The organism is Vibrio sp. G-C-1 (assembly GCF_021728015.1).
Classification (GTDB): domain Bacteria; phylum Pseudomonadota; class Gammaproteobacteria; order Enterobacterales; family Vibrionaceae; genus Vibrio; species Vibrio splendidus.
The window spans coordinates 1-57,671 of the sequence record NZ_JAKKCR010000015.1 but is presented as its reverse complement, the minus strand read 5'-3'; the positions used below and the strand labels follow the sequence as shown (position 1 = coordinate 57,671).

The window sequence follows — 57,671 nt, the reverse complement described above, 5'->3', positions numbered from 1 at the left end:
AATGGGATCGATACGTAAAAGCCTTTGGTGTAACTGCCTTCACCGTATTCTTCAGTGGTCATGTCGGTTAAGCTAACAAAGGCACCAGCGATAACACCGCTCTTGAACTGCTTAGAGAAATCAATACGAGTACCAATATCTCCCGCTAAGAATTTACCCACACCCACTTTAAATAAAGTGTCACTTAAGAAATCCCACTGCGGCATGTAGTAGCCGGTAACAAATCCAGTGGTGCCTTTATCAATCACCTTGTAGTAAGCCTGATCTTTTTCATGGTATTGCAGTTCTTCATCAAACGTACCAAACCAACTTTCTGGGTCTCGCTGGCTGATGGCTGTCGCGTCGGCACCAATTGCCCAGTTACTGTTGTATGGGCGGTAAAGTATTTCACCACCTACACCTGCAAACATGCTCTCTAGGTAACCACCGTAAGCCTGAGTGTAGATACCACTGCCATAGTCTTCAAACCACGTCAGCTGCAAGCGGTCTAAACGAACAGGCTCGTCAACGTAAGAACGGAAAAGCGTTCGCACTCGTGGCGTTTGCGCAGTGCCATCTGTTGGAATTTCATAATTAAACTTATCGTAGTTGTCGATCAAGTTGATATACAAAGAACCAGACAGCTCAATGTTGTTGGTCGCCCAGAAAGACGCATTAGTGTATAAGCCTAGAGCATATAGGTAAAAATCTTCCGCTGAGCCAAAAGATTGTGCCAAGTTAGGCGCGACAGACACATCGAAACGTTCTCTGCCGTCGTGATAAGCGATCGCCGATTTCGATTCGACATCACTTGGCTGTGCAGCGTCTTGAATATCCGAGTCCAAATACTGGTATGTAGCGACTTGCTTAAATTGATTGGCATCGATAGCGGTTTGATTTAACTCGCCAGCGTTGCTGGTTTCAACGATCTTATAGGTGTCAATATAGTCAGGGACATGGTTAGCAATAACCGTTGCCCCACGTTCCAGCGCGACCTCTCGATTGCGGTATTTCACCTGCTCGCCTTTCACAATCAACGTATTGTCGTCGACTAAGATCTGCGCTTGCTCATAACCCGCGACGGTATCAAGCTCCTGGGTCAACTGGGCCAGTTCAACGTCATCCATGCTGCTTGCTTCGCTTGGTCGCAAAGTGGCCGCTTCGGTATCTCGCCACACCGAGGCTATTTGATTAAAGTTGGTGGTTAAGTCAAAGCCCATGGTTAAGGTGTCACCACGCTCATAACTCACTTTTGCCGTTGCCCAATCAGTAAAACGGTACACAGCACCCACGTTCCATGGCGTATGTTGTGTCATTTCGACACCACCACGCATAACTGGGAAATCTTGTGAATAGTCATTGCTGTCGTATTCAAGCTTGAACGTTAATGGCTTGTAAGGCGTTTGATATTCTAAACCACCATAAATCGCCGCATCGCCTTTAAACCAACGCTCAAAATCGACCATCCCTCCGTTACCTTTCGTATCTGACTCACGCTCACAGAATTTATCACTGGCTTTACAGAACGGATTGGTAATATTACCACTGGTGCCCATGTAGCCCCAGCCCATGCCTAACGTGACATCAAGTGGGCCAAATTGCTTGCTCGCCGCAACAAATTCACCATCAAACAACCCTGTGCCACCAAAGTCACGCACTCCGACAGAAAGCTCCGGCAAATAGTAGCCTTCTTCCATTAAGCGAACTTTAAAATCGATGCCTTTATCAGTGTACTTAGTACAACCACTGAATGAGTTTTGCGAGCAATCTTGATTCCCGCCACCGCTATAAAGCAGATCTTGAACTTGCGTATAGCGAATGGTGGTTTCTAACCAAGGCATCAATTGCAGGCTAACGTTATAAAAATAATATTCGTTATTGAACGATGCACTTAGGTTGAATTCACCCTCCGGAGCCATACGTGCGGTAGGCATTTGCATTAAACCCACCCCACCAAAATTGGTTTGAGAGTGCTTTAGCGTTGGCGTACTAAAGCCAGAAACCTCGACTTGAGAAGGTAGCTCTTGCGTGGTGGCAGAAAGGTATTGCGCATTAACAGCAAAACTGCTGACAGCCAGTAAGGTACCCGTAATCGAACTTGCGAGCAGGGTTAATGGAAATGATTGAGTAGCCGACATTACAGATTAACCTTATGACGTAGAAGTTCGACAATGTCTTGATTCAAAGTGGAAAACTCAGAAGGGAGCGAATCAAAGGCGATAAAAATAATAGCACCGGGAGCAAAATAAGCAGGCTTACTGTTCCAGTAGGCATAACTGATTTCATTCACCTGCCCATCGGGTTGGATGACAAATGCCGTGCTGTTATCAGCAATATCTAGCAGCTGGCCTTTTGGCAACCGCGTTAAATAGTTATCTAGCTGAGCGTGTTCAACCAAAGGCAGCGTCTGAGCTTGCTTTACTGCACCAACTACATTCACAGAGGTTGGGCGAGCGGTTAGATATAACTCAAAGTGCTGATGTTCCGCTGATTTAGGCGAAGCTGGCTTTTTTGATGCAACAGTTGGCTTTTTTGAAACCAATAAGGGATTCTTATCTGCCTGAGACATCACTGCGTTTTGGTCTAACTCAACAAAGTAGCGTGCTTGATAATCAAAAGATTCGAGCTGCTTAATCACAGATTTTGCTTGTGGCTCTTGTAAAGAAAAATGCTTGAGCTTATCCAACACCTGTTGTTTTACGTTCTCTACCTGCGGTTGAGCATTGCGATCAAATAACTGGGCAGACAGCGGGAAGTACCCTAGCGCGCCATTCGTATTGGCATCCGTTAATACTTGTTCTAAGCGCGTAGGTTGCGAATATTGCAGCGTGATACCTTGTACCGGTAACTCGACCGTAAGCACTGGAACTTGGCTTTGAGCCATGACAAGCGGTGGCACTAGAACGCTACAAACCGTAAGTACTGCTGTATACCCTAGTTTTTTTAAATAATTCATTTTATTCACTCACCACTTTGTTCTTTAATTTGATTGGGCTTTGACTTCTTCGTTTGATAAGGCTTTAGCAAGGTCAGCTCTAAACGGGTCATCTCAGGGCCAAGGTATTGAACCGTTTTGACGACCTGTCCCTTGTTGTTTACCCAATATAAATTCTCAATATCTTGTCCTAGGGCCGGGTAACGGATCTGCTCGACAAACTTGCGCGTTGCAATGTTCGCAATCGGGGTTTGTACGGTTTCGTCATTAAGATATGTTCGAACGATGTTTGCACTGTAGCCAAATCGGTAATCGGGTTGCCAATCGTAGGTAGCTTGCCACTCTTGAGCCTTGGGCGTTGCCGACAAATCAAAACTTGGCACCAATGCATTGGCCGGTTTAACGGTTAAACCAGATAGATTTTCATAAGGCAGTAATAAGGTTTGAACCACTCGTCCATTTTCCGTCACGATCATGGCTTTGTCTGATGACATCCATTTGAGTTGCTCAACCCCTGTTGCTGGGTTTTGACCAACAAAAGCCAACACCATGAAAATCTTACCTTGGTCGTTAATTTCGGCATAGATACTAGCGTAAGGCAGATCTTGAATATATTCGGCCGTGGTACTGACGTCGGCATCACCAAAGAGAGCTTCATTGAATGTGGAATTAAGATCTTGGAACTGTTGTGAGCAACCAGTAACTAGCAGCCCTAAAAATACGATAAGCGGTTTGATCATGATTATTTTGCTTCCTAGCGAGGCGATTTAGGACACACTGATATAAAAAAACCATTTTATGCTTTCACATAAAATGGTTTTATACAGACTACAAATAAGAACTATTTAGTTGTAGTTGTAGTTGTAGCGCCGCCGTCGTTAGAAGCAACAGCAACTGCTGCGCCTACTGCGACTGCTGCAGTTGTTACTGCTACTGTTGTTGCTGTACCCGCTGCTGCTGTTGATGCGCCAGCACCTGCTGCTGCACCTTCTGTTGCTGCAAAAACACCGCCAGAGAAGCTAACAGCTAGTGCTGCCGCTAAAGCCATTTTTTTCATAATGATTCCCATTAATATAAACGTTTATATGCTGAGGTTAAGAATGTCCTCAACTGATTGTTCAGCTTAAACAATCAATTGATAATATTAGTGAATAAATGTGTTCAAGTAAATGCATAATTTGTAGGCAGATATCATTTTATATATCCCCTGCCATCACAACCCTATGCTTCCTCTGTATTCTCCTATCCTTTATCGCTATACTCCTGACCTATAGTTTTTCGCCCAATAACGAATAAGAGTTCAAGATATGCAAGAGTTAGTGCCATTTGTTCAAGAGAATATGATTTTAGCCATCGTATGGATCGGCTTGGTTGTTGCCATCATTGCGAACGTTATCAAGACATCAAACGCAGCCTACAAAGAGATCACGGCCGCGCAAACCACACACATGATTAACCGTGAAAACGGTATTGTGGTTGATATTCGTACTAAGGATGAGTTCAAAAAGGGCCATATTACGGACGCAGTTCACATTTTGCCGTCAGACATCAAAGCAAATAGCTTTGGTAGCCTTGAAAGCCACAAAGCAGACCCAATCATCGTAGTATGCAAGACAGGTCAAACTGCTCAAGAAAGCGCTAACCTACTGGTTAAAGCAGGTTTCGAAAACGTAAGCGTACTGAAAAGCGGCTTAGTGGCTTGGAGCGAAGCTAACCTTCCTTTAGTTAAAGGCAAGAAGTAGTTAAAGGTAAGAAATAAGTTAAAGGCAAGAAGCGGCTGACCGATAAACTAACTTTCAGGCTCTGTTCGATAAATACAATGAACAGAGTCTAATTTAAAATTTTTAAGGACAAGAAAATGGCTGAAGCAGCACAACAAGACGCACAACAAAACTTCGCAATCCAACGTATCTTCCTAAAAGACGTCTCTTTCGAAGCGCCAAACTCTCCAGACATGTTTCAAAAAGAGTGGAACCCAGATGTAAAACTGGACCTAGACACTCAAAGCCGTGAGCTTGGCGAAGGCGTTTACGAAGTCATCCTACGTCTAACGGTTACGGTTAAGAACGCAGAAGACACTGCATTCCTTTGTGAAGTTCAACAAGGCGGCATCTTCTCTGCTAGCGAAATGGAAGCTGGCCAACTGGCTCATTGCCTAGGTGCATTCTGCCCGAACATCCTGTTCCCATACGCTCGTGAAACGATTTCTAGCCTAGTGGTTAAAGGTACGTTCCCACAACTGAACCTAGCGCCAGTAAACTTTGATGCTTTGTTCATGAACTACCTACAAAACCAAGCTCAGCAAGCTGAACAAACTGAAGGCGAGCAAGCTTAAGCTTTCAAATAGAGCTTAGGTTTTCAAATAGAGCTTAAGTTTTCAAGTAGAGCTTAAGTTTCGAAATAGAACTACTCTGACTAATGCTCAAATCGCTTATTTTTAAGAAGCTGGGCTTTTATTAGATAGCTAGTTTTCGTTAAATAGTTAGCTTTTAAATGCACATCGTAGCTTCTGCGATGTGCATTTTTTATTTACACTGTATTTTGATAGAGAGATTTTTCTTCTTAGTAGATCTCTTTTTCTGCTTAGTAAAGAGTTTCTCCCGAACTCCTCGATTTCCCTCATTATTTTTAGGTGGAAGCATGACAGAAACAACTCGCCCGACTCACGCGAAAGCCGCTTACGGTAAAGATAGCGCTTACGGTAAAGACAGCGCTTACGGTAAAGACATTGCGATGACAGTGATAGGCGCAGGTTCTTATGGGACATCTTTAGCGATATCTCTAGCGCGTAACGGTGCCAATGTTGTTCTTTGGGGACATGACCCTGTTCATATGGCTCGCCTTGAATCTGAGCGTGCGAACAATGAGTTTCTACCAAATATCGCTTTCCCAGACAGCTTAATTATTGAGTCAGATATAGAAAAAGCCGTGACTTCAAGCCGAGACCTTTTGGTTGTCGTTCCAAGCCACGTGTTTGGTATCGTTTTAAATAGCCTTAAGCCTCACTTAACAGAGAACTCTCGAATCTGTTGGGCGACCAAAGGCTTAGAGCCAGAAACAGGCCGCCTACTTAAAGATGTCGCTCACGATGTACTTGGTGATGGGTACTCGTTAGCGGTTCTATCAGGGCCTACTTTTGCCAAAGAGTTAGCGATGGGTATGCCAACGGCTATCTCTGTCGCTTCACCTGATGAAGTTTTCTTAGAAGAGCTGCAAGAAAAAATTCATTGCGGCAAAACATTCCGCGTGTATGCAAACTCAGATTTCATTGGTATGCAGCTTGGCGGCGCAGTGAAGAATGTTATCGCAATTGGCGCAGGCATGTCGGATGGTATTGGCTTTGGTGCCAATGCACGTACCGCACTTATCACTCGCGGTTTAGCTGAGATGAGCCGATTAGGTGCAGCTCTCGGCGCACAACCAGAAACCTTCATGGGTATGGCTGGATTGGGTGACCTAGTACTAACGTGTACTGATAACCAATCACGCAACCGTCGCTTTGGTTTGGCACTTGGCGCAGGCAAAGATGTAGATACCGCACAAGAAGAAATTGGCCAAGTCGTTGAAGGTTATCGCAACACTAAAGAAGTTTGGTTATTATCAGAACGCATGGGCGTTGAGATGCCAATTGTTGAACAAATTTATCAAGTGTTGTATCAAGGGAAAGATGCACACTTAGCAGCACAAGATCTACTTGCACGAGATAAGAAGTCAGAAAGATAGAAGAGCAGATACGGGATTCGAGTAAACGAGATGCGAAAAGAGTAAAAGCAGATACGAGATTCGGGTAAACGAGATGCGAAGAGAGTAAAAGCGGATTGAGCGCTTAAAGAAGGCTGTTTTTCGTTATCCGCATCTCGCTACTCTAATCTGTTCTTTACATCTCGTTCTTCGTATCTCGAATCTCGGTTACTCGCATCTGCTCTTATCGCTCTTCGAATCTAGCATCTGCCCCTTAAAAATAATGGATGGTAAAATGAAACACTGTGAACAACAAAAAGTTTGGCAATGCATTGTGAAGGAAGCTCGACAGCAGTCGGAGCAAGAACCTATGCTTGCGAGTTTTTATCATGCCACGATCATCAACCATGAAAGTTTAGGCGCTGCGCTCAGTTACATCCTAGCAAACAAGCTAAAGACGGCTTCAATGCCAGCAATGGCGGTGCGTGAAGTGGTTGAACAAGCATTCAAGCAGGACCAATCTATTATTGATGCTGCCGCTTGTGATATCTGCGCGACGGTAAATCGAGATCCTGCGGTCGAGATGTACTCGATGCCTCTGCTTTACCTGAAAGGCTACCACGCTCTGCAAGGCTACCGAGTGGCTAACTGGTTGTGGAAGCAAGGCCGTATCGCACTTGCCACTTACCTACAAAACCAAATCTCTGTGGCTTGCCAAGTGGATATTCACCCAGCTGCTCGTATCGGTAAAGCTATCATGCTCGACCACGCGACAGGTATTGTGATTGGTGAAACAGCCGTCGTTGAAAATGATGTATCTATCCTTCAAGACGTTACCCTAGGTGGTACGGGTAAAGAAGGTGGTGATCGCCACCCTAAAATCCGCGAAGGCGTAATGATTGGTGCCGGCGCTAAAATTCTCGGCAACATTGAAGTGGGTGAAGGCGCGAAGATTGGTTCTTGCTCTGTGGTTCTTCAGGCAGTTCCACCTCATACAACAGTCGCTGGGGTTCCTGCAAAAATTGTTGGCAAACCGAAAACAGACAAACCCTCTTTAGATATGGACCAAGGGTTCAATGGTCGCTCTCAGAACTTCATCCATGGTGATGGGATTTAAGAGTAGATGCGGGATGCGAGTAACCGAGATACGAAAAGCTTAAAAGCAGATGCGGGATTCGATTCAGCGAAATTCGAAAAATTAAGAGCAGATGAATACAACTAAATGACGATAATGATGAAACAAATTCGAGCCATTAGCCGGACTCTTCTGATATCTACCAGCCTTTGCGCTGCTCTTTTATCTACATCGTTATTTGCCGCCTCTCAGGGGGAACTGAAAGGCGTATCAAGCGAAATATCTCGCCAACAAAAAAACCTTTCCTCACAGCAGAAAAAACTCGATAGCCTACAGGCAAACCTCAAGAAACAAGAGCTGTCGATTGTGTCGCTTGAAAAGGCGATTCTAGACAGTAAAAAGCAACTCAATACCGCCAATGCAAATCTTGCCAACTTAGACACCAAGATTAAAGCGCTCACAGCACAGAAAAAAATCCATACCGACAAGTTAGAACAACTGATTCAGACTTACTACATGACAAGTCGAGCTAAAGCGTCTTCTCACATCCTCAACACTGGCGTGGAAGAAGATCGCATCAGTCACTATTACCAACACCTTGCCAAAGCGCGCTCCGCAACAATCAAAACGATTGAACAGACGCAACTTGAATTAGAAGAAAGCCACAAACAGCGTCAACTTGAGCAAGAACAGATAGCATCACTGTTAAAACAGCAAACCACCAAGCGCGATACGTTAGCCAAAACCCAAACACAACGTAAGAAAACGGTTGGTAGCATCAAAAAAAACATCTCGGGTGATAAAAATTACTTGGCGGAGCTTCAGCGAAATGAAACTCGCCTAAAAGCTGAAATAGCGAAAGCAGAGAAAGCAGCTCGCGAGAGACGTAATGCCGTTCCTATGGATGGGTTAGCCAAACGTAAAGGCAAACTGCCTTGGCCAATCAAAGACAAAGTTCTGCATAACTACGGCTCACGCCAAACGGGTCAAATTAACTGGAAAGGCATGGTGATCAAAGCTAAGTACGGCCAGCAAGTTAAGTCTGTTTATTCAGGCACGGTGGTTTTTGCTGAGTACTTACGCGGTTATGGTTTAGTAGTACTGCTTGATCACGGTAAAGGCGATATGACGCTCTATGGCTTTAACCAAGCACTTTTAAAGAAAGAAGGTGACAAAGTTAAAGCGGGCGAAGCGATTGCACTTGCTGGTAATACTGGCGGCCAAACGCGCCCATCACTGTATTTTGAAATTCGAAGAAACAGCCAAGCTCAGAATCCAAAGAGTTGGTTAGTTCGATAAAGAGCAGATACGGAATTCGAGTAAACGAGATGCGAAGAGCTTAAAAGCAGATGCGGGATGCGAAGAGCTTAAAGAGACGCCAGGTTCGAGTCTCCTAAATACGAAAAGCTTAAAGCAGATGCAAGGTTAGAGTAAAATGTTACATGAAAAACGCTAGCCTAGTCGTCGCTCTACCCTGCTTTTCGTTACTCGTATCTCGATTACCCGCATCTGGCGTTAGCTGTTCAAAGCCCTTACACCATCTTCCAACAATGTCAGCTGCTCAAAGCCTTGAGCTGTCGCAATCGGTTTAACGGTCGCGATCATCTGCAGCATTCCTTGATGTACAACTTGCTCTGTAATTTGAGCTTTTGGAGACATCGCAGACTGATACGCCAACCAACCCGATGCGATCAAGTGAAGAGAAGTGACCATCGACTTCATTTCCGTATCCGTTGCTTTGAGCAAGTTCAACTCAACGAAGGCTCTCATAATATCCACAAGATTCGTTTGCAGCTTTTCTTGTACGGCCATGTAATCAAGGTGGAGTTTTTCATCACGTGACAATATTTCAGGTAAGTTCGCATAGAAGAATCGGTACTTCCACATCAACGTGAAGATAGAATCTAAGTAACGCTTTAGTAGCGTCAGGCTTTCTTGTTGCCCTTGAATCGGTGTGAACCTTTCAAGCAGCTCTGTTGAATAGAGCGTAAAGATGTCGCGTACAATTTCTTGTTTGTTACGGAAGTGGTAGTAGAGGTTACCAGGGCTAATCTCGATATGCTCAGCAATATGATTGGTCGTAATACTACGCTCACCGTGCTCATTAAAAAGCTCTAGAGCAGCGTAAACAATCTTGTCACGTGTTTTCATTAGTTATTAGTATCCCTATCCGTTTAGTGGTTCAGTATATCGCCACTAAGCGGATAGATCGAGCTGATAACATCTGGTCGAATTAGCAAACGCTAAAATTCACCTTCAATCCATAATACCTTTGATCAATCATAGCTGTAATCAATCGCTGCTGTAATTAATCACTGCTGGAATCAATCACTGCCAAACAGGTCTCGCGTGTACACCTTATCTGCAACGTCTGATATTTCATCGACCATTCTGTTGGATACAATCACATCTGATACGGCTTTAAACTCTTCTAGGTCAGAATAAACCTTCGAGTTAAAGAAATACTCTTCTTCCAACACAGGTTCGAACACGACCACTTCTATACCTTTAGCTTTCAAACGCTTCATGATGCCTTGAATCGACGACGCACGGAAGTTGTCCGAGCCGGCCTTCATGATCAAGCGATAGATACCTACAATTTTAGGCGAGCGCTTAATAATTGACTCCGCAATAAAGTCTTTACGAGTGCGGTTAGCGTCAACAATAGCGCCCACAATGTTGTTTGGTACATCTTGATAGTTAGCTAATAACTGCTTGGTGTCTTTCGGTAAGCAGTAACCACCGTAACCAAATGAAGGGTTGTTGTAATGATTGCCAATTCGAGGGTCTAAGCCCACACCTTCGATGATCTGACGAGAATCCAAACCATGCGCTTCGGCGTAAGAGTCGAGCTCATTGAAATAAGAAACACGCATCGCCAAGTAGGTATTTGAGAAGAGCTTTACTGCTTCCGCTTCTGTGGAGTGAGTAAACAGTACGTCGATATTCTCTTTTTCTGCGCCTTCAACAAGAAGGTTTGCAAACACTTTCGCTCGCTCAGAACACTCACCAACAATAATGCGTGATGGGTGTAGGTTGTCGTACAGGGCTTTGCCTTCACGTAAAAATTCTGGCGAGAACATAATGTTTTCACAGTTTAAATCTTGCTTAACACGCTCAGTATAACCAACGGGTACCGTTGATTTGATCACCATGACGGCATTCGGGTTAACCATCATTACGTCACGAATCACCGACTCTACAGAACTGGTATTAAAGTAGTTCGTTTTAGGGTCATAGTCGGTTGGCGTAGCGATAATAACGAACTCTGCATCTTGATACGCTTGCTTATCGGTTGTGGCTTGAAAACTCAAAGCACGATTAGCCAAAAACTCTTCAATCTCAACATCCATGATTGGCGATTGCTTGTTGTTCAACATCGATACCTTTTCTTCGACGATATCAACTGCAACAACATCATGATTCTGCGCCAACAACATCGCATTGGATAAACCTACATAACCGGTACCCGCAACTGCAATTTTCATGATAATACCTATAATTTCGAGTGCTTACTGCGCACTTACCTAAGACTAATCTGCTCATATCATACTCCGCTTAAGGAATTATTCCACTAGCCCGTCTTTGTCATTCCTTGCTATACTCGCGGTAGTTTTATATTCAAAAGAGTAGGAAAAATATGATTATCGTAACTGGTGGTGCTGGCATGATCGGCAGCAATATTGTGAAAGCACTCAATGACGCAGGCCACAACGATATTCTAGTTGTCGACAACCTCAAGAACGGTAAAAAGTTCAAGAACCTTGTAGACCTAGACATCACTGACTACATGGATCGCGACGACTTCCTAACTCAAGTTATGGCTGGCGATGATTTCGGCCCTATTGACGCTATTTTCCATGAAGGTGCTTGTTCGGCAACGACCGAGTGGGATGGTAAATACATGATGCTCAACAACTATGAGTACTCAAAAGAGTTACTGCATTACTGTGTTGAGCGTGAAATCCCCTTCCTATATGCCTCTTCAGCTGCCACTTACGGTGAGACAGAGACTTTCATCGAAGAGAAAGAGTATGAAGGTGCATTGAATGTCTACGGTTACTCTAAACAACAATTTGATAACTACGTTCGTCGCCTAACCGCGGATGCTGTAGCGCATAACGAAACGTTACCTCAAATTACTGGTTTCCGTTACTTCAATGTTTACGGCCCACGTGAAGATCACAAAGGCAGCATGGCCTCTGTTGCTTTCCACCTAAACAACCAAATGAACGCCGGTGAGAACCCTAAACTGTTCGCAGGTAGCGAAACATTCCAGCGTGATTTTGTGTATGTCGGTGATGTGGCAGCAGTAAACCTGTGGTTCTTAAAAAATGGTGTTTCTGGCATCTTTAACCTAGGTACCGGCAATGCTGAGTCTTTTGACGAAGTTGCCAAAGCGGTAATTAAGCACCACGGTAAAGGTGAAATCGAAACGATTCCTTTCCCTGAGCATTTAAAAGGCGCTTACCAAGAGTTTACTCAAGCTGACCTTACGAAACTTCGAGCAGCAGGCTGTGATGTGGTATTTAAAACCGTAGCGCAAGGCGTTGCAGAGTATATGGCACTTCAAAACAAATAAGCTTTAATGTTCAATGTTCAATGTTCAATGTTCAATGTAACTTTAATGCTTAATGCTTAATGCTTAATGCTCGATATAACTTTGATACTCAATAATAACAGCGGTTCAGACAATGAACTGCTGTAGTAGTGATTATGACCCAAAGAAACGATTTTGATCCAAAAGCTTATAATCCAACATTCAACCGAAGCTTCCTAACGCCTAAATTTTGGGGAACTTGGTTAGGGGTTATTGCTGGCCTCCCTCTTGCGTTATTGCCTCTCAAAGCTCAAAAATGGCTTGCTAAAACCATTGCAGCTAAACTCGCAAAATCTCAAACTGGGCCTGCGCACCGCAGCCGTGTTAACTTTGAACTCTGCTTCCCAGAGAAGACATTCGAAGAGCGTGAAGCCCTGATTGAAAAAACACTGTTTACTGCATCACTATTTTTCATCCGCTTTGGTTTATTGAGTTTGAAACCCGCTTCCTGGCTAAAGAAGCGTTGTAATATTAAAGGCTTAGATATATTACAAGGCCACATTGACGCTAATGAGAATGTCATATTGATGGTACCTCACTCCTGGGCGATTGATGTACCAGCCATTCTTCTTGCGTCTATGGATATGCCAGTATCTGCCATGGCAAAGAAACAAAAAAATGATGTTACTGATTGGCTTATGCACAAACAGCGTGTTCAACACGGTGGCCGTGTATATGAGCGTTCTGGTGGAATAAAACCATTTTTGAAATCAATTCGAGATGGCTATATCGGATACTACCTGCCAGACCAAGATCATGGCCCCGAACATAGTGTTTTTGTCGATTTTTTCGCGACAAGAAAAGCGACGCTGCCAGGCTTGGGGAAAATAGCGAAGCTATCTCGGGCAAAAGTCCTGCCGTTGTTTGCGTCAATGAATACCGAAGACGGCTCTTTTAACATCGAGATATTACCGGCTTTTGAACTCGATAAAGGCGAAGAGCAAGACGCAAGAACGTGTAATCAAGCGATCGAATATTTCGTTGGAGACAAGCCTGAACAGTACATGTGGATACTTCAGCTTCTGCACTCTCAAGAAGATGGCAATAACTACTACAACCTCTTCAAACCAAGATACAAAACTGACTGGAAAGTACAATGAAAGTATTTGTCGTAAGCTTGGCCCGATCGTTAGATCGCAGAGAGCGTATTGAAAATAAGTTAAAACAAGAAAGCATTGAGTTTGAGTTTTTTGAGGCTGTAGATGGTTCACTCGAAGGGTTTCTCCATTCGGAAAGAAGTCGCCCAGCAATCACCCAGCGCCGCAAAGGTTACCAACTAAAAACTAGTGAGGTGGCTTGCTTTTCAAGCCATTACGAACTGTGGATGCGTTGTATTAACCTTAACGAACCCATTGTTATTTTAGAAGATAACGTTGATCCAGTTACAGGGCTAAAATCGGTACTGGAACATGCCACATCTTTAGCTTCTAGCTACGATTACATCAAGTTATCTGCTACCCAGAAGCGAGCGTTCTACCCTATCATTTCAATCGACGATAATTACACCTTGGGTGGCTATGCTGCCGGAACTTGTGGTACAACCGCATACATTGTGACTCCAGCTGCTGCTTCTAAATTTGTTGAGCATGCTCAAATATTTGTCGAACCAGTAGATGACTACATGGAAAAGCCATGGCGTCATAAAGTTCAAACTTACAGTGTTACTCCAGATTTGTTCACGAGAGCTAAAATAGCATCGACCATCGGTGAAAAACGTAAAGATAAATCTAAGATGTCCTTACTTAAAAAAATCTACGTAGAGCTATTCAGAACCTACGAATCAACTCTTAAGTTTCTGTATTGGAAGAACAAAGTATGAAAATACTTGTAATCGGCCCATCTTGGGTTGGCGATATGGTGATGTCACAATCACTATATATAACTCTAAAGCGACTTCATCCTGAAAGTCAAATCGATGTAATTGCGCCTGGTTGGTGTAAACCTATTCTTGAACGTATGCCTGAAATTAACCAAGCGATCGATATGCCGATTGGCCATGGTGCTTTAAATTTACTAGGTCGAAGAGCTATTGGCAAAACGTTACGTGACACACAATATGACCAAGCTTTTATTTGTCCTAATTCGGCAAAATCAGCACTCATTCCTTGGTTTGCTGATATTCCGAAACGCACCGGCTGGAAAGGCGAGATGCGCTATGGCCTTTTAAACGACCTTCGCCCAAACAAAAAAGCTTTCCAATATATGGTCGAACGCTATGTCGCATTAGCACACCCTAAAGAAGACATGCTTGATTCTAGCTCTTTAGGTGGTTTGGATCATTTGCCGAGACCAGCTTTAACCATTCTCAAAGATGTGCAATTGACCACGGTGAATAAATTCAAACTGAATTTAGATGGCGCAATTATAGGGCTATGTCCTGGTGCAGAATTTGGCCCAGCGAAAAAGTGGCCTGAAACACACTATGCAGAAGTCGCGACCTCTATGAGTAAAGCAGGCAAGCAAATATGGTTGTTTGGTTCTCAAAAAGATCTCGAAACTTGTAACAACATCAGAGCATTAGTACCTAAAGAGCTGCAATACCGTATTCATGTTTTAGCTGGCCAAACAAGCTTAATTGAAGCTGTTGATTTATTAGGGGCGTGTGACACCGTGGTTGCCAACGATTCAGGTTTAATGCACGTTGCTGCTGCAGTCGGTTGTAATGTCGTTGCGGTATATGGCTCCACATCACCTAAATACACGCCGCCGTTGGCTGAGAGAGTCGAAATTGTTCATACCGATATTGACTGTCGCCCATGTTTCAAGCGCGAGTGTGAATTCAAGCACCTGAAATGCCTTACTGAGCTGTCTCCTAAGCAAGTGCTCGATAGCATTCAAAAACTGGAAGCCATTTCGGTCAGCGCATGCTAATCCGCATTCTTTATACAGCTGTGCTAACACTAGCAGCACCAATCTTGCTATTTGGCTTATATAAAAATAAACCCAATAAGCCTAAGTTTGGTGCTCGCTGGAAAGAGCATTTTGGTTTCACTCCAAAGTTAGTCAGTGACGTATCTCCCATTTGGATTCATGCGGTCTCTGTTGGTGAAAGCATTGCCGCTGTACCTCTGATTAAAGAGCTAAAGAAACAAGCCCCTAATCAACCTATTTTGGTCACCACAACGACAAGCACCGGGGCTGAGCAAATCAAAAAGCTCGGCGATCTTGTTGAACACCGTTACATGCCTATCGACTTTGGCTTTGCTGTAAAAGGTTTCCTAAAAGCGATAAAACCAACACAGATGCTGATTATCGAAACCGAGCTTTGGCCAAATACGCTTAACGTGGTCCATAACGCAAGAATTCCAATTACTGTCGTTAATGCTCGCCTATCACAGAAGTCATGTAACAACTATGCCAAGGTTCAACCGCTATTTAATTTGCTGCATCCCTGCCTAACCAAAATACTATGCCAAACTGGATCTGACGCTGCTCGTTTTGAGCGTTTGGGAGTTGATAAAAACAAACTAACGGTCACAGGATCGATTAAGTTTGATATTCAAATTTCAGACGAAGTTAGAGAAAAAGGCAAAGCACTCAGGGCTGAGCTTGGTGAAAACCGTCCTGTATGGATAGCTGCCAGCACTCATAAGGGTGAAGATGAACAGGTGTTGGATGCCCATCAGAAAGTTCTAGAGGCACACCCAAATGCCCTTCTTATTATAGTTCCTCGCCACCCAGAGCGATTTGATGATATATTTGAGCTATGTCAAAAGCTAGGCTTTGAAGCAGTTAGGCGTACAAGCCGAACAGAAGTAACAGCATCGGCCCAAGTTTATCTTGGCGATACGATGGGTGAAATGCTCCTACTGTTAGGAACAGCAGATATCTGCTTCATGGGAGGTAGTTTGATTGGAGATAAAGTAGGTGGGCACAATGTGTTAGAGCCAGCGGCTTTGGGCGTTCCAACCATAACCGGACCTAGTTATTTCAATTTTGAAGAGATTGTCGTCGCTATGAAGAAAGAAGGTATTATAGATATTGCCCGAAATTCTCAGGAAATTGCACGTTATACAACACTCTACATGAATAATAAAAATCAACGAAATGAAATAAGTAACAAGCTAAAAGTATTTACATCTAAAAGGTGTGGTGCTTTAACTTCTACAATCCAGAAGCTTAACGCTATAAATGGTCAGTAAATTTAAAAAACATCAAATTCAATATTGAAGCAAAGCATTGAGCATACATACAAAGCTTAGTAATAAAAATGATACCATTGGTTAAAATAAGCCGTCACATTGACTTCTCAAAGAGCTATCAAAATGAAATTTATAGAAAAAATCCGTATAAACAAGACATCCCCACATGAATGGCTAATATGCCTACCAATAATATGGGTTTTTTCGGGCCAACTAATAAACTCTGATTCTTACAAAGCTATGATCGTGCTGTCAGTAATTTCTCTAATTACTTCAGTTTGGAAGTATGGGTGCAAAACAATCATCCATAACATCACAAAGAATAAGTGGATTCAATTTATTGGTGTAATGCTACTGTCGACTATATTTTATAAAGAATACAATAATTCAATCTCCAATGGCTCTTTGCGTGCTTATGCAATCATGTTTGTTTTTCTTATTTCTTTTCCAAATAAACTATCGAACAAACTCTTTCACAATCTTCACTGGCTTTTGTTTATTTCCAGCTTATTCATGTTAACGTACACCATTCTTAATATGTATTATTGGAACAATCCTAGAGCCTTATGGGATATAAATCCTATACCATATACCACAATGTCTGCAACTGTAGCGATTGGTTCAGTATGTTATCTTTTAACCTCAAAAACAAAACAAGTTTGTAATGTAAGTCTAATAACTTTTATATTTAGCTTTAATTCATTAGTAGTAGGCCTTTCAAGAGGGCCATTTTTAGCTTTACTTTGTTCTTTGTTTATTGTTGTTATCTTCACTCAACGAAAAAAATGCCTTAAATATGGTAGATTACTATCTGTCATTGCTATCGCTGTTTCATCTATCATAATTCATTCATCTCTTGTTACCGAGAGGGTAAGAAATACCGAAAATGCTATTGAAACAATCAAACAAGGTGGAACAGATACATCGATTGGAGCAAGATTAAAGTTATGGCATTCAAGTATCTATTCAATATTTGAGAAACCGATACTCGGTTTGGGTAATGAAGAGAAATCATTTAGAGAAGAGTTAGCAAGTAAGGGTGTTATTGAGCAAGAAACAACTCAATGGAGCCACTATCATAATCAGTATATCAATACTTTAGTTAAGCAAGGAGGAGTAGGGCTAGCATTATTAATGCTATTGATTATCTATCCTCTAACACAACTAAAATTTTTAGATACGCTTCCTGCTAGTATGGTGCTTGGGGTATTGGTTATCTTCTGGGTTGCTGCTCTTACAGATATTCCTATGAATCATGCTCAACCGCTGATTATGTATATAACACTAATTTCCCTAAACTTGCTTCAAGAGAAAAAAGAATAAATAGTATGTTTCTTATACTCACAAATCAGAACTACAAGGTAATGATTGGTACCTTGTAGCTCTGAGATTATAGTGGATGCTTAAATAATCAATGTATATTATGTTGAGCATTAGCCTTCCAAACAAGATCACATATTCCATCCGTCGGCTTAAAACCTGTTGGAGCCTCAAGTAATATGCTCCGAATTTTATCATGCTCAAAGTTATGACAAGCTTCATCTAACTTACTGAGTATCTCTTGGTACTGAACAAGCGGTAAATAGCTCTCATGAGCAGCCATAATACGTTCATGGCTAGTTTCCTTGACGTTATCTCCAATCAAAAGCTCTTCATAAAGCTTTTCACCAGGTCTTAAACCTGTGCAGCGTATTTCGATATCACCATTAGGATTCTCATTATCCCTCACTTCGAGTCCCGAAAGATTAATGAGGTTTTTAGCTAAATCGATGATCTTCACAGATTCTCCCATATCAAGTACAAATACGTCCCCTCCTTTCCCCATTGCTCCAGCTTGAATAACTAACTGGGCAGCTTCTGGAATGGTCATAAAATATCGAGTAATATCTGGGTGAGTCAGAGTGATCGGGCCTCCATGCTCAATTTGCTGCTTGAACAAAGGCACGACAGACCCGGATGAACCAAGAACATTACCGAAGCGAACCATGCAGAACCTTGTAGCTATAGCTTTATGAAGCTGTTGCTCAGCGAGTGCTTGCAAGCCTAGTTCAGCTAAACGTTTAGTTGCTCCCATAACATTTGTCGGTCTTACAGCTTTATCGGTTGATATCAATACAAAAGACTCGACACCACTTTCTATTGCAGCCATGGCGGTGTAGTAAGTACCAAAAACGTTATTTCTTACGCCCTCTACAACGTTGTGCTCAACTAATGGAACATGTTTATATGCTGCAGCATGATACACTGTGTTTACTTTAAAGGCGCTCATCACAGCCGATAGACGATTTTGCCGCTGAACGGAGCCAAGCAAAGGAATCACCTCTGAATCTAGCCCCTCATTCGCAATGTAACTGTTTAACTCTTTGTCTATCTGATACAACGCAAACTCTGAAAGCTCATAAAGAATCAGCTTTCTTGGTTTATTTTTAATAATCTGGCGGCATAACTCAGAACCAATAGAACCTCCAGCCCCAGTCACCATTACGATTTTACCTTTAATATTAGCTTCTAACAGTTTCTGGGTTGGTGCGACAGGGATGCGACCGAGCAAATCCTCTATCGCTACCTCTTTTAACTCGTCTATCTTTACGATGCCCAAGACAAGATCATCTAAGTTTGGGATAGTTAAAACATCGATACCCTTGGCAGTTAGCAAAGACGCGGCATCTACTTTCTGTTTTTTCGGAGCGGAAGGAATGGATAAAATCGCTTTATGAATACCATGCCTGCGCTTTAATTCTCCAATACTATTTGGTGAATAAACCTTAACACCAATAACGGTCCTTCCAATTAGAGTTGGATCATCATCAATATAAGCTTTAACATTATATAACTCACCTTTTTGCAGCATTACAGCCAACTGGCGTCCAGCCTTACCTGCCCCATAAACGATAATGTTTTCTCGTCCCTTTGATGAAATACCTTCAATAAGGCTTACAATAATAAATCTTGAAAAAAAGGTTAAAATGAAAGAAAAGCAAAAGAACAATATTGGTAAGGTTCTCGGTAACATCACTTGGTTAAAGTAGGAAATAAAACCTAGAAAAAGCACAACAATACATAATGAACTTATAATTAACTTCGTAATACTATTCATTGCATGTCTTAATACATGTCGATATACACCTCGAACCCAACAAATAAACACAAATACTGTTGCTGATGAGATTGATAGGTATAAATAGCTTGAATAGTCTATTAAGTACTCTAATTGATAGAACCTTGTAAAGACAGCTATCCAAAAGGACAGTAATATAAAATTAAAATCTAATACAGCTATTAGCGTATCCTTAACTCTGCGTCTCAAAAAAAATTCTTTCATTACAACCAACTTGAGGTTACTCATTCATTTATCTTGTGGGATATCTATATTATTCAGCTATGAGAAAAATCCCATAGCTGTTCACTCTAATCGATAAATTCTCTAAACCACAATTCAACTGCCATCAGTGCTCTTATTTCTCGGGTGTTATTAGAAACCCCTTTACAATGATGATCATAAAGCTCTTGGACAAAATCATGGTTAAAAATCCTTCTTGATTTTGCCTTTTCACTAAATAGGAGATCGGAGACCATGCCCTTTAAGTCCGTTTTGAGCCATTCACCAATAGGAACTGTGAACATTTGCTTTTTACGGTAAGCTAACTCCTCGCCTATCAGGTTAGATACGGTCTTTTTGAAAATGTACTTAGTCTCACCATCGTGTAGTTTTAATTCACCTGGAATTGAAAAAGCTAACTCAATCATTCTAAAGTCTAGAAATGGAGCACGATTTTCAATAGATACAGCCATTCCCATTCGATCAGGTTTAACTAAATTATTTCCAGGCAGTAATAGCTTGGTATCTATATATAAGGCTTGGTTTATTCTGTCCTGGTGCTTTACTTTCTTAAACACTTGCTTAGCAAAATAGTGGCTATCGACCCCAGCCAAAGCTTCTAACATAGAATCGCTGTATAACTTACTCTTCGATGCTTGTTGGAATAATGAAATACTTTCCAAAAACTTAACCTGAAACTCTTCATCACTTAGCGAGTCAGTGTCTGAGCCAAAAAAGTTTTTGTATTTATCATATCCGGCAAATAACTCATCGGCACCATCGCCTGTCAAAACCATTTTTACTTCTTTTGAAGCAAGTTCTGCGACTTTATACGTCGGCATAAAGGAAACATCACCATGTGGTTGATCGCAATGATATGTTGATTTCCCCCACAAATTCAGAAGGTTTGCTTCTACTTTTTCGCAAACATGCTCAGTATTGAATCTTTTTGCCGCAGCCTCTGCGTAGGGGGATTCATCGTACTTTTTATCATGAAAACCAATCGAAAATGTTTTGACTGGTTTTTCTAAATGCTTCGCCATATAACCAACAACAGAGCTTGAATCTACCCCTCCAGATAGGAACGCCCCAAACGGAACATCCGCCCTTAAACGAAGTCGGACTGCGTCATCTAAAGTCGTATCCAACTTCTCAATCCAGGACGACTCACTTGCTTCTTCTGGTTCAATCTCAGCAACATCCCACCAAGATATTTCCTCAATACCTGAATTGGAAATAGAGAGGTAGCTCCCCGGCATTACATGTTCCACACCAGAAAACATTGTCATTGGCGGTACCACATAGTTGTAAGAGATATAACTATCTAACGCTCTCTTGTTTAGTTCTCTTGGAATACCAACTTCCAAGATTGATTTTATTTCCGAACCAAAGGCCAACATTCCGTTGTGGTTAGCATAATATAGTGGTTTTTCTCCAACACGGTCACGAATGAGATACATAGTGTCTATGCGCTTATCATAAATACTGATTGCAAACATACCGTTTAGCATTGAGATGAAGTCAATACCGTGCTTTTGGTAGAGTCTTAATAATACTTCTGTGTCACATGTTGTTTTACATTCAAAAGGGGTCCCAGCAAGTTCTTGAGCAAGTTCAACATGGTTAAATATTTCACCATTTTGAACCACAACAATATCGTGCTCATCGGAATAAAAAGGCTGCTGTCCGTGCTCTAAATCTAAGATTGCTAACCTCTGGTTTCCGAGTGCTCTACCTTCTCGGTGGTAATACCCCATGCCATCAGGTCCTCGATATACAATCGCCTCCCCCATAGCACGCACTATTTCTTGGCTTATAGAACGATTAGAAAAGTCGAAGTAACCGAAAATACCGCACATATTAATTCCCACCTTTGCTAATAACTTGCTTCACTGTCATCGCTATAATTTTTAGATCGAGATAAATGTTGTGAGTCTTTACATACTCTAGATCTAATCGTGTACGCTCTTCTGGTGTCGTATTTGAACGCACCGTAGCTTGAGCCAAACCCGTGATTCCCGGTTTAACGCTATTTCTTAAGTGCCATTCATCTGGCGTATAGTTTTTTTCTTGGACGGGAACGTCAGGACGAGGGCCAACGATACTCATATCACCCAATAGCACGTTTATAAGTTGCGGTAATTCATCAATGCTTGTTCTTCTGATTACTCGTCCAACTCTAGTGATTCTTGGATCATTTTGTTGAGTGAAATAAGGGCCTACTTCGGATGCATTGCATTTCATACTACGAAATTTATACATTCCAAACTCTCTCCCCCCTAACCCCACTCTTTTTTGTTTAAAAAATGGTGAACCTGGATCATCGACAAAGATGATGACCGCAACAACAAACAAAAGTGGCGCGAGTAAAATCAATGCCAACGCCGAAACTAAACAATCAAAAATAATCTTCACATTTCACCTTCTACAATGCCGTCCACAATTCTTTTTAGTTCGTTTTTATCATGTTGAACCTGCTCATAAGTTCTATTTTTCAATCTCTCTATCTCGGAGTGCAAGCGCGAAACTTCTAGATCTAGATCGAGTTTGCTCTTTAGCTCCATGAGGTTTTTAGAGCGCTGATGAAATGCTCTAGACAATATAACCGCACTAGAACCAAGACGAATATGCTCCCCCAAGATCAAACTCGCAGGTAATGTCCCTTCGCCAATTCTAGCCACCCCGCCAAAGCCAAATCGCTTTCCAGAAGTTTTTATTACCGCAACTAATTGATCCAAGTATCCTGTTGAAATGATCTCGAACATAAAACGAAAGCCCAACTCTCTATGCAAGTCATTCAAACCTATATAGAACTCTGATACATAAGGGCTATCAACATAAGTTTCTAGAGACTCGGCGGCAGGTTTTGTCTCAATAAGAGGAATGAATTTGGCTCTGCCATTTATCATTTTACCAACAGTGTTCACCTCTTCTTTTGAGTGAAACATTGGTAACATAATGATATCAGCGCCCTCGGTAATAGCTCGATCGACTTCTTTGTTAGTATTGTTATTGAAGGGGTTGATACGAACCAATACTTCAGATGAACCTGATGCCGCTTTAACCTTATTAATGTCTTCTTCAGAATGATCACTTATTACAGTATCTAAATGTCCTTGACGCTCATACTTACCAAGAATTTCCAGGTCAACAAAAATACGTTTGATACCACAACTGTTAGCATAACAAGCAATATCTGGGTTATTGGTTATATACATTAAATTCATACTAGCTCCTACTATTCAAAAACCTAAACATTAAAACAAACACTAATAAAATTGATGATACATATACCCCTATAGTAAAGGTTCCAATAATAGGTTCTAGTGTAGTAACAAAGCTCTTTACCGTATACAAAATAACAAACGTTATCAATAGCAATAAAATACCAAGTACAAGTATTCTCATATCGATATAGAATGGAAAAATATTATGCCCAACTCGAAGAGCAATAAAAAAACATATTGCTGTAGAGGCGTAAAAAGTTATTAGAAAATAAAATAAATCTTTAATTGGTGGTTGCACCAACATCAATAAAGAAAAAATGACAACGCCCAAAAAGGTGGTCACTATGAAAGGTCGCTTCGTATCCATTCTTGATGAAAAAATAGCCAACACAATGCCGTTCACGCACTGAAACGGCAAACTTATGGCATACACCTTCAAATATTCAGAGATATTCATCAACTGAGTGTGACTTAATGCACCCCAACCATAAATAGTTTCAACTATAGTATCCGCATAAAGAATCATTGCTGTTGTCACAAGTATGGACATAAAAAGGCTAAAACATAATATATTAGATGCTAGTTTTAAGAACTTACCTTCATTACCATCAGAGTATATTCCCGATAATTTAGGAAGAAATATGATACTAAATACAGTTGATAGGATAATTAAAGGCAGCTCTACTAACTTAATTGTGTAATTCACTAAAGACAGTGCCCCTCCTCCATCAATGGAGGCTACGGTACGGACAATTATTGGTAAAATGAAGATAACACCACCTGCAGCCAAAGCATAAAAATATCTAGATAATAAATCTCTGCTTATTAAATTCCTTTCACGCTTGAAAAAAAATGGGGGTAAGCCTATAACAAGTACTTGTGATAACCACCGCAATAAAGACGCAAATACCAAGCCAATCGATATCAATATAAATCCACTATCTAAAAAGGCTGATAAGTAAACAAATGCAATAATAGTAAGATTAACTATTAACGTACTCAAAGAGGTAATTGTGAATCTTTCTTTGGCATTTAGATAAGCTAACGAAGCACCAGTTGCCAACGAAAAAGGCAATGCAAGCAAGCTAAAGAAAAAGTAATCTTGATTGTTTTCTATAAATTCTTTATTCATTCCCAAAGCAAGGAATGATATTAATTCGCTCCTAAATGGATAAGAAAGTAAGCAAACCGTTAAGCCAAAAAGAATCATTACAGACGTTACTTGCTTGTAAAGTAACTGACTCTCTTCTTCATTTAATTTTTTGAACTCTGGAACTAGTGCCATACTCATGGCACCTCCCATGAGTAAGTTAACTAAAAAGTCAGGGGTCGTAAGCAACAAAACAATAAAATCGCTGTTTTCTGTTGCCCCAAAGTTATTTGCGATTATTATTTCACGAAGAAAACCACTAAATCGACCAATAAACAGTCCGAGCGAAACAATTAATGCACTAAGGAAGATTGTCTTCATGAGTATAGCGACAACCCTAGATATCTAGAAATTTCACGTGAAATATTTTCTGTAGCTAGGCCTTCATACAAACTTATGCCGTGAGTGGCTTTTTCAAACTCTTCAATAATGGCATTGTACAACTCATTTTCATGAAATACGGGTGTGGATAAGCCAGCCTTATAGAATGAATTGTAGCGATTGAAAACTGTTCCTTCTAACGTAACTAATCCCAACCCCATGGCTTTGCCTTCCAAACCAACGGTGCTCATGTTAGTCAGAACAACATCCGATTGTGCTAGCTGCTCATGGAGAGAGTCCTTTTTACCTGAGACATGCAAGTTATTATAATCTGAATAGTCAATAACTTGATTTGGGTGAGGTCTTACAATCACTTTCCAATCATGTTCTTGAGCAAGAACATTGAGCTTTTTTCGAACTCTAAATGCAAACTCCGGTTCGCCTACAATATCAGGATATAAATGAAAGTGTTTAGGCAGGTGACAATCTGCAAACAAAAGTGTTAGTTGATTCGTTTTTTTTCTTCTTTCTGTCAGTTTGATACTGTCAAAAACTGGCGTACCAGTGACAACAATTCGAGCTAAGCGACTTTTCCTTGATGCTTCCAAGTTGGATTTAACTTCATTAGAAAGGACGCAAATAATATCGGCTAACTCATCGTTAGCAATATCCAAAACTCCAGAAAGCCCACCTTCAATCCATAGCCCATCATTGATACAAAGCGTAGGTACACCACACTTCTTCGCCGCAGACAAAGAAGCTCGTTCAGCTCTGATTGCATTCGTTGTTATAAGCATATCAGGTGAAAGAGATTGAATGATTTTTATCAATGTAGATTCTGGATAGAAAGCAGCTCTTCCTTTGCTTTCATACAAAGACTTTGCCTCCTCTAGACCTACGCTCTTGACAAGATCATAGTATGAGCAACCCATATAATATAGGCTATCTTCATATTGCACTTCGTCATTATGTCCAAGGTCAGCAAGGAGGCTTTCACCCGTAGTCACGACTTCCAGCTCGAAGAGTTCTTTGAAAGATCGGAATGTCACATACGGTACGCCTCGAGCAGCTAAGTAAGGAGCTGCTAAAGTCAAAGCTAAGATCGTTATCTCGTATTCATCTTTGAGCTGCTGGTAAAGAGGCTCAACGATCGTTACGTGTCCACCACCGTAACACACCATTAGTAGTTTTTTTTTCATTGCCTAACCTTAAGACCAAATCTGTACCGTCTAAATATCAACCTATCAATGCCCCGTTAAACCAACCAAATTGAGTGTAATTTAACCACACTACAAAATATTCAAACTAATGTACTAATCGCCCTAGCCTAATAAGATTGAGAGTGTATTTTAAAACTATTTATTAGTTTGTTAGGACATCAACAACTCTAAAGGCCGGAATGTACTTCAGTTGATCAAGCTTAAATCAGTCTCTAGCTTTAGTTTATTCATTGTCTTGTTTTGATAACAGTATCTCTGCAATTTGAAATTCAACAGGAAAATTGATATCGAAGACTTCTTCTACAGGCATAACAAAGTGCTTTGGTTTGTTTCCAAAAAAGTAGCTGTTTTCTAGCATATCTTTGTGCCTTTGAATAAAAATAGCTCCATCTTGTGCATAGAGAGGCTCCAGCTCAGATGCCAAAGTATGTCTTTCTGCATAAGGATCATAGTTTAAAACTTGGAAATTGGCGTCCCAGAGGTGCTCTTTTAACTCATATACAGATAGTAAAGAGTCATACCCTTTTTCCTCTGAGTGAAAAAAAGCGTTTACAGCGCTTTCATAAGTATCGACAGAAACTAGTGGGTTTGTACAATGAGCCCAAACGACGACATCAGCGGAAATCAAGCTACACATATTGCCGATCATATCGTTGGCACTAGCACGAGCTTCATCACAGTAGTAGTCAGGTCTCTTAACTACCTCTGCCCCTCTCGCTTTTGCAAGTTCTAAAATCGTTGCATCTTCAGAGCCGACTACAACACGACTGATCGAAGGGCATTGCTTTAAGATATCGATTTTACGTTCTAGGAGGCTACTGCCATTTATTGGCAGAATATTCTTGTTTGGAATTCTTTTACTTCCACCGCGAGCTACTATCACAGCTACAACATCCACATTGATCACCTATATCAAAAAACGCCAATTTATAGGATTATACCTTGCTTACAAATAATACAATCCCAAACTCTATTCAAACAACTGAGTCTACACTGACTTCGAAAGGTAAACCATACAAACCCCACCTGATAACCTCTGTGGGTTCACTATGATTTGGTATTTACTGTACCAATAGCTCAATCTTACTTGAACTACTCCCCCAAAAAATCATGTGTAAACATAGCATAACTGATTTAACTACAGGCTTGATTACTAAGTAGACTCAATGGTCTAACCACTTCCAGTTAGATTCGTTCCAGCTAATATTCAGCTTAGACTTTTCTTTTTCAAAGGATCTTTTTAGTCTCTGCCAATTATGTTGTTTCCAATTATCTCCTTGTTTCTTATTACACTTATCAAAATCAATAATCCACACCCTATCTTGATCATCAATCAAGATATTGTGGATGTTAAGGTCAGTATGATTTACTTGCGCCTCATGCATCTTACGAATTTCAGCGCCTATCTTTTGGTACATTTCTTTAGGTAATGGTTTCTCTCGTAAGATCGCCACTAGATCTTGAGCATTAGGGATTTTTTCACTCAAAAGATCGGCTTTATAGGTAACTCCGCCTTTCACCACCCGAGCAGCGATCGGCTTAGGTACGTTAACCCCCGACGTCTGAAGTACTTTAAGCAGTTCGAACTCTTGGTAACTGCGAGTCTTCTCATCACCAAAGTATAGGTAACTGTCTTCAACAAGCTTGCCAAATAGGCCACCACGACGGTAATGGCGCAATGCTGCTTGAATAGTGTCTAACTCAACAAACCACGTCGTACCACGCCCGGTGGCGCTCCCTATGATTTTATTTTGCTGCTGCCAATATTCAGCGTCAAAGGCATGCTTTGCCTGATCTGGTGAAATTAATGATTCGTCAAACCAAATCACTTGATTGTCAAAGTTAAGCGTTTGCATCCTATCTACCTACCTAATTGCTTAGTTTTATTTTACATTCCCCTAGCCCAACTGCATAATTCTTATTAATCAATTTGATAGAGCTCACCTCATGCCTTTGTTCGAATCTGCCCCTAAATCACTCTGTATTTTGCGACTTTCTGCGATAGGTGACGTGTGCAACACCATCGCCACTGTTCAAGCAATTCAAAAGCAATGGCCTGCTACCAAAATCACTTGGATCACCGGAAAGTTAGAAGCTCAATTACTCGCTGCAATTGAAGGCGTGGAAGTGCTCACCTTTGACAAAAAAGCGGGCCTTGAAGGGTACAAGTCGTTGTGGCGACAGCTCAAAGGTCGAGAGTTTGATGCGCTACTTCATATGCAATATGCACTTCGTGCAAGCTTTGCCACTCTGGGTATCAAGGCAAAATACAAACTCGGGTTTGCGGCCGATCGCAGTCAAGATTTTCAAACGTTATTTACCAATACCAAAGTGAGCTCGCCATCTTCACTGCATGTCGCAGATGGACTAATGGCCTTTGCTCAACACATTGGTGTTCACGATACAACGCTGAATTGGTCTCTGTCCTATAAAGAGTCAGACAACGCATGGGCACAGCAACAGCTCGACACCAACAAACCTAACCTACTCCTTGTTCCAGGCGCAAGTAAGGCCTATAAGAACTGGCATGCACAAGGTTATGTTGATGTGGTTAACCATGCCCGCAATCAAGGCTGGAATGTCATTCTGGCAGGTAGCCCAGCGCAGGTTGAAGTCGAGTTGACACAAGCAATTCAAGAAAAGCTAACCGAACCTTGCCGCAACTTGGTTGGTAAAAGCTCTATCATGCAGATGCTTGCTATTATTGATAAAGTAGAGCTTGTCATTGCTCCCGATACCGGCCCAACCCATATGGCGAATGCGATGCAAACACCAGTTATTGGTTTATACGCTCACCATAACCCACACCGCGTTGGGCCTTACCACTACCTGCAATATGTAGTGTCGGTTTACGAAGAGGCGATACTGGCAGAGACAGGTAAAACGAGCCAAGATCTAAGCTGGCGCACACGAGCAAAAGATGAGCAAGCGATGCAGCTTATACAAAGTGAAACGGTCATTCACATGTTTGACCAAATAGTCACTGATATTTACCCACAATACCAATGCCTTAAACCGCACGAATAAGGAAGAAATCTTGTCTAAACCAACTTTAGCCGTTGCTTTAATTGTAAAGAATGAAGAGAAGCATCTTGAGGCATGCCTTAATACTGTAAAAGGTTGGGTCGATGAAATCGTCCTACTCGACTCTGGTAGCAGCGACCGCACAGAAGAGATCGCAAGGCAATACACCGATAAGTTCTACACCAATTTAGAGTGGCCCGGCTTTGGGAAGCAAAGACAACTTGCTCAACAATATGTTACGGCTGATTATGTTTTATGGTTGGATGCTGATGAACAAGTGACCCCTGAATTAAAACAGAGCATTTTAAAGGCAGTGGCAGAAGATAAACCCAATACGCTGTTTCAAGTAAATCGATTAAGCGCCGCATTCGGAAAATTCATCTATCACTCAGGATGGTCCCCAGATTGGATAGTTCGCCTCTATCGTACAGATTACACTCAATATAATGACTCTCTTGTTCATGAGAAAGTTGAGAATCAAAACTACGCGATACAAAAACTCGATGGGCGGTTACATCACTATACCTACGAGCACCTTCACCACTACATCAATAAAACGACAGGTTACTTAAAAGCCTGGACGGATGAGAGAGAAGGTAGAAAGAGTGCCGGTCTAACAACAGCACTAACTCACGCTTTTGCAAGCTTCATTAAGATGTATATTATTAAACGTGGTTTCTTAGACGGTAAGCATGGCTTTATTCTAGCTTGGCTATGTATGCACTCTACATTCGTAAAATATATCGATCTATACCTACGAGAACAGGCAAAGAAATAATGAAAACAACTTTAATCATTACAACTTATAACTGGAAAGAAGCCTTAAAATCCGTGTTAAAGAGTGTAACGCGCCAAACCGTTTTGCCTGATGAAGTCATTGTGGCAGACGATGGTTCTCGAGAAGACACCAAAGAAATAATTGACCAAATGCGTAATGGTTTCCCGGTTCCATTGATACACAGTTGGCATGAAGACCATGGTTTTCAACTCTCTATGAGCCGAAACCGTGCTATAGCTAAAGCATCTGGCGATTACCTGATTATGATTGATGGCGACATGGTGTTGTCACAAACCTTTATCGAATCACATAAACGCGTGGCGAAACCAGGTTGGTTTGTCCAAGGTGGACGAGTGCTGACTGACGAAGCATGCAGTCGTGAAATCATGGAAAATGGATTAGTTCCTTCTGTCTTTAGCAAGGGGATCCGGAACCGTAAGAACTGCATCACAAATTCGCGGCTAGCTAACTGGTTCTCTTATGAACGCAATAACGACAACGCGACTCGCGGCTGCAATATGGCATTTTGGCGACAAGATGTTATCGCAGTTAACGGCTTCAACCAAGATTTTGTAGGGTGGGGACGTGAAGACAGTGAGTTCGTTCACCGCATGCTGAACTCAGAAAAGTCTCGTCTTTATCTAAAATTCGCTGGTATCGGCTACCACCTTTACCACGAAGAAAACTCACGTGCATCACTTACTCAAAACGATGAAATATTAGATAACACGATAAAAAACGATCTAAAACGTTGTACTAACGGTGTTGATAGTTTCTTAGGCGGAGATAATGATGAGTAACAAAGTTATATATCCAGGTACCTTTGACCCTATTACTAACGGGCATCTAGACTTGATTAAGCGGACTACTAAAATGTTCGAGGAAGTCGTAATTGGCGTTGCGGCGAGCCCATCCAAAAATACGATGTTCGATCTAGAAGAACGAGTAAAATTGGTTCGTCAATGTTGCCGACACCTAACAAATGTTTCCGTTGTAGGCTTTAGCGGACTGCTTGTTGACTTCGCTGAAGAACAAAAGGCTAGTGTTTTAATTCGAGGCTTACGCACTACAATGGACTTTGAGTATGAATTCGGGTTAACCACGATGTACCGTAAACTCTTACCAGGTTTAGAAAGTATCTTTTTAACACCTTCTGAAGAATTTGCATTCTTGTCATCTACCATTGTCAGAGAAGTGGCAATTCACGGTGGTGATGTAAAGCAATTCGTTCCTCCCGAGGTGAATAACGCTATCTTAGAGAAAGTTAATCGATTATGAAGAAATTTAAGTACTACTTAATTAACGGATTTCTCGCCAACCTCCCTTCATTTTTATTTCGTTCCTCTGCAAAAATATTACTACGCAGGAAGAATGAGTATGACATAAGTTACCTGCGGCAGCGTGTTGACTATTACAACAAAAATGACTCTAGTTTTACATTGACTACCCCAAACTTAACCCAAGTTAGTAGATTTAAAAAGACTGGTGGTAGTGCGTACTACTATGACTTACTAAAGGTCGTTAAGAGTTTTCCACAATTTGCCACTTTCAAATATGTTAACGGAGATGTCATTGACATCCCAAGCGAACCTAGTTTCTTAAAAAGCCGTCCAATTGAAGGGAATAACGCTAATTCAGTGTTGCTAAAGCTTAATGCTGTCAGACATTATTTTTTTGTGGAGAATGACCGACCATTTCTAGAAAAAAAAGATATGTTGGTATGGCGAGGCACAGGATTTAGGCCAAATAGGAGGACGTTACTCGCCACACATTTTAATAACCCTCGCTGTAACGTCGGCCGTATTGACACAAAAGATGACGACCTTGAGCAGCTAAACTATGTCACACCATCAATGACTATTTCCGAACAACTGAACTATAAATTTATACTTAGCTTAGAAGGTATGGATGTTGCTACTAACCTAAAGTGGATCATGTCATCAAATTCACTATGTTTTACTCCAAAATTACATTTTGAAACATGGTTCATGGAAGGAAAACTTAAACCAGGCTTTCACTTTGTTGAAATAAAAGATGACTTTTCGGATTTAAACGAAAAGATGGATTATTATCTAAAGTATCCACAAGAGGCGCAAACGATAATTAATAACGCTCACCAATGGGTTGAACAATTCCAGGATCTGAGGAGAGAGCAGTTGATTTCATTACTCGTGGCACAAAAGTACTTTCAAAAATCAGGGCAAGTTGTTTCTAATGAGTGAATATCACAGTAAACCCGGAAACTCCGGAATTAAACGAATTATCAAAGCAACAGGGTATTCAATCAAAGGAGTAAAATCAGCCTTTCAGAGTGAGGCAGCGATCAGGCAAGAACTTGCGCTTTGCTTAATTTTTATACCTATAGCATTTTGTCTCGATATCAGTAAGCTAGAGACTTTAGCTCTTGTCGGAACCCTAGTATTTATCTTTATATTAGAGCTAATCAACTCAGCAATAGAAGCTGTCGTTGATCGGATCGGTCCAGAGCATCACGAGCTCAGCGGTAAAGCGAAAGATATAGGTTCCGCGGCAGTCATGGTTGCAATTTTATTTGCTATCTTCACTTGGTTATTAGTATTGGTTTAAGTTAAATTTATGTTTCAAGACAACATCAAAAAGCTCACTCGTATTATTTGGATACAAGTTGCTTTATTCACTATTTTTGCGTCACTGTTTAGACAAGTTTTCACTTTTTTAATTGGTGATGTCACTGAAATATATCAAGTCATCCCTGACTATATTCAATCAATTGTCATTGGATTGAGATTTGATTTAAGGGTTGCGACAATAGCCTTTGCACCATTATTCTTACTAGGGCTAATTCTATCAGGCACAAAACCATTTAAAATAGTTAATAAAATAATTCCAATTTATTCGTTTGTTATATATTTCTTAGGAATATCTGTATCTATTGGTAATTATTATTACTATAAAACATACAGCAATCACTTCGATATCTTCATGTTTGGTCTTGTTGAAGATGATACTTCAGCCGTATTATTAACAATGTGGCAAGATTACCCAATCATCATCACGTCGTTAATCTCACTATTAACCACTATTACGCTCTTAAAAATAACGCTATTTGTTTGGGAACGTTTAGATACGAAAACGTGGCCGAAGCAAAGAGGTTGGGTTACAGCTCTAACCTTGTTCGTTACCATCGCGGCTTATTTTGTGTTAGCTAGAGGCTCTATAGGGACATTTCCACTCAAACAATACCACGCTAATGTTTCCAATTACGAAGTTCTCAATAAAGTCACACCCAATGCTTTTTTAGCATTAGACTGGGCAAGAAGCGAGCATAAAAGAAGCGCAAGTTTTACAGCGGTAAAAAGAGCGGATCTCGAAGAAAAAGTACACCAAGTTCTTGGTCAGGACGAACCAATTTATCATACGGATAAAAACGACTACCTTGAAAGCAACAAACCTAACGTTGTGTTTGCTCTCATGGAAAGTATGGGGACAAACTTACTTGTTGAAGACAACGGAAAAACAACCGATCTATTGGGTTCACTAAGACCGCATTACGAGAACGATTTTAGCTTTGAGCGATTTTTGCCCGGTACAGGCGGAACCATTAACAGTATCGTCATGATGTTATTTCATAGTAACGTGAACTCAATAAGCCACGGCAAAGAACAGAACACCCCATTACCAGGCTCAGCATTCCTACCTTATAAAAAAGCTGGATATAAAGTTATATACATTACCGGAGGTAGCCCATTATGGCGCAATCTCAAGTATTACATGCCGGTACAAGGGGTTGATGAATTTTATTCGGAAGAAGATATCTACGAAGCGTTCCCTGAATCAGTTGAATACGCTAGCACATGGGGTGCGGCTGATGAATTTACATTTAAGCTTGCTGAAAAACTGCTCAAAGAAAATACACAGCCCGTTATGGTGATGATACAGACACAAACCAATCATCCTCCTTACCAAATTCCAAGCAACTATACTCCAGGTTCTATTGAAGTGAGTGAGTATGCTATGAAGAAAATGTCCTTGAGTGAAGAAAACTCAAAGAAGATCTATGAAACATACCAATACTCTTCTAATGCACTTGGTGACTTTATTAGTGACATTAAAGACAGTGAATTGAATAGTAATACTATTATTTCAGCTTCTGGTGATCACCGCTTGCGCAACTACTCGATCTCTTATCCAAAGGATCTAGGAGTCGCTCATGCTGTACCTTTTTATCTCTATGTCCCTCAAGAGATTTTATTGCACTCCAAATATCGTTACCAAGAAAATCGTATCGGTTCTCATCGAGATATTTTTCCTACACTGTATAGTTTCAGTCTATCAAACGCAGAATATACATCTCTGGGAGGTAGAAACCTACTAGCAGATAAAGACGTCTCATCCCCATACGCGTACACAAGCGGAGTAACCTTTACACCACTGGGCGTATCCCATAGCACAGATTCTAAAGCGATTTACCCTTGGAAGCATGAATCTAACCTTGCTGTTGAAAGGGCAGCGATACCAAACCCAACGCCTAATATTGATGTAGAACATTCAAAGTTACAGACATTGTTCATCAATTCGCAAATGAGAGGCTTTAGAGCTCAATAATAAAAGTAAAAGGGGAGCACAATGCTCCCCTTTTTAACTTTGGCACTCTTCACAAAAAAACGTGTTCCGCTGCCCTATTTTTAACTCTTGGATTAGAGCTTCACAGTTAGGGCACTTTTCACCGGCTTTCCCATAAACTTGCAGTTCTTGAGCGAAATACCCCGGCTTGCCATCTGCTTGCGCGAAATCTTTTAAAGTAGTGCCACCTTGTTTGATAGCAGTCGCAAGCACCTCTTTAATCTCTTGAGTTAACAAGACCCACTCGGCTTGAGTTATCTTATTAGCAGGGCGAAGTGGATGAATTCGTGAAGAAAATAGTGCTTCATTGGCGTAGATATTTCCCACACCGACCACCACTTTGTTGTCCATAATGAACTGTTTTACGGCCACTTTACGTTTTGAGGCTTTTTCAGCGATGTAGTCAGCATTGAAATCGTCAGTTAATGGTTCTGGACCCGACCCAAGTAACACAGGATGGACTTCATTAGGTGCCGACCACAGCCAAGCGCCAAAACGTCGTGGATCGTTGTAGCGTAATACTTTGCCATTGGTGAGTTTGAGATCCACGTGATCGTGCTTTGCTGCAGGAAAGTCAGCATCTAGCACACGCAGTGAGCCAGACATACCGAGGTGAACAATAGCAGTACCAGTATCTGTCTCAATCAATAGATACTTTGCGCGACGCGAGATAGAGCGAATCACCTGCCCTTCTAACTGCTTAAGCTCTTGAGGGATATCCCAGCGCAGCTTAGGCGTGCGAAAAGTCAGATTTTTAATCGTCTCACCAACTAAATGAGGCGAGATCCCCATTCGGCTTACTTCAACTTCGGGTAATTCAGGCATAGTTAGTCGTCCGATTTAGGTGGTCTGTCTGATATAGATAGCTTGTCTGATTTAAATGACTGGTCTGAGCCAAAGCTTGGAAACAAGTAGCTCTCTTCAATAGACACCGCCAACCACTGATCATTCCAGTTTTTTAGCAGCCAGAACTGAGGCAGTTGATAATAGGTAATGCGTTGTGGTTCTTCTTGATCTTGATACCACACCTCGATGGTGTGCGGGGTATTCAGTTGTGGTGAGAGGTCGGTATAGGTTTGAGAATCGACTTCGGTACCCACAAGCTCTTTCCATCGCTGCGACAACTCTTGTGCATTGGTAGTTTGAGGAAGTGTTGTATCTTTAAATTGATAAACCCAATGATCGTCTTCTAGCACAGCTGACCAATTAGCAAAGTGCAAAGCTTCAAGCTCAGCTGCTGGATTTAAAAGATAAGGGTAAGGGCTACTTACTGGGGAGGCAGGCTCGACAAGATAGATTTTTATTACTGTTGGTAGGTTTAGAATTCCAATAAAAGCAATAATACCGATACAAAGGTAGTAATTCCAGCGTCGACGATGTGATACCCTTTTTTTCATTGCTGATTCTCCATACAACCCTTTCTAAAAGGAAGCTACTTGTAATAACTCCCTTAATAACCAATAGTATTATTTTATCGGATCTTCGTTTAGTGATTGAAAATCAACGATTTCCCCCTCACCATTATTAACAATCGCTTTGTCATCTACTTCAGAAAAAAATGAATTCATCTTATCCAACTTCACCGTTGAAATCCCCATGACTTCAGAAATTCCTTTCAACACTGAAAAGCCATTACGCCTTGGTGTCATAATATGGCGCTCATCAAAATTTGAGCCTGTAATAAACAAAGGAACTTCATAAGCTTGTTTTACCAAAGGGTCATGACGTAAATTCTTACCACCTTCTCTATGGCCTAAACCATGGTCGGAAAGGTATATCAAATTATAATCAATAGGCTGTTGCTTCGCGTAGTCATTAATGTTGCTTAACAATGAATCCGTTTGCTTAATCGATTGAATGTAGCAAGAAATTTTACTTCCGTTAAAGGAAAAATCCACATCACCTTCAACTCTGTCACAAAACCCAGGATGAGACCCGATCAGGTGGACAACAATTAGCTTCGAATTTTGGTTTTCGGATAAGGCTGAACGAACTTCCGGTAATAGCGCAGAGTCATACACATTAGAGTCTCGAAAACTTCCACTTCGCGTAAATGAAAGATTGTCAGCATAACTCGCAATCATGCTAATCCCTGTATCAAACTCTCCCATCCTACCTTGATTAGATATCCAGTAGGTCTCTATACCAGCAGTACTAGCGAGTGTATTGATATTATTGTTTAACTCAATATTAATACCATCCCCCAACGTAATGAATCTCATAACGGAAGTAAATGTATTTGGCCCAGCTGATAAGAAATCAAGCCATAACTGACCAACAGAATGTGACATAAATGGAGTATTATTTGCTTCAAAGCCATAAGCATTCATATAATCTTTACGAACACTTTCACCAATAACCAGAATAGTGTTTTGTGGTGCATCGTTCTCTTTAGTGATAACCCACGTCGACGCTACTTCTCTTTGAGATTGTATCTGTTTGTTGTATTCGTGATACTTATCATAAGAATCATACCAATCGAAAATAAATCTAGCTGGCGCATATCTCATATAAGAGATTGTTTTGTATACATAGTCATCGCTAATATTTCTGTCAATCATGGTTCGAATGGGTTTATCAAATAGTAGAAAACTAAATACAACAACTAAAAAAATGTTCAATTTTTTGGAACTAACTTTTGGAACAAAATGAAAAAGGAACAAGGTACTGCCTGTGAACAGTATAGCTATCAATATTGCAAGCCAGTCAGTATCTTTTGCGAATTCAATAGCTTCAGAAACATTTGTTTCACTCAAGGCTGAAATTATGGTCAAGTTAGGGTGACCATAATTTAAAGAAACCGGTATGTACAAGGCAGAGACAAGGACTATAAAGACAAATACCCACTTACCGAAATTCATGCTTTTCAAACAAAAAATAGTAATTGCCAATAAGATCAAACTATCAACTTTATTTTCATAACCAAGTGCAGTATTGAGCATTAAAGCTAAAATAATCAAAATACCAACTCTTACCATGATGAGTACTACATTCATCGATACAAACTCCAAAAATCTGAAAATTGGGCATAAAAAAACCCAGCTATAAGCTGGGTTTTTAATTTATTCTTCTATAAAAGAAGAGACAAAGGGGCTATCAATTACTTGATTTTAGCTTCTTTGTACATAACGTGCTGGCGAACTACTGGATCAAACTTTTTGATCTCAAATTTGCCTGGCATGTTACGCTTGTTCTTGTCAGTTGTGTAGAAGTGACCAGTTCCAGCAGAAGATACTAGACGGATTTTCTCACGAATGCCTTTAGCCATTGCTTAATTCCTCTTAAACGTTTTCGCCACGTGCACGGATATCAACAAGAACAGCATCGATGCCTTTCTTATCAATAATACGCATGCCTTTAGCAGTTAGACGTAGTTTAACAAAACGTTTTTCGCTCTCTACCCAGAAACGGTGAGTTTGTAGGTTCGGCAGAAAACGACGCTTGGTAGCATTGCGTGCGTGTGAACGGTTATTACCCGTTACTGGACGCTTACCAGTTACTTGACATACTCGGGACATGAATGTCTCTCCAAATCGTTTCAGCTCGATATCAACCTTGGTGGCCGAACCTCTCTATCAATTCTGAAAATAGAGGTAAAAACCATAATGGAAAATCCATTCAAGGCTATCAAAGGTCGCGTATTATACTAACTTGACATGCATTGCTCAAGACCCGAACAGATCCTTTTTAAGGATTTCGTGATCTTTTTTTGAACAGGGCAGCTATTTGAGTAATCAGAGCTGATTTAAGGTTCTAAAATGTGGGCGGAATGATAGCAGATTTAACGCAACTAACAACCTAAAATGTGATTCAAATCCATCCGCGTTCTGCAAAAGAGATAACTTCGCCATCTCCAACCACAAAATGGTCGAGAATTCGGATGTCCACCAGCGCCAATGCGTCGGTTAATCTGCGTGTAATTCGCCTATCTGCTTGGCTTGGCTCCGCAACACCAGAAGGATGGTTGTGCGCTAGGATTAATGCTGCTGCATTATGATGAAGTGCCCGTTTCACTACTTCTCTAGGGTAAACTGATGCGGCATCGATGGTTCCTTCAAACATCACTTCATCCTTTATTACCCTGTTTTGATTATCTAGGAACAAGATATAGAAGGCTTCTCGCTGGCGATCGCGCAATATACTCGAAAGATACAACTTGGTATGGCTTGGGCTAGTGAGTGCATCGCCTCGAGATAAAGTTTCGGCCAAATAACGTTGCGTCATCTCTAAAACGGCCTGCAATTGGACATATTTCGCCTGCCCCATCCCTTTATGAGCACAAAACTCAGTCTCGGTTGCAGAAAAAAGTTGGCGCAACGAACCAAAATCTTTGATCAACTTGTCAGAAAGCTCTAAAACGTTCATTCCTTGTGTGCCCGTTCGAAGAAATATCGCTAACAACTCCGCATCACTTAAAGAATCTGGCCCTCGACTCAGTAACTTTTCTCTTGGCATCGACTCAACAGGCATCTTACTTATAGGCATATAAAGGCTATTTAGGGTCATGAATACAACCCGTCAGCTTAATAAGCTTGCAACCAGAGATCCTTTGATAAAGAGAAAAGGAAACGAGTCACTAGCAAAAACGTGTAATTGATAAGTTTGATAACACCAATTTGATGAGCATCAAGTCTGTTCGAATTCTGCTTCTAGGCACTAATCCTTTGTTCTGATATCGTAAGTCCCAGAGAAATTAAGGAACAGAATCATGCAAACATTGGTTAATCAACTGGATAACGCTGACCTACAAGGCCTAGCTGGGAAAAAAATCCTACTTGGCATTAGTGGTGGTATCGCTGCGTATAAATGTGCCGAACTGACTCGACGCTTAATTGAACGTGGGGCGCAAGTACAAGTCGTGATGACGAATGCAGCCAAGGAGTTCATCACTCCTCTCACCATGCAAGCCGTCTCTGGAAGGCCAGTGTCTGATAGTTTGCTTGATCCTGCTGCTGAGGCTTCCATGGGGCACATCGAACTGGCGAAATGGGCTGACCTAGTCTTATTAGCACCCGCCACCGCAGATCTTATTGCTCGCATGACGGCAGGTATGGGTAACGACTTACTGACCACTTTGGTTTTAGCAACCGATGCGCCAGTTGCGGTATCCCCAGCCATGAACCAACAGATGTACAGCCACCCAGCGACTCAAGAGAACATCGCGACGCTAAAACGTCGAGGCTGTGAAATCTGGGGCCCTGCCGCAGGCGAACAAGCGTGTGGTGATGTCGGCATGGGTCGTATGCTAGAACCAATGCAGCTCGTGCACCGTTGCGAAGACTTCTTCCAACCTAAGCCGCTTGCTGGCCGTTCGGTGTTGATTACTGCGGGTCCAACTCGTGAAGCCATCGACCCGGTGCGTTACATTACTAACCATAGCTCAGGCAAGATGGGCTATGCACTGGCTGAAGCGGCCGCTAAACAAGGTGCAACAGTGACTCTAATCAGTGGCCCTGTTTCACTTGCGACGCCAAACAAGGTCAATCGCATTGATATCGACAGCGCACAACAGATGTTTGATGCCGTTACTGCCAACGCAGCTCAACACGATATTTTCATCAGCTGCGCCGCGGTGGCCGATTACCGCCCTGAGACCATTGCAGACCAAAAGCTTAAAAAGGTCGATGGTAAAGACGACATGACCATTCAAATGGTTAAGAACCCAGACATTGTCGCTTCTGTCGCCTCAATGTCCGAAGGTCGCCCATTTACTGTTGGCTTCGCTGCAGAAACCCAAGATGTTGAGAAGTACGCGCGCGGCAAACTGGAAAGAAAGAACCTCGATATGATTTGCGCCAATGACGTTTCTGTCGAAGGCCAAGGCTTCAATAGCAGCAGTAATGAATTGCACCTTTATTGGAAAGACGGTGATAAATCTCTGCCGCTGGATAGCAAAGACACACTTGGTTTCCAGATCCTCGATCAGATCCAACAGCTTATTGGTGCATAAACGCACAAATTTGCTCTGACAATCTGCTGACACCTCTCGATTCTGTTGACCTAGGGCTCACAAAACTAGGAAACAGAATTGAATGGTGTTTATAATCCTGCTTCACTCAATCCTCATCTTTAGGAAAGGAAGTAAATAGATGGCTGGTACTCGAAAATCAAACCGTCGTGAAGAAATCCTACAAGCTCTCGCACAAATGTTGGAATCGACCGAAGGTGCTTCTCGTATCACAACGGTAAAGTTGGCCAAGCAAGTCGGCGTATCTGAAGCTGCGCTCTACCGCCACTTCCCAAGCAAAGCTCGCATGTTTGAAGGCCTGATCGAGTTCATTGAAGAAGCGTTGATGTCTCGAATCAACCGTATTCTAGATGAAGAGAAAGACACTCTTGAGCGTATTCGCTTAGTCATGCAGCTTATCTTGGTCTTTTCTGAGCGTAACCCTGGATTGACTCGTATTTTGTCGGGTCATGCTCTAATGTTTGAAAATGAACGCCTGCGTGAACGCATCAATCAGCTTTTTGAGCGTATTGAAACTCAGCTTCGACAAATCCTGCGTGAAAGAAAGCTTCGTGAAGGGAAATCGTTCCCGGTTGATGAGAAGATCTTAGCGGCTCAACTGCTCGGTCAGGTTGAAGGCAGCTTGAATCGATTTGTACGTTCTGACTTCAAATATCAACCGACAGAAAACTTTGATGCTTATTGGGCACTGCTGAGCGCTCAGATTAAGTAGCAATCAAATTAAGTAGCAATCAAATCTTAAGTGATGGTTATGACGACGAAAACTTCTCCGACAAACAGTACGGCACAACACGTTATTACTAAGCCACCTTTTACTCTGGCACTACTCCACCCTAAATACTGGGGAGTGTGGTTCGGTTTTGGGCTATTGGCGCTTATCGTTAATGTTCTCCCTTACCGTATATTATTACTGCTAGGTCGTTCATTGGGCTCTCTTGGGGCTCGCTATGGTAAAAAACGCGTAGCGGTCGCAACACGTAACTTGGAGCTCGCCTTCCCAGATAAGCCTGCTGATGAAGTCGCTGCCATGGTCAGTGAGAACTTTAAGAATACTGGTATGGCGCTGATCGAAACCGGCATTACATGGTTCTGGCCGACGTGGCGTTTCAAAAGAATCCTAGTGGATAAAGACACCCAAACGCTGCGTACACACAAAGCCAACGGTAAAGGTGTTCTTTTGTGCTGTGTGCATGCCTTGAACCTAGAGATCACTGCGCGAGCAATGGCCGTTCTTGGTATTTCTGGTTTAGGGGTTTACCGCCCACACAACAACCCAGCTTATGAATTCATTCAATACCGTGGTCGTACTCAGAACGGCAACCGTCTTATCCACCGTAAAGACGTGAAGCGTATGATTCGAATCCTGCGTCAGGGTGAGATCCTTTTCTATCTGCCTGATCATGATTACGGCCGTAACAAGTCTGTGTTCGTGCCTTTCTTCGCTGTAGAAGATGCATGTACCACAACAGGTACCAGTATTCTGGCTTACACCAGCCGATGCGCACTTGTTCCGGGTTCTGGTTTTAGAAATACCGATGGCAAATATGAGATCATGGCCGATGAATCGATCGAAGATGACTATCCACGCAAAGATGAGAAAGCCGCGGCCGCTTATCTAAACCGTTATCTTGAGAAAATTATCTTACGAGCGCCAGAGCAATGGATGTGGCTGCACAAGCGCTTCAAAACCATGGAAGACCCAGAAATTGAGCGCGGCATTCGTTATAAATAGATAAGAAAGCAGCTCACCTCAATAGAAAAGTAAAAGGCCCGAAAGAGTTATCTCTCTCGGGCCTTTTTACTTTTTCGATTCTTAACCTAGAGCGCTAAACCATCAGGTTCAACTTCTTCAGTTTACGAATTAGATACCATATTGAGCGCGGTACGCTTTTACAGATTCAAGATGTGCTGCGTCGGTGCCTTTCTCTTCAAGGAAAGTCACAAGGTCAGTCAGGCTAACGATTGAGATAATCGCACAACCGAAGTCACGCTCTACTTCTTGAATCGCAGACAACTCACCTTTGCCTTTCTCTTGACGGTCGATAGCAACAAGCACACCCGCTAAGTCAGCACCGTTTGCTTGGATGATTTCCATCGACTCACGAATCGCAGTACCTGCAGTGATCACGTCATCCACTAGCATGATGCGACCTTCAAGTTCGCTACCCACTAGGTTGCCACCTTCACCGTGGTTCTTCGCTTCTTTACGGTTGAAGCAGTAAGGCGTGTCCACATCGTGGTGATCAGCAAGTGCAACCGCTGTTGTCGTTGCAATTGGGATGCCTTTGTACGCAGGACCAAATAGTACGTCGAACTCAATACCTGAATCTGCCAATGCTGCTGCGTAGAAGCGACCTAAACGCGCTAAGTCACGACCTGTATTAAACAATCCAGCATTGAAGAAGTAAGGGCTCTTACGGCCAGACTTTAAAGTAAACTCACCAAACTTAAGTACTTCTTTCTCTAGTGCAAATTCAATAAATTCACGTTGATATGCTTTCATGTTTTTCCTCTACGTTTATCCAATAAAACTTAATTAACTTAAACTCTTCTTAGTATCTTCTAAGTAGTCGTGTTTTCCGCTAGGCAACAAGCTTACGAAACCCGTGAGCTTACGAGTAGTAAGTGATTCGGGTGAGTAAGCGCAGTTAACAACGCGGAGGGCGCGAATACGAAGAAGATAAAAAAATAGCCCCCAATGTGGGAGCTATCTAGAAACTAGTCGGCCAACGCAGCTTTCTGCGCTTCGACGATATCGGTAATGCCCTTATTCGCCAGGGCTAAAAGCTGCATCAGCTCTTCGTGGCTGAACGGTTCGCCTTCTGCGGTGCCTTGAATCTCAATCATCTTACCGTCTTCCGTCATTACAACGTTCATGTCGGTATCAGCTGCTGAGTCTTCAACGTACTCAAGGTCACACAGTGCTTGTGCACCAACGATGCCCACTGAAACTGCCGCTACGTGGCCTTTCATTGGGTTCTTTTTCAGTTTACCGCTTGCAAGTAAGCTGTTGATAGCATCAGCCATTGCAACGCTTGCACCTGAGATAGAAGCAGTACGAGTACCGCCGTCTGCTTGGATAACATCACAATCGACAGTGATCATGATTTCACCCATTACTTTCAGGTCAACAACAGCACGTAGGCTGCGAGCGATCAGACGTTGGATTTCCATCGTACGACCACCTTGCTTGCCGCTCGCCGCTTCACGACGGTTACGAGTGTGCGTTGCACGTGGCAGCATGCCGTATTCAGCCGTTACCCAACCCTTTCCTTGGCCTTTTAACCAACGCGGTACGTTTTCTTCTACCGTCGCATTACATAGAACTTTAGTGTTGCCGAACTCAACTAATACAGAACCTTCAGCATAAGCTGTGTAGTTACGAGTAATTTTAATTGGACGAATTTGATCTACAGCGCGGTCATTTGGACGCATTGGTATCTACCTTATTAACAGTCTGAAGTGATTTACTATCGAAAGAGTGCATCACCTAAGAAAGGGGTGAGACAGTTTTGATTGGGGCAAGATTATATAGCAGTTTATCTTTCAAATCTATTTACCATTCAAAGCGACTTACGACTTAAAGCGACTTACGACTCAAAGATACCTACCGTGAAAGGCTATTTATCGCGGAAAAGCGACAGGCTTCGGGTGCACCCCGTATCGTGATACTATGCGTGCGCGTTATTTTCAGAATGATAAAAGACAGGAAAATTCGATGATTTATAGTATGACCGCGTACGCACGCAAAGAAGTAAAAGGCGATTGGGGTACAGCAGTATGGGAAATCCGTAGTGTAAACCAACGCTACCTTGAAACTTACTTCCGTATGCCTGAACAGTTCCGTGGTTTAGAGCCGATCTTGCGTGAGCGTTTCCGTAAGCGTCTAGCTCGCGGCAAGGTTGAATGTAACCTACGCTTCGAAGCAAACCCAGCAGCAAAAGGTGAGCTAAGCATAAACGAAGGTTTGGCTCAGCAAGTAATCAATGCGGCGAACCAAGTAATGACGATGACTGGCGAAGACAGCCGTTTGAACCCATTCCAAGTCATGAATTGGCCTGGTGTGATGGAAACGCCAGAGCAAGACATGGATGCCATCAACAAAGACCTGCTAGAAGCATTCAACGATGCCATCGCAGAGTTCATTGATGCTCGTGCTCGTGAAGGTGAGAACATGAAGGCGCTAATCGTACAGCGCTTAGATGCAATCACTGAAGAAGTAGTGAAAGTTCGTGCACGTATGCCTGAGATCCTAGAGTGGCAACGTGAGCGTCTTCTTACCAAATTTGAAGATGCTAAAATTGAACTTGAAGGTTCTCGTGTTGAGCAAGAACTTATCCTACTTGCGCAGAAGTCAGACGTAGCAGAAGAGCTAGACCGTTTAGACTCTCACGTGAAAGAAGCAAATGTCGTACTGAAGAAAGGTGGCGCTTGTGGCCGTAAGCTAGACTTCATGATGCAAGAGTTCAACCGTGAGTCAAACACACTAGCGTCTAAGTCTATCAGCACAGACATAACAGCATCAGGCGTAGAGCTTAAAGTTCTTATCGAACAGATGCGTGAGCAGATCCAGAACATTGAATAACAGTTTGTCAGTAACACGCTGTGAATAGCCATTAGCTGAATCAGTGTTGATTAACTAACAGTGTTGATTAGATCAAGATAAGCTCCTAGTTTTAGGGGCTTTTTTTATGGATACAATAATGACAATCAGGATGAGTAAGTTGAGCAGGTTGTTACGCAGGAGATTTGTTTGGATCAAGAGATAGATACAGCTATAGATAAAACAGAGAAGCAGATATAACAAAGGATTTTAGAATATTTTGAGGGGGTATTACAGGTGGAACTAGAGGGGAAAGATTTAAGGGAGAAAGTGACGCAAGTTGCTAATGCAACTTGCGTCGACTTAAAATCTTATAGAGCTACAACGTTTGCAGCTTGAAGACCTTTTTGGCCTTGCTCTACTTCGAAAGACACTTGTTGGCCTTCTTTAAGAGTCTTGAAACCTTCAGAAGCGATAGCACGGAAGTGAACGAATACGTCAGCGCCGCCGTTGTCTTGAGTTAGGAAACCGAAACCTTTCTCTTCGTTAAACCATTTTACTACGCCGTTTGTTTTGTTAGACATGATGTGTCCCTTATATAAAAATAAAAAATTAATCGCCAAAAGTGCGATGCGCTGAAAGCTTGAATTATTTAATGTATCTATGAAGCCAAGGGAAACACTGAGAATAACAATGAAGCAATACTAAGGGTTTTACTTTACAACTGATGTTTCATTTAATAACTCTGAAAACAGAGCGAGGCCATTCTTGGTGATCTGGGTCGGGTTGTAAAGCTTTATTTGAAAATAATTGATGTTTTTTTGTTCGGTTGGCTTAAATTACAGCCCTACTACGCCATTAAGCTCATTTATAACGCTTTGATCTTAAGAAATTTACTCATAGTACGACTTTCTAAGCACTCCCCCTCAGGTAAGTCCGTATTTCTAGTATCCATAGAAAAGCTCAACCCCATCCCAGGTTTGAACCAGTAATTAAGACGACCTTATTTTCTGGTTGTTGAGCTTTATTTGTCATAATTATGTCTTTTTGATGATTAGCACTGATGATCGGGTAAGTCTTGGGTTTTATAGAGATCGGCAATGTCGTGATTCTTATCTCTATGTTTAGCTTCATCTTCCCTAATGCAGAAAAGCACATCCAAAAACGTAGCATTCTCGGGTAAGCGATAATATTTAATCGCAATTTCAGGAGCGGGATGATTGGGCAACGTGCCATCTTGAATTTTCGAGATATATTCGGAGTAACTATTACAAGCTTCCTCTTCAAAATACCCAACGATCCTATGCGCGGTTTTAGATGAGACTAAGTAGATCACGCCATAGATGAGTAGAAAGATGAACTGTAATAGCATCACTAAAATGCGTTCTATAATGGACGGGTTGGTAACGGTAAGGAAAATCATCAAATGCATCCGTTCATTATCCGCTTCGTCCAGTAGCTCTTTGATCCAACCACCATCGTCTTTCATGCGGCGCAGAGCTTTGAGGTGGTTGAACACTCCCGCCACCATGCCCGGCACCGCCGCTATGGTTTCCAACAACATGGCTCGTTTGGCTAAGTGTTTTCCATAAAACAAGTTAAGTGTCTTTTTGAGAAGTCGAGTAACAAGAAGTGCAACCTTTTCGGAGAATATTTCAGGTTTATAATGAGTGCTTTCAAAATGCATAGCGTGTTCCTTATATGAGTCTAATACTTACTAATCAACATTCATGCCAAGACACAAAGCCTTATACAGCAAGGAAAAAACAACACTAAGAGTCTTATTGACAACGCAATAAACATAACAAAATAGACATCTTTATGTCTTTTAGACACATTAAGAGCAATAAAAAACCCAGCAACATGGCTGGGCTCTTATTAACTTATAACCTGATTGATTTACTCATCCGGCTGCTTGGTTCTTAAATCGACATATGGCCAATAATGGTGCCCAACACGAATCAAGAGTGTTGCTGCGGCCAAGATAAATGCCGCTAAAGATAACCAAACGATCAATACCGCATCAAGTTCTTTCATGCCCAAAGTGATGTAACGAGCAATTGCCATCATCGCGATGTAGATTGGGTATCGCACTGGGATCTTACCGTTCATCACAAACTGCTGAACCATTGCCAACACTTCTAAATAGATAAACATCAGCAGAATGTCGGTCAATTGCACTCGGCGTTCAGCGAAGACATGCATGAACTCTTCGACCATCGCAAACAAGGTCGCCAGTGTGATCGCCACCAGCAATACCGCTTCCATAATGTGGAATACTTTTAAAAACGGCTTACTAAAAGATTTAGGTAAGTTAGAAGGCATAGTCACTCTTCAAAAAATAATTAATCCAGTCTCTACAATAGCATGCATCAATATAAGTCGCGTACTGTCAAAGCATCGACTTGGGGATAACGCTATCAATTCATCGGTAACCACCAGGAAGAAGCAAAGGTAAGAAATAACAGATACAAAAATGGCCCCACATTCACTGCAGAGCCATCTGTTTGTCTTTTACTTAGCGACTTTTATAGTGGCTAATTGGTAGTGGTTAATTAGCCTTAAAGCAGAATCAGGTAAGTTAAGAACACCACACACAGGCCGTAGATAAGCGGGTGTACTTCTTTATACAAACCAAAACCAAAACCAAAACAACTAAAAATAACTCAATTAAGTTAAGTACCTAAGTTTGAAAGTGTCATAATAGTACACGCTGATGTCGGAGTGACTATGATTCAAAATCGTCATTTGGAATAGCAGATATGATTCCTCTCTTCTGCATGCCCTTTACTGAACAAAAACAACTGGTCACCTTTCACTTTATACATCAGTTCAATTTTAGCTCTTACCAGAGCATCCATGTCGCGAACAAAGATCTCATTGTCAGTTGGCTTTAGGTTCCAGTCGATATGTTGATAGGCAACCGATAGGAGACCATTCTCAGCAATGTAATTTGCTTCATAATAGACTTCGTAGGGCTTGGTTTCTCCGACAAGTGTCTGAACATAACCTTTCTGGAAAATCAGCAAACTGTCATTTGAGGTAAACTCTAAAATAGAGCGATCAGCGATCTCTTGATAGTGACGATACCCTTGCGAAACAAACCCCTCATCAAGCTGAACACATGCCCAACGACTACCCGCTAACTGTTGTTGATCAAACTTCCACTGATACAACGCCACACCGATGACACAGGTAGCAAGCGCAATATTGAAAACGATGATCGATTTTATCCGCATATTGCTCGAGCCCTCCTAATTGCTTTCACCACCGTCTCTGATATTTCATCAATACTCACCGAATGATTCACGTAGCTTGCGTTCTTGCTGCCGTGTTTCGCAAATGCAAAAGTTTTAATCATATAAACGTCGTCGTCATAAGCAGACTCTGCGATTCGCAGATACATATCCGCATGACAAGTTGGAAACGATTGAGTCGCTAACTCATATGCGAGCAGTCGACCGTCACTTATTAAATAAGCACTGTCATAAAGATAAAAATCGGTCACGCCAATCTGAAAATGTTGATACTCACTAGGCTGGAGAAACTGTGGCTTTCGGATAAAAGGCTTAGTAAAAAAAACGAACACCAAACAGGCTAGCAGCAATACCGTTACAAACCCATGCCAAGAATACATGTTCATTTTCAAGGTAGGGGCAAGCTTAAGGCCCACCTCTTCTAAGACGATTTCTTGCTCTTGGCTAACCCGAATTGCTCGGTTTCCTATTTTCTTAATCGGCTCTTTGCCACTGTGGATGTTCAGAACATAGCCAATTTTGCTGACTGTTTTCAAGGTGACATCGCGCGCGCCCAACTGCTCGAAGTTTTTCCTTAAACCTGAAATGACATTAGTGATCGCTTGGTCAGTGACTAATGCGCCCCCCCAACACGTTTCAAATAGTCGTTCACGAGTAACGTGAGCACCCTGGTTTTCAAGTAACAAGCTCAACACTGCATATGGAAGCGGGCGTAATTGAATACATTCACCATCGACATTCGATAAGGTTAGAGTCGTTGGATCGAGAATCAAATTGGAAAAACAGACTCTATGCATACACTCACTATTACCGAAATTAGGGCTCACGTAACCAAAAAAACACACGCGTGAAGAACTGGATCCTACCATTACCAAGTCAACTGCGTAAGCATTGAGTACAATCCATCTACCTAAAGCAAAAGTTCCTACAGAAAAAATACAACATCAAATATATCAATGAATTATGTAATAAAGATAAAAACATATAAAAGGAAAACCATCAATAAACCGACAACTCATGAAGTTTATATGAATTCCATCTTTAGTTTTATATTGCCATTGAACACATAATGCACACCACTTTTTATCCCCGATGAGATGAATCTAATGAAAAAAGCAGTGATCCTTCTGGCAGCATTTTCTGCCTTTGCCGGTGCCCAAGAGCAAGCAGTTGAGAAAGACGTATCTGGCTTTTACCTAGGTGGTGGTTTTGGTACCACAACTTACGATGACGATGCCGCGTTCTCTACACTAGAAACAAAATACTCAACGCTTAAGTTGATTGGTGGCTATCAATTTAACCGCATTGTTGGCGTTGAAACACAGTTCACCAAATACAGTAATATAACAGCACCAGGCTTGTCAGGTTATGCTATCGAGACAGCAGGCATATCGATTGCTGCAAACCTTGGCTACACCTTTGATAGCGGTTGGCGTCCATTTGGTACCATAGGTCTAACGCAGCTTTCATTTGATGTTGATGGCTATGGTAGCGAAGATGAAACAGCATTGCGTTTGGGTGCAGGTGTAGAATACACACCAGCAAGCCTTGAGAACTTAAACTTCCGTGTGGCTTACGAAGTTGATACCTTCAACGTTGATACTGGCAACTGGTTATACAATGATGTGACCGTCCAGCTTGGTAGCTTCTACGCTGGCGCAACGTACAAATTCTGATAACGAACACTTCGTTGGCTAGTAAACGTAAAGAGGCGACCACGGTCGCCCTTTTTAGATGAACATCAGCAGAATGGCGGTAAGTTGAACTCAACGTTCAGCAAAAACGAGCATAAATTTAAGAAACAACAGATAAAAAAATGGCCCCACATTTACTGCAGAGCCATCTGTTTGTCTTTTACTTAGCGACTTTTATAGTGGCTAATTGGTGGTGGCTAATTAGCCTTAAAGAAGAATCAGGTAAGTTAAGAACACCACACACAAGCCGTAGATAAGCGGATGTACTTCTTTGCGCTTACCTGCCACAACCATCGTGAATGCGTAGCTGATGAAGCCCATCGCCATACCGTTTGCTGGAGAGAAGCTTAGAACGGTGAACATGATGGTGAAGAAAGCTGCAATGCGTGACTCTTTCTTTTCCCAGTTAATCTGACCAAGACGACCCACCATGTAGATGCCTACCACTACCATCGCAGGCGCGACCATTGCCGCTGAGAAGATAGAGAAGATTGGGTATAGGAATAGAGAAACAAGGAATAAGCCAGCCACCATAACTGCCGCTAAGCCTGTTTTCGCACCTTGAGAAGAAGCAATACCCGATTCAGAGAACGCAGTGATCGATGTGGTACCGAGAATCGAACCAATCACCGTACCGCCTGCATCTGCCACTAGTGCCGATTTTGCATTTGGCACCTTACCGTCTTTATCGATGATGCCCGCATCGCGGCCCACACCAACAATCGTGCTCAAGCCATCGAAGAAATCGACAATCAGGAAGATAAGTACGATGAACAACAAATCGAACATTTTCTCAGGGGTGAAAGCTGAGAAATCAAAGATCGCACCGAAGCTGCCCGCCATACTTGGTGGCATAGAAACGAATTGGTCTGGGATTGGTGCGTTTGATGTACCTAAGAACACATCAGCCAAAATCGTCAATGCAATCGCTGAAACAAACGAGATAAACGTTGCCAGCTTAATGTCACGAACCATACAGCCCAGAGCGATGAAGATACTCACATAAGCGATAACCACTTGTGGGTCTGAGATGTCACCTAAGCCAACCAGTACAAACGGGTTAGAAACAATGATGCCTGCATTCTTAAGGCCTAAGAAAGCAATGAATAAGCCGAGAGATACGGTAATCGCTAGCTTCAAATCTTCAGGAATTGATTCAATCATCGACTTACGGATATTGGTCAACGAGAAAGCGAGATAAAGGATACCGGATAGGAAGATACCAAATAGCGCTTCATTCCAAAGTACCGCCACAGAACCGCTTAACAGTAGACCTTTGAAGAATCCGTTCATACTCATGCCCGGAGCCAGCATGACTGGGTAGTTACCCCAAATACCCATGATAAGCGTTGCGATAGCAGCAGAAAGAGCGGTAGCCGTAAAGACTGCCCCTTTGTCCATCCCCGGGATGCCCCCCAGAATTGCTGGGTTAACCGCCAAGATATAACTCATCGCTAAGAAGGTAATAAAACCTGCGTATAGCTCAGTGCTGATCGTGGTCTTTCTCTCTGAGAGTTTGAACAGGGTATCAAGCGAGCCAGACGTTTTCTGGGCTTTCAGGGTGGAGTCGGTATTCACAACAAAACCTATGTAATAAATTAAGAAATTTGAGATTCAAATGCTGTGAGAATAGAGGGGTCTCTACACTAAAAACTGTAGTCACCAAGGTAGGCTCGGTAGTAGAAACATCTAGTCCATATCACTAGATATATACAGCATTTAATCGTTTGCGCGGATTGTAAGGATTGAGATTAAAACTTCAACAAATTTTGTCGAGATCACATAAAAAAGTGAAGATAACGAGTCATTGCAGTTATACAAAGATCCTTGAAAAGATCATTCGCTGATAAATAACGATCAAGCCAGTTGTTCTCAATCATCTAAATATGCTACTCTTCGCCTCCATTTTTCTGACCTAATTTTCACCAGTTGCACCTATTAGTTTCACTCGTTATCTCTTTATAGATGTAACCACCGGAACAATTAGTAGATGCACCACCGGAACAAAATTAGGGTCAGTGCTATCTTTTATAGTGTCGGTTTATCGCCTTCACTCAATCCAACCAACAGTGGAAATATACAGATGGGCATAGGTACTCTTTACATCGTATCTGCACCTAGTGGCGCAGGTAAATCGAGCTTGATCTCAGCAATGCTGGAAACCAATCCAACCTACGCAATGAAGGTATCTGTTTCACACACCACTCGCGGTATGCGCCCTGGTGAAGAGAATGGTGTTCACTACCACTTCGTAGAGAAACATCACTTTGAAGACCTGATTAAGAAAGGTGAGTTCCTAGAGTACGCTGAAGTGTTCGGCAACTACTACGGCACTTCACGTGTTTGGATTGAAGAAAACCTAAACCGCGGTATCGATGTATTCCTAGATATCGACTGGCAAGGTGCTCGTCAGATCCGTGAACAAATGCCTCAAGCGAAGAGTGTCTTCATTCTTCCACCATCAAATGGTGAGCTAGAGCGTCGTTTGAATGTTCGCGGTCAAGATAGCGACGAAGTTATTGCGAAACGCATGAGCGAAGCAAAATCTGAGATTTCTCACTATGCAGAATACGATTATGTGATCGTGAATGATGACTTTGATGCAGCCTTAATGGACTTCAGAGCAATCATTCGTGCGGAGCGCTTAAAAGAAGATAAGCAAGCAGCTAAATACAGCGGCATGCTTACAGCACTACTGGCGGAATGATCTCTGATACCAACCGTAGTAAATAACTGGTCATTCTAGCTTGTTAAAAAGCTCGATAACGGCGTTAAAATTTTTGATTATAGAACAGCTACTTATCGAAACTCTTTGTCGATTAGAGCTGCCTTGTTCTCAAACTTTTTTCCGGCGCTATCTCTGAGCACTTATTTACTGTGATTGGTATAACTGGATTTTCCATTGAGATAAGTATACGGTGAGCTAGAAAGTCTCTAGTTAAACTTGTATACTTTCTCGTCATATAAAATTTATTAGTTAATTACTATTTGGAGTCCTCATGGCACGCGTAACTGTTCAAGACGCTGTTGAAAAAGTTGGCAACCGTTTCGACCTAGTTCTTATTTCGGCTCGCCGCGCACGTCAAATGCAAACTGGCGGCAAAGATTCACTAGTGCCTGAAGAAAACGATAAGCCTACGGTTATCGCTCTTCGCGAAATCGAAGAAGGTCTTATCACTAAAGACGTACTAGATGCTCGTGAGCGTCAAGAGCAACAAGAGCAAGAAGCGGCTGAACTTGCAGCAGTAAGCAGCATCGCTCACACTCGCTGATAGAATCAACGTCATTCGAACTAATTAACCTTCCGGGCCTTTAATTTGTATCTATTCGATAGCCTCAAAGACGTTGCCCAAGAATACCTAACAGAGCCTCAAATTGAGGCTCTGCGTCAATCTTATGTGGTAGCGAGAAATGCCCATGAAGGGCAAACCCGTTCAACGGGTGAACCATACATAATCCACCCTGTTGCTGTTTCAAGAATCCTGGCAGAAATGCGTCTGGATATCGAAACTCTGCAAGCCGCACTACTCCACGATGTAATTGAAGATACTGAAGTTACAAAAGAGGAGCTAGAAGCTCAATTCGGCAATACCGTTGCTGAACTGGTTGATGGTGTATCTAAGCTGGATAAGCTTAAATTTCGTGATCGCAAAGAAGCGCAAGCAGAGAACTTCCGTAAGATGGTTCTCGCCATGGTGCAAGACATCCGCGTTATCTTGATCAAATTAGCTGACCGTACTCACAACATGCGTACGCTTGGGGCACTTCGTCCTGACAAAAAGCGTCGTATTGCTCGTGAAACTTTAGAGATCTATTCTCCGTTAGCTCACCGTCTTGGTATTCATAACATCAAGACCGAACTAGAAGAGTTGGGCTTCGAAGCCCTCTACCCTAACCGTTATCGCGTACTCAGAAATGTAGTGAAAGCTGCGCGTGGTAACCGTAAGGAAATGATCCAACGTATCCATAGCGAAATTGAAGGCCGTCTTGAAGAAGTCGGTTTGTCTGCTCGCGTCGTAGGTCGTGAAAAGAACTTGTTCTCAATCTATAACAAGATGAAAACCAAAGAACAGCGCTTTCACACCATTATGGATATCTACGCTTTCCGCGTAGTGGTTGATACCCCAGACACTTGTTATCGCGCACTTGGCCAGGCTCACAGCTTGTACAAGCCACGTCCGGGCCGCATGAAAGATTACATTGCGGTACCAAAAGCCAACGGCTACCAATCTCTTCATACGTCAATGATCGGCCCTCACGGGGTACCTGTAGAGGTTCAGATCCGTACCGAAGATATGGAGCAAATGGCCGATAAAGGCGTCGCGGCGCACTGGTCTTACAAAGGCAGTGGCTCACGTAGTAGCAATGGGACAACCGCACAGGTTAAAGCACAGCGTTGGATGCAGAGCTTACTTGAGCTGCAACAAAGCGCAGGTAACTCATTCGAATTCATTGAAAACGTTAAATCTGATCTGTTCCCAGATGAGATCTTCGTGTTCACGCCGAAAGGTCGCATCGTCGAACTTCCTGCGGGTGCAACAGCGGTCGATTTTGCTTACGCGGTACATACCGATGTGGGCAACATGTGTGTAGGTGCTCGTGTCGACATGAACCCTTACCCACTCAGTAAATCGCTGAAGAACGGTCAAACCATTGAGATCATCAGTGCTCCGGGCGCACGTCCAAATGCTGCATGGCTCAACTACGTGGTGACCTCACGCGCTCGTACTAAGATCCGTCAGGTTCTGAAGACCATGCGTCGTGAAGAGTCGATTACACTAGGCCGTCGTCTACTGAATCACGCACTTGGTGAACACTCTATTGCCGATATCGGCCAAGAGAACCTCGAGCATGTATTGTCTGACTTACGCCTAGAAAGCGTTGAAGACTTGCTAGCATCGATTGGTCTTGGCGAGCTGATGAGTATCGTCATTGCTCGTCGCCTACTGGGTGATGCTGACGAACTGACTGAAGTGAAAAACAACAGCGATGCGCCTAGGAAGAAACTAGCTATCCGCGGAGCTGAAGGTCTACTACTGACTTTTGCAAATTGTTGTCACCCGATCCCAGGCGATCACATCATTGCTCATGTATCTCCCGGTCGTGGTCTTGTGGTTCACCGCGAAACGTGTCCAAACGTTCGTGGCTACCAAAAAGAACCAGACAAATACATGGCGGTGGAATGGTCTGACGATTACGATCAAGAGTTCACAGCTGAACTTCAGATCGACATCCAGAACCACCAAGGTGCACTAGCAGAGTTAACGAACGTTATCTCGAAAACGGGCTCAAACATTCACGGTATTTCAACCGAAGAACGTGATGGACGCCTGTACACAGTGACTATCTTGCTGACAACCAAAGATCGTGTTCATCTTGCAAGTATTATGAAAAAGCTACGTGTGATGCCACACGCGCTGAAAGTAAAACGTCGTAAGAACTGATTTAAAAGCAGATAAATAAAGCAGATGAGAGATACGAGTCTCGAGATGCGAAGAGCAAAAGCTTTTCACCACCTCAACTCTTCGTATTTCGAGTCTGCTTTAATTTTTTGTACTGCCCTGTTTTCTGTATCCCCTTTTAGTACCCCGTTTACTCGCACCTCGTATCTGCCCTTATCTTTTCGTATCTCGTTCACCCGTATCCCGCATCTACTCTTATCTCTTCGAATCTCGTTTACCCGCATCCCGTATCTGCTCTTATTCCCTTCGCATCTAGCTTACTCGCATCCCGAATCTACTCTTATCTCTTCGTATCTCGTTTACCCGTACCCCGCATCTGCTCTTATTACCTTCGCATATCGTTCACTCTCATCCCTCATCTGCTTCTAAGCTTTACCCTGTACAAAAATCCAGTAAAATGCTTGAATAGATTATCTCTCTTACGTTTATGAGCCTTGTTATGTCACAGCTTTTATCTGCTATCCCTCTCAACTCTTTATCTGGAGTCGGCGCTAAAGTCGCAGAGAAACTAGAGAAGGTTGGGCTTAACAATGTACAAGACCTGCTGTTTCACCTACCTTTGCGCTATGAAGATCGAACGCGTATCTATCCAATCGTAAAACTGCATGCTGGTTTATGGGCAGCAGTACAAGGCAAGGTAATGCACGTCGATACCATTTTCGGTAAACGTAAGATGCTCGCAGTAAAGATCAGTGATGGTAATGGCACTATTACCCTACGTTTTTTCAACTTCACTGCAGGCATGAAGAATAACTTTGCCGAAGGCAAACAAGTCCATGCTTATGGTGAGATCAAGCGCGGTAATATGGGGCTTGAGATCGTCCACCCTGACTACAAATTCTTTGCGCCGAGGCAGCAGCCAGACGTTGAAGCCAATCTGACTCCGGTGTACCCAACCACCGAAGGGCTAAGACAAGTCACGCTGCGTAATCTTACCGATCAAGCTCTAGAGTTAATCGACAAGGCCGCAGTTAACGAACTTCTCCCATCCGGTTTATACGACCACCAAATAACACTCGCGCAAGCACTGCATACCATTCACAGGCCTCCTCCGGGCATTGACCTAGAGCTGTTTGATGAAGGTAAACACCCTGCGCAGCTGCGCCTGATTATGGAAGAGCTACTGGCGCAAAACCTATCGATGCTGTCTGTTCGTAGTAAAGGGCAGCAAGACAAAGCGATGCCTTTCCCTCCGGTAAGCACCCTCAAAGATAAGTTGTTAGCTCAACTTCCGTTTTCACCAACCAATGCTCAAGTAAGGGTGACTAAAGAGATCGAAGCCGACCTTGAAAAGCCACACCCTATGATGCGTTTAGTACAGGGTGATGTAGGTTCAGGTAAAACCTTAGTCGCCGCACTAGCAGCTGTTCGCGCACTCGAACATGGTCAACAAGTGGCACTGATGGCACCAACCGAGCTATTGGCAGAACAGCACGCGATTAACTTTGCTAACTGGTTTGAGGCGATGGGCATTCAAGTCGGTTGGCTGGCAGGTAAACTCAAAGGTAAGGCTCGTGAAACGGAACTAACACGTATTGCCAGCGGCGAAGCGCAAATGGTGGTCGGTACTCATGCGCTGTTCCAAGAGCATGTCGAGTTCAAAAACCTTGGTTTAGTGATCATTGATGAGCAACACCGATTTGGCGTCCACCAGCGATTAGAACTGCGTGAGAAAGGCGCAAAGCAAGGCTACTACCCCCATCAGTTGGTCATGACCGCTACCCCAATCCCACGAACGTTAGCAATGACGGCCTATGCCGACCTCGAAACTTCGATTATTGATGAACTGCCACCGGGGCGAACACCAATTCAAACCGTAGCGATTCCTGATACCAAGCGCGATGACATTGTTGAACGTGTGAAAAATGCTTGTCTCAATGAAGGCAAGCAAGCCTACTGGGTGTGTACGCTGATTGATGAATCGGAAGTACTGGAAGCTCAAGCTGCAGCTGATACCGCAGAAGAGCTGCAACGCAAACTGCCTGACGTAAAAATTGGTTTAGTCCATGGCCGTATGAAACCCGCCGAGAAACAAGCGGTGATGCGAGAGTTCAAAGAGAACAAGCTGCATCTATTGGTTGCGACAACCGTGATTGAAGTCGGTGTGGATGTACCGAATTCGAGCTTAATGATCATCGAGAACCCAGAACGTCTTGGCCTAGCGCAACTGCACCAACTGCGTGGCCGTGTTGGCCGAGGTTCGGTCGCAAGTCATTGTGTATTGTTGTATCACTCACCGCTGTCTAAAACCGCTCAGAAACGCCTAGGAGTGCTACGTGAAAGTAACGATGGCTTTGTGATTGCTCAGCGTGATTTAGAGATTCGTGGCCCCGGTGAATTGCTTGGTACCAAACAAACTGGCTTGGCTGATTTCAAGATCGCCGATCTAATTCGTGACCAACGTTTAATCCCAGAAGTGCAGCGTATTGCTCGTCATATTCACGATAGCTACCCAGACAATGCCAAGGCGATCATTAACCGTTGGTTGGGTGAACGCGATGTTTACTCTAAAGCTTAATTAGCCAAGTTACCATCGCCCAGAACGTAGAAAGGCTTCCCTTAAGGAATAATGCCGTTCGGATAAGCATTATTGCTTGAACCTGAACGGATATTTGGCTGGGACAAAGAGGACTGAACGTGGAAACGTTCGGTCCTTTCTTTTATCTGGAAGAATGAAGTGACTCAAACTGTCTC

The 57,671-nt window shown here is 42.4% G+C and carries 55 protein-coding genes and 1 riboswitch (1 of these 56 running past the window's edge); of the genes, 27 read left to right on the top strand and 28 right to left on the bottom strand.

Features of this window, described 5'->3' with window-relative positions:
* From L3V36_RS19535 to yjbE, 4 genes are all read right to left on the bottom strand, one after another.
* Positions 1-2,117: the 5' portion of a YjbH domain-containing protein gene (locus tag L3V36_RS19535; protein WP_208775541.1), read on the bottom strand. It extends 157 nt beyond the left edge of the window; only the first 2,117 of its 2,274 coding nucleotides appear in the window; it begins with the start codon at positions 2,115-2,117; its stop codon lies beyond the left edge, outside the window.
* Positions 2,117-2,935, bottom strand: coding sequence for a capsule biosynthesis GfcC family protein (locus L3V36_RS19530; protein ID WP_208775539.1), 819 nt, complete (start codon positions 2,933-2,935; stop codon positions 2,117-2,119). Before L3V36_RS19530 ends, L3V36_RS19535 begins: the two co-directional genes overlap by 1 nt.
* A 5-nt stretch (positions 2,936-2,940) precedes the next feature.
* The gene (locus tag L3V36_RS19525) at positions 2,941-3,654 is read right to left on the bottom strand and encodes a YjbF family lipoprotein (RefSeq protein ID WP_208775537.1); all 714 of its coding nucleotides are present in this window, start codon (positions 3,652-3,654) and stop codon (positions 2,941-2,943) included.
* Between the two features lie 101 nt (positions 3,655-3,755).
* Positions 3,756-3,971 carry an exopolysaccharide production protein YjbE gene (yjbE, locus tag L3V36_RS19520; protein ID WP_020477202.1) on the bottom strand — a complete coding sequence of 72 codons (216 nt, stop codon included), beginning with the start codon at positions 3,969-3,971 and terminating at the stop codon, positions 3,756-3,758.
* A 250-nt stretch (positions 3,972-4,221) separates the two neighbouring features.
* On the opposite strand from yjbE, the gene L3V36_RS19515 reads away from it, so the two are divergent.
* From L3V36_RS19515 to L3V36_RS19495, 5 genes are all read left to right on the top strand, one after another.
* The gene (locus L3V36_RS19515) at positions 4,222-4,656 is read left to right on the top strand and encodes a rhodanese-like domain-containing protein (RefSeq protein WP_012603060.1); all 435 of its coding nucleotides are present in this window, start codon (positions 4,222-4,224) and stop codon (positions 4,654-4,656) included.
* Positions 4,657-4,772: 116 nt separating this feature from the next.
* Complete coding sequence (gene secB / locus L3V36_RS19510; protein ID WP_004733234.1) at positions 4,773-5,249, top strand: protein-export chaperone SecB; 477 nt, start codon at positions 4,773-4,775, stop codon at positions 5,247-5,249.
* A gap of 305 nt (positions 5,250-5,554) precedes the next feature.
* Positions 5,555-6,637: an NAD(P)H-dependent glycerol-3-phosphate dehydrogenase gene (gene gpsA / locus L3V36_RS19505; RefSeq protein WP_065682060.1), complete on the top strand. Its 1,083-nt coding sequence runs from the start codon at positions 5,555-5,557 to the stop codon at positions 6,635-6,637.
* Positions 6,638-6,890: 253 nt separating this feature from the next.
* Entirely contained in the window at positions 6,891-7,712 is an 822-nt protein-coding gene (cysE, locus tag L3V36_RS19500) for a serine O-acetyltransferase (RefSeq protein ID WP_009847961.1), read from the top strand.
* A gap of 105 nt (positions 7,713-7,817) precedes the next feature.
* Positions 7,818-8,969: a peptidoglycan DD-metalloendopeptidase family protein gene (locus tag L3V36_RS19495; RefSeq protein ID WP_208775536.1), complete on the top strand. Its 1,152-nt coding sequence runs from the start codon at positions 7,818-7,820 to the stop codon at positions 8,967-8,969.
* 216 nt (positions 8,970-9,185) lie between these two features.
* Here the strand turns inward: L3V36_RS19495 and L3V36_RS19490 are convergent, their stop codons facing one another.
* A complete protein-coding gene (locus L3V36_RS19490; RefSeq protein ID WP_061023740.1) occupies positions 9,186-9,821 on the bottom strand; it encodes a TetR/AcrR family transcriptional regulator in 636 nt (211 codons plus the stop codon).
* 173 nt (positions 9,822-9,994) lie between these two features.
* Positions 9,995-11,158 carry a nucleotide sugar dehydrogenase gene (locus L3V36_RS19485; protein ID WP_102440969.1) on the bottom strand — a complete coding sequence of 388 codons (1,164 nt, stop codon included), beginning with the start codon at positions 11,156-11,158 and terminating at the stop codon, positions 9,995-9,997.
* Between the two features lie 152 nt (positions 11,159-11,310).
* Here L3V36_RS19485 and rfaD point away from each other — a divergent pair, with 152 nt between their 5' ends.
* The 6 genes from rfaD to L3V36_RS19455 all read left to right on the top strand — a co-directional run bounded on the left by rfaD (position 11,311) and on the right by L3V36_RS19455 (position 17,735).
* Positions 11,311-12,252 carry an ADP-glyceromanno-heptose 6-epimerase gene (rfaD, locus tag L3V36_RS19480; RefSeq protein WP_102440968.1) on the top strand — a complete coding sequence of 314 codons (942 nt, stop codon included), beginning with the start codon at positions 11,311-11,313 and terminating at the stop codon, positions 12,250-12,252.
* 131 nt (positions 12,253-12,383) lie between these two features.
* The gene (lpxM, locus tag L3V36_RS19475; protein ID WP_102548337.1) at positions 12,384-13,370 is read left to right on the top strand and encodes a lauroyl-Kdo(2)-lipid IV(A) myristoyltransferase; all 987 of its coding nucleotides are present in this window, start codon (positions 12,384-12,386) and stop codon (positions 13,368-13,370) included.
* Positions 13,367-14,089: a glycosyltransferase family 25 protein gene (locus tag L3V36_RS19470; protein ID WP_017093944.1), complete on the top strand. Its 723-nt coding sequence runs from the start codon at positions 13,367-13,369 to the stop codon at positions 14,087-14,089. Before lpxM ends, L3V36_RS19470 begins: the two co-directional genes overlap by 4 nt.
* Entirely contained in the window at positions 14,086-15,141 is a 1,056-nt protein-coding gene (waaF, locus tag L3V36_RS19465; protein ID WP_208775534.1) for a lipopolysaccharide heptosyltransferase II, read from the top strand. The genes L3V36_RS19470 and waaF overlap by 4 nt, the downstream gene beginning before the upstream one ends.
* On the top strand, positions 15,135-16,412 hold the full coding sequence (gene waaA / locus L3V36_RS19460) for a lipid IV(A) 3-deoxy-D-manno-octulosonic acid transferase (protein ID WP_208775533.1): 1,278 nt from the start codon (positions 15,135-15,137) through the stop codon (positions 16,410-16,412). The genes waaF and waaA overlap by 7 nt, the downstream gene beginning before the upstream one ends.
* A gap of 123 nt (positions 16,413-16,535) precedes the next feature.
* On the top strand, positions 16,536-17,735 hold the full coding sequence (locus L3V36_RS19455; protein ID WP_017093941.1) for an O-antigen ligase family protein: 1,200 nt from the start codon (positions 16,536-16,538) through the stop codon (positions 17,733-17,735).
* An 88-nt stretch (positions 17,736-17,823) separates the two neighbouring features.
* On the opposite strand, the gene L3V36_RS19450 is transcribed toward L3V36_RS19455, so the two are convergent.
* From L3V36_RS19450 to L3V36_RS19415, 8 genes are all read right to left on the bottom strand, one after another.
* Positions 17,824-19,734: a nucleoside-diphosphate sugar epimerase/dehydratase gene (locus L3V36_RS19450; protein WP_102448515.1), complete on the bottom strand. Its 1,911-nt coding sequence runs from the start codon at positions 19,732-19,734 to the stop codon at positions 17,824-17,826.
* An 86-nt stretch (positions 19,735-19,820) separates the two neighbouring features.
* Positions 19,821-21,590, bottom strand: coding sequence for an asparagine synthase (glutamine-hydrolyzing) (asnB, locus tag L3V36_RS19445; RefSeq protein ID WP_017093939.1), 1,770 nt, complete (start codon positions 21,588-21,590; stop codon positions 19,821-19,823).
* 1 nt (position 21,591) lies between these two features.
* A complete protein-coding gene (locus L3V36_RS19440) occupies positions 21,592-22,146 on the bottom strand; it encodes a sugar transferase (RefSeq protein WP_017093938.1) in 555 nt (184 codons plus the stop codon).
* The gene (locus L3V36_RS19435) at positions 22,143-22,958 is read right to left on the bottom strand and encodes an aldolase/citrate lyase family protein (RefSeq protein WP_017093937.1); all 816 of its coding nucleotides are present in this window, start codon (positions 22,956-22,958) and stop codon (positions 22,143-22,145) included. Before L3V36_RS19435 ends, L3V36_RS19440 begins: the two co-directional genes overlap by 4 nt.
* 1 nt (position 22,959) lies before the next feature.
* Entirely contained in the window at positions 22,960-24,429 is a 1,470-nt protein-coding gene (locus L3V36_RS19430) for a lipid II flippase MurJ (protein ID WP_102448473.1), read from the bottom strand.
* Entirely contained in the window at positions 24,426-25,628 is a 1,203-nt protein-coding gene (locus L3V36_RS19425) for a hypothetical protein (protein ID WP_017093935.1), read from the bottom strand. Before L3V36_RS19425 ends, L3V36_RS19430 begins: the two co-directional genes overlap by 4 nt.
* 244 nt (positions 25,629-25,872) lie before the next feature.
* Positions 25,873-26,547, bottom strand: a complete 675-nt coding sequence (locus tag L3V36_RS19420) for an acylneuraminate cytidylyltransferase family protein (protein WP_017093934.1) — start codon at positions 26,545-26,547, stop codon at positions 25,873-25,875.
* Positions 26,548-26,812: 265 nt separating this feature from the next.
* Positions 26,813-27,505 (bottom strand): 3-deoxy-D-manno-octulosonic acid kinase, encoded by a 693-nt coding sequence (locus L3V36_RS19415; protein WP_017093933.1) that lies wholly within the window; start codon positions 27,503-27,505, stop codon positions 26,813-26,815.
* A 97-nt stretch (positions 27,506-27,602) separates the two neighbouring features.
* On the opposite strand from L3V36_RS19415, the gene L3V36_RS19410 reads away from it, so the two are divergent.
* From L3V36_RS19410 to L3V36_RS19380, 7 genes are read left to right on the top strand one after another with little or no spacing between them, the layout of a single operon-like run.
* Entirely contained in the window at positions 27,603-28,676 is a 1,074-nt protein-coding gene (locus L3V36_RS19410) for a glycosyltransferase family 9 protein (protein ID WP_032555408.1), read from the top strand.
* A 10-nt stretch (positions 28,677-28,686) separates the two neighbouring features.
* Positions 28,687-29,451 carry a glycosyltransferase family 2 protein gene (locus L3V36_RS19405; protein WP_017088736.1) on the top strand — a complete coding sequence of 255 codons (765 nt, stop codon included), beginning with the start codon at positions 28,687-28,689 and terminating at the stop codon, positions 29,449-29,451.
* Positions 29,451-30,251 (top strand): glycosyltransferase family 2 protein, encoded by an 801-nt coding sequence (locus tag L3V36_RS19400; RefSeq protein ID WP_017093931.1) that lies wholly within the window; start codon positions 29,451-29,453, stop codon positions 30,249-30,251. Before L3V36_RS19405 ends, L3V36_RS19400 begins: the two co-directional genes overlap by 1 nt.
* On the top strand, positions 30,244-30,729 hold the full coding sequence (gene coaD / locus L3V36_RS19395; RefSeq protein ID WP_029405805.1) for a pantetheine-phosphate adenylyltransferase: 486 nt from the start codon (positions 30,244-30,246) through the stop codon (positions 30,727-30,729). The genes L3V36_RS19400 and coaD overlap by 8 nt, the downstream gene beginning before the upstream one ends.
* On the top strand, positions 30,726-31,673 hold the full coding sequence (locus L3V36_RS19390) for a glycosyl transferase family 90 (protein WP_017093929.1): 948 nt from the start codon (positions 30,726-30,728) through the stop codon (positions 31,671-31,673). Before coaD ends, L3V36_RS19390 begins: the two co-directional genes overlap by 4 nt.
* Entirely contained in the window at positions 31,666-32,037 is a 372-nt protein-coding gene (locus tag L3V36_RS19385) for a diacylglycerol kinase (RefSeq protein ID WP_017088732.1), read from the top strand. Before L3V36_RS19390 ends, L3V36_RS19385 begins: the two co-directional genes overlap by 8 nt.
* A gap of 9 nt (positions 32,038-32,046) precedes the next feature.
* The gene (locus L3V36_RS19380) at positions 32,047-34,035 is read left to right on the top strand and encodes an LTA synthase family protein (protein ID WP_102448472.1); all 1,989 of its coding nucleotides are present in this window, start codon (positions 32,047-32,049) and stop codon (positions 34,033-34,035) included.
* 33 nt (positions 34,036-34,068) lie between these two features.
* Here the strand turns inward: L3V36_RS19380 and mutM are convergent, their stop codons facing one another.
* From mutM to radC, 6 genes are all read right to left on the bottom strand, one after another.
* Entirely contained in the window at positions 34,069-34,878 is an 810-nt protein-coding gene (gene mutM, locus L3V36_RS19375) for a bifunctional DNA-formamidopyrimidine glycosylase/DNA-(apurinic or apyrimidinic site) lyase (protein ID WP_017093927.1), read from the bottom strand.
* 2 nt (positions 34,879-34,880) lie between these two features.
* Positions 34,881-35,450, bottom strand: a complete 570-nt coding sequence (locus L3V36_RS19370) for a hypothetical protein (protein ID WP_017093926.1) — start codon at positions 35,448-35,450, stop codon at positions 34,881-34,883.
* 69 nt (positions 35,451-35,519) lie between these two features.
* Positions 35,520-37,049: a phosphoethanolamine transferase gene (locus L3V36_RS19365; protein WP_017093925.1), complete on the bottom strand. Its 1,530-nt coding sequence runs from the start codon at positions 37,047-37,049 to the stop codon at positions 35,520-35,522.
* 104 nt (positions 37,050-37,153) lie between these two features.
* Positions 37,154-37,321, bottom strand: coding sequence for a 50S ribosomal protein L33 (gene rpmG / locus L3V36_RS19360; protein WP_002535344.1), 168 nt, complete (start codon positions 37,319-37,321; stop codon positions 37,154-37,156).
* A 13-nt stretch (positions 37,322-37,334) separates the two neighbouring features.
* Complete coding sequence (rpmB, locus tag L3V36_RS19355; protein WP_004728407.1) at positions 37,335-37,571, bottom strand: 50S ribosomal protein L28; 237 nt, start codon at positions 37,569-37,571, stop codon at positions 37,335-37,337.
* A gap of 292 nt (positions 37,572-37,863) precedes the next feature.
* Positions 37,864-38,538, bottom strand: a complete 675-nt coding sequence (gene radC, locus L3V36_RS19350; protein ID WP_026012282.1) for a DNA repair protein RadC — start codon at positions 38,536-38,538, stop codon at positions 37,864-37,866.
* Between the two features lie 223 nt (positions 38,539-38,761).
* On the opposite strand from radC, the gene coaBC reads away from it, so the two are divergent.
* The 3 genes from coaBC (at position 38,762) to lpxL (ending at position 41,753) form a co-directional block, all read left to right on the top strand.
* The gene (gene coaBC / locus L3V36_RS19345; RefSeq protein ID WP_102497573.1) at positions 38,762-40,003 is read left to right on the top strand and encodes a bifunctional phosphopantothenoylcysteine decarboxylase/phosphopantothenate--cysteine ligase CoaBC; all 1,242 of its coding nucleotides are present in this window, start codon (positions 38,762-38,764) and stop codon (positions 40,001-40,003) included.
* A 139-nt stretch (positions 40,004-40,142) separates the two neighbouring features.
* Entirely contained in the window at positions 40,143-40,733 is a 591-nt protein-coding gene (gene slmA / locus L3V36_RS19340; RefSeq protein WP_016768952.1) for a nucleoid occlusion factor SlmA, read from the top strand.
* A 39-nt stretch (positions 40,734-40,772) separates the two neighbouring features.
* Positions 40,773-41,753, top strand: a complete 981-nt coding sequence (gene lpxL / locus L3V36_RS19335) for an LpxL/LpxP family Kdo(2)-lipid IV(A) lauroyl/palmitoleoyl acyltransferase (RefSeq protein WP_208775531.1) — start codon at positions 40,773-40,775, stop codon at positions 41,751-41,753.
* Positions 41,754-41,882: 129 nt separating this feature from the next.
* Here the strand turns inward: lpxL and pyrE are convergent, their stop codons facing one another.
* Positions 41,883-42,524, bottom strand: coding sequence for an orotate phosphoribosyltransferase (gene pyrE / locus L3V36_RS19330; RefSeq protein WP_004735727.1), 642 nt, complete (start codon positions 42,522-42,524; stop codon positions 41,883-41,885).
* Between the two features lie 215 nt (positions 42,525-42,739).
* Positions 42,740-43,456 (bottom strand): ribonuclease PH, encoded by a 717-nt coding sequence (rph, locus tag L3V36_RS19325; RefSeq protein ID WP_004735726.1) that lies wholly within the window; start codon positions 43,454-43,456, stop codon positions 42,740-42,742.
* Positions 43,457-43,739: 283 nt separating this feature from the next.
* Between rph and L3V36_RS19320 the strand changes: the two genes are divergently transcribed.
* Complete coding sequence (locus L3V36_RS19320; RefSeq protein WP_004735725.1) at positions 43,740-44,606, top strand: YicC/YloC family endoribonuclease; 867 nt, start codon at positions 43,740-43,742, stop codon at positions 44,604-44,606.
* A 329-nt stretch (positions 44,607-44,935) separates the two neighbouring features.
* Here the strand turns inward: L3V36_RS19320 and L3V36_RS19315 are convergent, their stop codons facing one another.
* The 5 genes from L3V36_RS19315 to L3V36_RS19295 form a co-directional block, all read right to left on the bottom strand.
* Positions 44,936-45,148 carry a cold-shock protein gene (locus tag L3V36_RS19315; protein ID WP_004735656.1) on the bottom strand — a complete coding sequence of 71 codons (213 nt, stop codon included), beginning with the start codon at positions 45,146-45,148 and terminating at the stop codon, positions 44,936-44,938.
* A 470-nt stretch (positions 45,149-45,618) separates the two neighbouring features.
* Positions 45,619-46,251: an alternative oxidase gene (locus L3V36_RS19310; RefSeq protein WP_017093622.1), complete on the bottom strand. Its 633-nt coding sequence runs from the start codon at positions 46,249-46,251 to the stop codon at positions 45,619-45,621.
* Between the two features lie 212 nt (positions 46,252-46,463).
* A complete protein-coding gene (locus L3V36_RS19305) occupies positions 46,464-46,889 on the bottom strand; it encodes a phosphate-starvation-inducible PsiE family protein (protein ID WP_017079068.1) in 426 nt (141 codons plus the stop codon).
* 419 nt (positions 46,890-47,308) lie between these two features.
* Positions 47,309-47,803, bottom strand: coding sequence for a hypothetical protein (locus L3V36_RS19300; RefSeq protein ID WP_208775530.1), 495 nt, complete (start codon positions 47,801-47,803; stop codon positions 47,309-47,311).
* Entirely contained in the window at positions 47,794-48,618 is an 825-nt protein-coding gene (locus L3V36_RS19295) for a winged helix-turn-helix domain-containing protein (RefSeq protein ID WP_017079066.1), read from the bottom strand. The genes L3V36_RS19300 and L3V36_RS19295 overlap by 10 nt, the downstream gene beginning before the upstream one ends.
* A gap of 309 nt (positions 48,619-48,927) precedes the next feature.
* Between L3V36_RS19295 and L3V36_RS19290 the strand changes: the two genes are divergently transcribed.
* Positions 48,928-49,497 (top strand): porin family protein, encoded by a 570-nt coding sequence (locus tag L3V36_RS19290; RefSeq protein WP_017086946.1) that lies wholly within the window; start codon positions 48,928-48,930, stop codon positions 49,495-49,497.
* A gap of 225 nt (positions 49,498-49,722) precedes the next feature.
* On the opposite strand, the gene L3V36_RS19285 is transcribed toward L3V36_RS19290, so the two are convergent.
* Complete coding sequence (locus tag L3V36_RS19285; RefSeq protein WP_065106070.1) at positions 49,723-51,093, bottom strand: NCS2 family permease; 1,371 nt, start codon at positions 51,091-51,093, stop codon at positions 49,723-49,725.
* Positions 51,094-51,151: 58 nt separating this feature from the next.
* Positions 51,152-51,251, bottom strand: a riboswitch (purine riboswitch).
* Positions 51,252-51,598: 347 nt separating this feature from the next.
* Between L3V36_RS19285 and gmk the strand changes: the two genes are divergently transcribed.
* The 4 genes from gmk to recG all read left to right on the top strand — a co-directional run bounded on the left by gmk (position 51,599) and on the right by recG (position 57,495).
* Positions 51,599-52,222 carry a guanylate kinase gene (gene gmk / locus L3V36_RS19280; protein ID WP_004735650.1) on the top strand — a complete coding sequence of 208 codons (624 nt, stop codon included), beginning with the start codon at positions 51,599-51,601 and terminating at the stop codon, positions 52,220-52,222.
* A gap of 292 nt (positions 52,223-52,514) precedes the next feature.
* Positions 52,515-52,787, top strand: coding sequence for a DNA-directed RNA polymerase subunit omega (rpoZ, locus tag L3V36_RS19275; protein WP_004735648.1), 273 nt, complete (start codon positions 52,515-52,517; stop codon positions 52,785-52,787).
* Between the two features lie 45 nt (positions 52,788-52,832).
* Positions 52,833-54,959 (top strand): bifunctional GTP diphosphokinase/guanosine-3',5'-bis pyrophosphate 3'-pyrophosphohydrolase, encoded by a 2,127-nt coding sequence (gene spoT, locus L3V36_RS19270; protein WP_004735646.1) that lies wholly within the window; start codon positions 52,833-52,835, stop codon positions 54,957-54,959.
* 457 nt (positions 54,960-55,416) lie between these two features.
* Positions 55,417-57,495 (top strand): ATP-dependent DNA helicase RecG, encoded by a 2,079-nt coding sequence (recG, locus tag L3V36_RS19265; RefSeq protein WP_208775528.1) that lies wholly within the window; start codon positions 55,417-55,419, stop codon positions 57,493-57,495.
* Positions 57,496-57,671 lie beyond the last annotated feature (176 nt).

Excerpts from the sequence above, each read along its gene's own strand:
- L3V36_RS19415 (WP_017093933.1), bottom strand. The coding sequence starts at position 27,505 with ATGCAAACGCTTAACTTTGACAATCAAGTGATTTGGTTTGACGAATCA.
- L3V36_RS19515 (WP_012603060.1), top strand. The coding sequence starts at position 4,222 with ATGCAAGAGTTAGTGCCATTTGTTCAAGAGAATATGATTTTAGCCATC.
- L3V36_RS19370 (WP_017093926.1), bottom strand. The coding sequence starts at position 35,450 with ATGAAAAAAAGGGTATCACATCGTCGACGCTGGAATTACTACCTTTGT.
- L3V36_RS19300 (WP_208775530.1), bottom strand. The coding sequence starts at position 47,803 with ATGCGGATAAAATCGATCATCGTTTTCAATATTGCGCTTGCTACCTGT.
- gpsA (WP_065682060.1), top strand. The coding sequence starts at position 5,555 with ATGACAGAAACAACTCGCCCGACTCACGCGAAAGCCGCTTACGGTAAA.
- gmk (WP_004735650.1), top strand. The coding sequence starts at position 51,599 with ATGGGCATAGGTACTCTTTACATCGTATCTGCACCTAGTGGCGCAGGT.
- L3V36_RS19485 (WP_102440969.1), bottom strand. The coding sequence starts at position 11,158 with ATGAAAATTGCAGTTGCGGGTACCGGTTATGTAGGTTTATCCAATGCG.
- L3V36_RS19430 (WP_102448473.1), bottom strand. The coding sequence starts at position 24,429 with ATGAAGACAATCTTCCTTAGTGCATTAATTGTTTCGCTCGGACTGTTT.
- L3V36_RS19490 (WP_061023740.1), bottom strand. The coding sequence starts at position 9,821 with ATGAAAACACGTGACAAGATTGTTTACGCTGCTCTAGAGCTTTTTAAT.
- secB (WP_004733234.1), top strand. The coding sequence starts at position 4,773 with ATGGCTGAAGCAGCACAACAAGACGCACAACAAAACTTCGCAATCCAA.
- rpmB (WP_004728407.1), bottom strand. The coding sequence starts at position 37,571 with ATGTCCCGAGTATGTCAAGTAACTGGTAAGCGTCCAGTAACGGGTAAT.
- yjbE (WP_020477202.1), bottom strand. The coding sequence starts at position 3,971 with ATGAAAAAAATGGCTTTAGCGGCAGCACTAGCTGTTAGCTTCTCTGGC.
- L3V36_RS19435 (WP_017093937.1), bottom strand. The coding sequence starts at position 22,958 with ATGAATTTAATGTATATAACCAATAACCCAGATATTGCTTGTTATGCT.
- radC (WP_026012282.1), bottom strand. The coding sequence starts at position 38,538 with ATGCCTATAAGTAAGATGCCTGTTGAGTCGATGCCAAGAGAAAAGTTA.
- slmA (WP_016768952.1), top strand. The coding sequence starts at position 40,143 with ATGGCTGGTACTCGAAAATCAAACCGTCGTGAAGAAATCCTACAAGCT.
- L3V36_RS19295 (WP_017079066.1), bottom strand. The coding sequence starts at position 48,618 with ATGCATAGAGTCTGTTTTTCCAATTTGATTCTCGATCCAACGACTCTA.
- L3V36_RS19450 (WP_102448515.1), bottom strand. The coding sequence starts at position 19,734 with ATGAAAGAATTTTTTTTGAGACGCAGAGTTAAGGATACGCTAATAGCT.
- L3V36_RS19385 (WP_017088732.1), top strand. The coding sequence starts at position 31,666 with ATGAGTGAATATCACAGTAAACCCGGAAACTCCGGAATTAAACGAATT.
- L3V36_RS19290 (WP_017086946.1), top strand. The coding sequence starts at position 48,928 with ATGAAAAAAGCAGTGATCCTTCTGGCAGCATTTTCTGCCTTTGCCGGT.
- rpmG (WP_002535344.1), bottom strand. The coding sequence starts at position 37,321 with ATGGCTAAAGGCATTCGTGAGAAAATCCGTCTAGTATCTTCTGCTGGA.
- L3V36_RS19380 (WP_102448472.1), top strand. The coding sequence starts at position 32,047 with ATGTTTCAAGACAACATCAAAAAGCTCACTCGTATTATTTGGATACAA.
- L3V36_RS19455 (WP_017093941.1), top strand. The coding sequence starts at position 16,536 with ATGAAATTTATAGAAAAAATCCGTATAAACAAGACATCCCCACATGAA.
- L3V36_RS19305 (WP_017079068.1), bottom strand. The coding sequence starts at position 46,889 with ATGCCTTCTAACTTACCTAAATCTTTTAGTAAGCCGTTTTTAAAAGTA.
- lpxL (WP_208775531.1), top strand. The coding sequence starts at position 40,773 with ATGACGACGAAAACTTCTCCGACAAACAGTACGGCACAACACGTTATT.
- asnB (WP_017093939.1), bottom strand. The coding sequence starts at position 21,590 with ATGTGCGGTATTTTCGGTTACTTCGACTTTTCTAATCGTTCTATAAGC.
- mutM (WP_017093927.1), bottom strand. The coding sequence starts at position 34,878 with ATGCCTGAATTACCCGAAGTTGAAGTAAGCCGAATGGGGATCTCGCCT.
- L3V36_RS19495 (WP_208775536.1), top strand. The coding sequence starts at position 7,818 with ATGACGATAATGATGAAACAAATTCGAGCCATTAGCCGGACTCTTCTG.
- L3V36_RS19470 (WP_017093944.1), top strand. The coding sequence starts at position 13,367 with ATGAAAGTATTTGTCGTAAGCTTGGCCCGATCGTTAGATCGCAGAGAG.
- L3V36_RS19365 (WP_017093925.1), bottom strand. The coding sequence starts at position 37,049 with ATGAATGTAGTACTCATCATGGTAAGAGTTGGTATTTTGATTATTTTA.
- L3V36_RS19390 (WP_017093929.1), top strand. The coding sequence starts at position 30,726 with ATGAAGAAATTTAAGTACTACTTAATTAACGGATTTCTCGCCAACCTC.
- L3V36_RS19525 (WP_208775537.1), bottom strand. The coding sequence starts at position 3,654 with ATGATCAAACCGCTTATCGTATTTTTAGGGCTGCTAGTTACTGGTTGC.
- rpoZ (WP_004735648.1), top strand. The coding sequence starts at position 52,515 with ATGGCACGCGTAACTGTTCAAGACGCTGTTGAAAAAGTTGGCAACCGT.
- coaD (WP_029405805.1), top strand. The coding sequence starts at position 30,244 with ATGAGTAACAAAGTTATATATCCAGGTACCTTTGACCCTATTACTAAC.
- coaBC (WP_102497573.1), top strand. The coding sequence starts at position 38,762 with ATGCAAACATTGGTTAATCAACTGGATAACGCTGACCTACAAGGCCTA.
- waaA (WP_208775533.1), top strand. The coding sequence starts at position 15,135 with ATGCTAATCCGCATTCTTTATACAGCTGTGCTAACACTAGCAGCACCA.
- rfaD (WP_102440968.1), top strand. The coding sequence starts at position 11,311 with ATGATTATCGTAACTGGTGGTGCTGGCATGATCGGCAGCAATATTGTG.
- pyrE (WP_004735727.1), bottom strand. The coding sequence starts at position 42,524 with ATGAAAGCATATCAACGTGAATTTATTGAATTTGCACTAGAGAAAGAA.
- cysE (WP_009847961.1), top strand. The coding sequence starts at position 6,891 with ATGAAACACTGTGAACAACAAAAAGTTTGGCAATGCATTGTGAAGGAA.
- L3V36_RS19400 (WP_017093931.1), top strand. The coding sequence starts at position 29,451 with ATGAAAACAACTTTAATCATTACAACTTATAACTGGAAAGAAGCCTTA.
- L3V36_RS19310 (WP_017093622.1), bottom strand. The coding sequence starts at position 46,251 with ATGCATTTTGAAAGCACTCATTATAAACCTGAAATATTCTCCGAAAAG.
- L3V36_RS19530 (WP_208775539.1), bottom strand. The coding sequence starts at position 2,935 with ATGAATTATTTAAAAAAACTAGGGTATACAGCAGTACTTACGGTTTGT.
- rph (WP_004735726.1), bottom strand. The coding sequence starts at position 43,456 with ATGCGTCCAAATGACCGCGCTGTAGATCAAATTCGTCCAATTAAAATT.
- L3V36_RS19315 (WP_004735656.1), bottom strand. The coding sequence starts at position 45,148 with ATGTCTAACAAAACAAACGGCGTAGTAAAATGGTTTAACGAAGAGAAA.
- L3V36_RS19320 (WP_004735725.1), top strand. The coding sequence starts at position 43,740 with ATGATTTATAGTATGACCGCGTACGCACGCAAAGAAGTAAAAGGCGAT.
- L3V36_RS19425 (WP_017093935.1), bottom strand. The coding sequence starts at position 25,628 with ATGAAAAAAAAACTACTAATGGTGTGTTACGGTGGTGGACACGTAACG.
- waaF (WP_208775534.1), top strand. The coding sequence starts at position 14,086 with ATGAAAATACTTGTAATCGGCCCATCTTGGGTTGGCGATATGGTGATG.
- recG (WP_208775528.1), top strand. The coding sequence starts at position 55,417 with ATGTCACAGCTTTTATCTGCTATCCCTCTCAACTCTTTATCTGGAGTC.